Source organism: Protofrankia sp. CiP3 (genome assembly GCF_917627345.1).
Taxonomy (GTDB): Bacteria; Actinomycetota; Actinomycetes; order Frankiales; family Frankiaceae; genus Protofrankia.
Genome location: NZ_CAKJTM010000036.1, coordinates 1 through 46,260, shown reverse-complemented (window position 1 = coordinate 46,260; position 46,260 = coordinate 1). Strand labels below are relative to the sequence as shown.

Sequence of the window (46,260 nt, the reverse complement as noted above, 5' to 3'; positions counted from 1 at the left end):
AAGGGGTCAAGCGGGGCGGTGCCCTGTCCGGCGACCTGTACGACCGTCTCGGCGGTGTGCGAGGAGCTCTCATCCGGCAGGCCGACGCGGCCCTGGCCGCGGCTACCACCGCCACCGGACGCGGCGAGGCCGAGGTGCTGGCTGGTCTGGCGCGGCTGGTCACCTTCGATGAGAACGGTCAGGCCAGCCGTTGCCGCGCCTACCTTGACGAGCTGCCTGAGCAGGTCCGGACCGAGCTGAACGCGTTCGTCGAACGCCGGCTGCTCACCATCCACGCGGACGATACCCGCGGCGGGGCCAGCCGGCAGGCCATCGACCTTGCCCATGAGCAGATTCTCACCGCCTGGGCGCCCCTCGCCAATGCCGTCGCCACCGCGACCGACCGACTGCGGCAGGCCGCGCAGGCACGCGCCGCAGCCGAGGAATGGCGGCGGAAAGGAGAGCCCGCGAGCCACCTGTGGAGTCTCCCCCGGGCATCCAAAGCCGAGGCCATGCTGGATACGCACGAGATCACCGCGACCATCCGAGCGTTTCTCACCTCCAGCCGCCGCCAGGGCCGAAACCGCCGTCGGCGTGCTGGTGCGGTACTGGTCACGCTCATGCTTCTCGTCACCGTCGGCGGTCTCATCGCCACCTATCAGTGGATCGACGCCAGCAGGCAGCGGCACGAGGCGCTTCGGCAGCAGAAGCTCGCCGTTGCCCGTGCGCTCATCACCCAGGCCGACCAGCTGCGCACCCGTGACCCGGTTACCGCGCTCCAGCTCAGCATCGAGGCGTACACCATCGATCCGGGGCTGCCGGAGGCCCGCGGCAGCCTGTTGTCAGCGCAGGCCGGCTACAGTGGTACAACGCTGGCACCGCCCGGGGGAACGGTGCACGGGCTCGCCTTCCGCGCTGGCGGTGCCATGCTGGCCACGGCCGAGCACGACGGTGAGATCTGCCTGTGGGCCATGCCCGACCGGAAGATGATCAGATGCATCAGCGCGGCGGGAGGCGCCGTCTACGCGGTGGCTTTCAGCCCGGACGGGAACGTACTCGCGGGGGCCGGCCCCGACGGCATCTGGCTGTGGAACACCCAGACGTGGCAGCGCACCGCGACGCTTCAGGACGCGGTCGGCCCGAACGGCATCGCGTTCACCGCCGACAGCCACGCTCTTGTCGCCGCCGACTCCGCCGGTGTGAGTGTGTGGACCGTCTCCTCGGGGAAGCGGGAAAGGACGCTGTCCGGCTCGGCGCTGCTCAACGGTGTCGTTGCGGTCGCGCCGGACAACCGGAGCGTCGCGGCCGCGGGCTCGGACGGCACCGTGACCTTCTGGGATCTGCTGTCCGGTACGAGCGAGCGGGCCTCGGGTGACGCCGGATCGGTGCGGTCGATAGCTTACAGTCCCGATGGTGGCCATTTGGTGACTGGAAGCGACACCGGGGTGGTGACGGTGTGGGACAGCGTGTCTCACATCCCGGTGGCCAAGGTCACCGAGTCTGACGGCGCTGTCCAGACGCTCGCGTTCAGCACGGACGGAAACAGGCTTGCCACCGGTGGTGGTGCGTCGGTCCGGCTGTGGAACCTGGCTCCGCTGGCCCTGCTGACCGCGCTGACCGGACCTGTCGGTGACGTCCGGGCCGTGGCCTTCAGCCCTGACGGCCACACACTCGCTGGAGCTGGAGCCGACAGCCTGGTAAGGCTGTGGACCGTCTCCGGGCCTGCGGACAGCGGCCTTCCGGAGGTCTTCGGCGCGGCCACGTTCGGGCCGGGCGGTGTCCTGGCCACGGCCGGAAGGGATCACATCCCGCTGCTGTGGGACACGGCGGAGGGCGGCTCGGAGCCGGTGTTCCGTGCGGAGCTGCGGGGGACGCACAGCTCACCGGGGCCGGGCCCCGGTACGGCCTTCGGGATGGCGTTCAATGCGGCTGGCACGGTGCTGGCCGCGCCGGCCTCCGGCGACACTGTGGGGAAGTGGGACCTGGGCCCGCCCGCCGGCGGTACCACCGGCCCGACCGATCCGATGCCCGACGTACCCATCCGCCCGGTGCGGGCCGTGGCCTTCAGCGGCACCGGAATCCTCGTGGTGCCCGCCGGGGCGAACGGTGTCGGGGCGAACCGCGTCGTCATGGTGGACGTCGCGAGGAAGACGGTCGTCAAAGAGCTGAGATCCATGCACGCGGGGGCCGTCAACGCGGCCGCCGTCCATACCGGAGCGGATGGGCGGATGCTGGTGGCGACCGGCGGCGATGACGGTGTGATCGCCGTGTTGACAACGAGGGATGGCGCGTCGGCGGCGGAGGACGGCGCGTTGACAACGGAAGACAGCCAGCCACGTGTCTTCTACCCCAGGGGCGTCCAGGCGCCGGTCGAGGCGTTGGCGTTCACACCGGACGGGCGCACGCTCGCCAGCGGGAGTGATGACGGCACCGTGGAGCTGTGGGATGTGCGTGCCCGCGTCCCTGTCGCGGCCCTTCCCGGCACCAACAACCAGCCGATCGCCGCGTTATCGATCAACCGTGACGGAACGCTGCTGGCTGCCGTGGGCGTCGATGGGCTCATCCATCTGTGGGACCTGCCCAACCGAACCGCCGTCGCCACGCTGACCGGCCCTGTGGGAACCATGGCGGTGGCTTTCCGGCCTGACGGTGACGGCCGCACGTTTGCCACCGCGGACCAGGACGGCACCCCCATCCTGTGGGACACCGACCCGGCCCTGGTCCGGGCACGGCTGTGCGCCGGGCCGCTGCCCGCCATCGCACCCGCGGACTGGTCGGTGATCGTTCCCGGTATGCCCTACCGGCAGGTATGCCGTTGATCATAGGAAGGGTGGCGTATGTCGATCAGTATGAAGCGGTGCCGGCCGGCGCGTGCCCGGATATTGCTCGTGGCCGCGGCCGTCCTGCTCGCCGGATCGGCGTGCTCATCACGTAGCCCCCGACCGGGTATGGATGGCGGTGGGCCCACAACGATCACCTGGTATGCGGGTTCGGTCGACCAGCACCAGAACGACTATCGCCGGATTCTTGTCGACGCATTCGAGAACGCCTACCCGTCGATCAAAGTGAACATCGAATTCGGTACGGTGGACACCGACGTCAACCGAGCCGACCTGCTCCAGCGGCTGCGCGGGCCGGACGGTCCGGACGTCTACATGGGAGACGTCATCTGGCCGGCGGAGTTCGCTCACCAGAACATGGCCCGTAGCCTCGACGACATGTTCGACCGGGCGTTTTGGGAACGTATCGATCCCGGCCTGCTTGCGGCGTCCAGTTACCAGAACAAAATCTTCGCTGTGCCGCTTTTCCAGGATCAGGGAATGCTGTTCTACCGGAAGGATCTGGTGGCACCACCGACAACCTGGGAGGAGCTTGAAAAGGACGCCGCCGACCGGAACAAAAACATCACCCCCTATGGCTACCTCTGGCAGGGTGCCGCCTACGAGGGCCTCACCTGTGTCTGGACGGAGATTCTGGCCGATGCCGGGGGCAGCACACTGGACCCGGCCGGACCGCACGCGGCCCTGAACTCCCCGCAGGCGCTACAGGCGCTGAGGTTCCTGCAGGGCCTCATCCAACAGGGGATCACGCCGTCGCAGGTGACGAGTTATCAGGAACCCGACACCACCCAGCTCTTCGCGTCCGGTCAGGCAGTGTTTCTCCGCGGGTGGAGCTATGTGCTGGCCAGGCTGGGCTCCCTGAAGGACAAGGTGGGCGTGGCACCGCTGCCGACGTTCGCCGGGCAGGCCGGTCAGGGATTCTCCACCACCGGTGGCTGGAGCCTTTACGTCAACCCGCGCACCCGCAACCTCGACGCTGTCAAGATTTTCATTCGCTGGCTGACCGACGTCCATGCGCAGCGCATTCTCCTCAATCTCTCCCAGATCCCCGTCAACCGGCAGGTACGCGACGAAGCACGCAACGCACCCCCGGAAACTCGTGATGACGCGGTAGTCGCCGGGCTGCAGGCCAGGGCTGTGTCCCGTCCCGCCGGCTGGCCCGCCTACCCCGCCATCAGCCAGGCGGTCTACTCATCCGTCCAGAGCGTTCTCAGCCAGGGATCGGACCCGCGGGCGGCCCTGCTGGATGCCAGTACAAAGATCGATAATGCGCTCCGGTAGTGCCGGGAACACCTGGCGGGCTCCGCGCGGCGGGCCCGGCCGCGGCCGGTGGGCAGCGGACGAAGCGGGTGATCTGGCCGGTCAGCGGCCAGGACCGCCGACCGGAGCCGTCCGGGCACCAACCGATCTCGGCGAGCGTGCTGTCAAGGGCGCGGAGGCTGTCCGGGAAGACCAGGTTGTAGGTGATCAGGTACAGCGCACCGGCGTCCGGACGCGCGGCGAGGAAGGGAGGTATCGAGGCGGCCCAGCCCAGCGGGGGCAGGACCAGGGTGTTCATCTCGGTGACCGGTGTCGTCGGCGCGGTGGGCGCCGGATAACCGTCGTAGTACGACACGTAGTACCGCTGTGCTTTGTACCACTGCCGTTCATCCCACCGCCCGGGGATCACGATCTGGATATCTCCCGGCCTGGCGGTCCGTTCGCCGGTGGCGACCAGCTCCCGCATGTCCCCCAGCAGCAGGGGGCTGTCCGCGCTGGCTCGGATCTGGCGGATCCGCTGAACGCTCACCGCCGTGACGGCCAGGGTGGCGGCCATCGCCGTCGCCAGCAGGACGGTCGCGGCGGGGATCACCACGACCGGCCGCCACCACCGCCGGGGCCGGCCGGCCTGGCGGATGCGCGACCAGGCGAGGCTGATCAGGGCTGACGCGCCGACACCTGCGATCACGTACAGCAACGGCAGGAGGAACAGGTTGGCCCGGACGAACCCGATCGGCCACTGTCCCCGCGCCGCGGCTATCATGATCAGCAGTAGTGCTCCGCCGAGCGCGACCAGCGGCGCCCGGCCGGCCCGGTCCCGCGCCGCGACGCACACCCCGATCGTCCAGCACAGGAGCGCCCCCGCGACCACGCAGGCATGCAGCCGGTGGTCGGGATCGGCCAGCAGCGGTGACCCTGTGAACGGTGAGCCGAACTGCCCGTCCGGACGGGTCATCGCCGCCGTGAACGCGTCGCGTGGTAACTCCCATCCGGCGGTCCGTAGCTGGGTGACCGCGTTGTCCCGGGTGATGAAGAAGTTCCGCCAGTACGGATTCGTGGTCAGATAGTTCTGCGGCAGGACGAAGAGCACGAGGTGGGCGCACCCGGTGGCGCCGACCAGCACCGATCCGGCCACGCGGGCCGGGTGGAAGCGGCGGGCGCGCAGCGCCCGGCTGGCGTCCAGCATGTCCACAAGCAGCAGGGGCGCAAGGACGAACAGGGAGGTGACGGCCATGACGACGCACCCCGCCATGCCTAACTGCGCCCGCCACGGCGAACCGCCGGAGCCCGCGGTACGGCGCGCGTGCAGCCACAGGTACACCGCGGCCACCGCGCAGGTGGCCTCCGGCAGGTAGGACTTCAGCTGCATCCCGTAGACGAGCAGCCCGCCGTTGATCGTCAGCAGGCCGGCGACGATCGTGGCCGCGGGCCGTGACAACCACCAGCGGCCCAGGGCATAGGTGACCAGCGACAGCGCGACCAGTGCGATGATCTGCGGCAGCCGCAGGACCTTTTCGGTGTTCCCGCCGACAGCGACCGCCAGCTTCTCGACCGCGAGCCAGCCCAGTGACAGCGGCGCGTTGGCCGTCCTCAAGGTGTCGAACGAACCGGTACCGACACCGATGTGATAGGCGCTGATGTGGTAGGCCCGCCATGCCTCGTCGTACCACAGCGGCCGGGCAAGCGTCGGCCACACCGCCACGACCACCGCCGCGTCCAGCCCGGCGAGCACGGCGAATGCCACGAGTGCCCCGGGGGTCCCGGCCGTCGGCGGCGCGCGGAAACCGTGATCGTGTCGCCTTCGGTCCGCCGGGTCGGCGGCAGGCTGCCGTAAGACCACCGTCACGTCCACAGACGGTCGACCGGCAACACGGAAATCTGGTCGTCAGCGTGATAGCTGCGCTCGCCGAGGTAGAGGACGACGCCCCCGGCGAACCGTGACCCGAGTTTGTCCCGGAGCAGCCGCAGGCCACGCAGGTCCTCACCGGGCACCCGGGAGCCGGCCTTGACCTCCACCGCCGCGACACGCCCGTCGTCGGCCTCGATAACGAGGTCGACTTCCTGCCCGCTGCTCGTGCGGAAGTGCGCGGGTTCGACATATGTCTGTGACCAGCCCACCTGCTTGATGACTTCGTTCACGACGAACGTTTCCAGCAGGTGCCCGAACTCGGTGAGGGCCGCCGGGTCGCGGGCGACCAGCCGGCGTTCGGTGAGACCGAGCAGGTAGGCACCCAGCCCGGAGTCGACGAGGTGCACCTTGGGACTGGCCGTCACTCGGCTGTTGAGGGTCCGGCCGAATGCCGGCAGCCGGTGGACGAGGAACACCGTTTCCAGAAGCTGGATGAAGTCCCCGACAAGATTTTGATCTTGTTCGACCGCCCGAGCGATGCCCGATGCCCGGAGTATCCCGCCGGTCCGTGCCGCGAGCTGCCGCAGAATGAGCGGTAGCAGGCCACGCTGCCTGATTCTGCGGATTTCCAGGACGTCCCGTTCGATAACTGTCCGCACGTAGTCCCGGAACCAGCGGCTGCGGGCCGGGCCTTCTGGACGCCCCAGCACCAGCGGGAATCCCCCGGCCAGCACGCGCCGGGTCACGTCGTCCCGGGACAGTGCCGGCGAGCGGATGGCGACCAGCGATTCCGGATCGTCCATCAGCTGGTCGACGAAGGTCGCGGGCTGCTGGTGGCGGCTGGGCAGGCCGTCGTCGAGCGAATAGCTGTCCGGCCGCTCCAGCTCTGCCTGCGCCAGCGGCCACAGGGTGGTGACATGGACGCGGCCCGCCAAGGACTGGGACAGCGTCGGCATCGTGAGATAACGGGTTGACCCGGTGAGGACGAATCGTCCGGGCCGCAGATCGCGGTTCAGTTCCGCCTTGATTGCGTCCAGCAGCGCGGGGACGTGCTGGAACTCGTCGACGAGAACGGGGGACGGCGCCGCGGCGAAGAAGGTCGGGTCGGCGGTGACGGCCTGCCTCGTCGCGAGGTCATCAAGGTCGACGACCTCGCTCTGGTGATGTAGGGCGAGCCGCCGCAGCAGCGTGCTCTTGCCGACTGTGCGGGCGCCGTTGATGACCAGGACGGGTTCGGAATCGATCAGCTCGAGCAGCACCGACAGGAGGTTGCGCCGGAAGGAGGACGAAGCCGGCGACGGGGGTCGTATCTCGCTGCCCCGACCCGGCCCAGGGTCTTCGGTACTGGAGATCGACATCTTCCCATGCTAGACCTCGGCGGCACTGAAGGCTAGGAATCGGCACCCTGCCAGGCTAGGAATCGGCACCCTGCCAGGCTAGGAACCAGCATGTGTAGGCGCTGGTTAGCGGGCGTCAGGCGATCGAGCGGTAGACGGCGGCGGTACGTTCGGCCATGCGTCGCCAGGTGAAGGTCCGGGCGTGCGCCCGTCCGGGCTCTGGGTCCATGTCGTCCTTGAGGACGCCGATCAGGGCGTCGGTGAACGCGTCGGCATCCATCGGTGGAGCCAGCCGCACGGTGTTGCCGGACATCGGTCCGACGACCTCCCGGACCGCCGGGATGTCAGCCGCGACCACCGGGGTCCCGGCCGCCAGCGCCTCCAACGGCGGCAGGCCGAACCCCTCGTAGAACGAGGGGAAGCACAGCGCGCTGGCCCCGGCGACCAGCCGGCGAAGATCGTCGGTCCGGAGATAGCCGGCGTTGACGACCGTCCCGGCCGGCAGTCGAGAAAGATCAAGGTCTGGTCCCCAGCCGGCGGGTCCGACCAGGACCAGCGGTGGGGCGTCACTGATTTCGGCGTGCAGGCCGCGGAGCGCCTCCAGCAGGGTGGGGAGGTTCTTGCGCGGTTCGCGTGTACCGACGAAAAGCAGGTACGTGGTGGGCAGGCCATGGGCCGCAAGCCAGCGGTCAGCCGGCGGCGACGCGCTGAACCAGGAGGCGTCCACGCCGAGCGGTGTCACGGTCACCAGCTCCGGATCCAGCCGGTAGGTGTCGATGGCCTCGGTCGCGATCGCCTGGCTGGGGGTGATGACGGCGGCAGCACGGCGCAGGCTACGCGGAACCAGCTCGCGATAACGCGCGGAGGCCGTGGAGACCGTGCCGGTCAGCTTCAGATACGCCAGATCGTGGATGGTCAGCACGCCACGGGCCCGCCGCGGTGGCGGCAGCACGAAGTTCGTGGCGTGTACCACGTCGGCCGCGCCGGTCATCCACTCCAGTTTCGGCAGTTCCCCGTGTGCCCACGCCTCGCGCACGATCCGGGCCGGAACCCGGCGCGCGGCCGGGCGTACACCTGGTGGCAGGGCGGAAGCGAAGTTCCCCAGCCCGCGCCAGGTGAACGCTGTCGCTGCCACGTCCAGACCGGGCAGGCCGGGCAGCTCGGCGAGCAGGTGGGCCGTGTAGCGGCCGATCCCGGTGGGGGTGCCGAGTAACGGCGTGCCGTCCAGGATGACCCGCATCAGCCGCGATCCTTTCGGTCTCGGCTTTCCGGGTCGGGGGACAGGCCGGCTGGGTCGGCGCGGCGGGCGTAGAGCTGGTGCCGAGCGGCGATCTCGCGCCAGCGGTCGGTGAACGCCGCGTCCGAGAACTCCTGGGCGCGGGCCACGGCGCTCGCGGCCAGGCGAGCCCGCATGCCGTCCTCGGTGGCGAGGCGCCGGGTGAACGAGGCGAGCTGTTCGGGGGAGGTCCAGCGTAGGCCGTCGAGCCCATGCCGGACGATCTCACGCTGGCCAGCCCGGTCGATCACCACTGGTACGCAGCCTCCCGCCATCGCCTCGACCGTGGTCATCCCGAAATGCTCCGCCGTCCATGGCCTGCGGTCGGGGTCCCCGCCGTACCCGGTCGCGGACCAGAAGATCGAACAGGTGGACAGCAGGCGCTCGACCTCATGGCGCGGCGCATTCGGATGGATCTCGACCGGCAGGCCGCGGGCGCTTTCGCGAATTTTGTCCAGGTAGGGCAACTGGGACTGCTCACAGCCACCGACGACGTGCATCCGCCAGCCCGGCAGCGCACCCGAACGGTACAGCCCGCCGAACCACTCGACCATTTCCAGCTGGCGTTTGGCGTGCCCGAGACCGGGCGCGAACAGGCGGCCCACCGTCAGTACCGCGCGTTCCCGGATCTCAGCCGGGACGAGACGCTCCACCTGGATCGGCGGGTAGAGGATGGCCGCGTCACGATGCCACAGCCGGCGGATCCAGCTTCGGGTGTAGACCGAATTCGCCATCACGACGTCGTATGAGTCGAGGTAGCCCAGATCGCGCGGATTGGCCAGCAGCCAGGGGAAACGCGACGCGAGCAGGGCCCGGGCACCGTCGCGTTGGTCGGTCACGCGCGGCCGGCTGACCGCCACGCCGAGCTGGCGCAGGTCCCGGGAAGCGGGGATGCCCGCGGTGGCGGAACCCGGTGTGAACGTGTCGCTGACCAGCGTCAGCTCGCTGCCGGCGGATGACGCGGGCAACGGCACCGCGACCGGCCTGAACGACTCGTCGATCTCCACGGAGGCGAGGAGCTCACCGCGGGCGTCCTGAACGCGCAGCCGTGCCATGCCGGTCGCCCCGGGTCGGCCGATGTCAGCGCGCAGCTCCCGTTCGCCGCCAGCCGAAACCGCGAGGACCCCCGCGCCGTTCGTCCAGATCCACTGTCTGCGCCGTCCTCCTTCCGGAGGGTACCAGCCGGTACCGTATCCGACGGCTGGACGGACGCCGCGCAGCAGCGGGCCACACACCCGGATGGCGGCCTTGCGCCATCCGGGCGCATCGTGATCGGCCGGTGTCGGGAAGAAGCACAGGTGTGCCGCATGCCGTGAGCGCGGGATCAGCCGGCTCATGTACGAGCCGTTGACGAACAGGTCGTAGTCGGCGCTGAGCTCGGCTACGGCGTCGTCACCCCGGTCCGGCAGCAGGCGGTAGCGGCAGCCGGACAGGTCGAGCCCAAGATGCTCGGCGATAGCTGTCAGGTCGACCTCAGCATGGCCGAGGATGTCCACCTGGGCGCCCTCGGCGGCGAGCACCTGAGCGATCATCCCGTTGTGGCGTTCCCCGCCGCCCATCGAGTGCCAGAACCTGTTGTAGACGGCGGCCCGCAGCCCGCTGGCCGGCCCGGGCCGGCCGCTGTGGCCGGTGGTCGGGCTCTGTTCTTCCTGGGCGCGCTGGTTGTGTTGGTTGCGTTGTGTGGGCACTGGTGTGGTCATCGCGATGCCAGCCAGGTCTCCAGCTCGCGGTGGCCTACCGCCGCGGTGCGCGTGATCGCGCGCCGCCGGCCCAGCATCACCGGTAGCAGCCGCAGGTAGGACGCCATCACCTTCAGCCGCAGGATGGTCGGCCGCAGCGCGGGCCGGCTACGGGTGGCCCATGCCTGGCGGACCGCTCGGATGGCCATCGAGGCGGTTGTGAGCGGGTAGCGGCCGACCGCGCCCACGGCGATCCCTGCGCTTGCGTTCTTGGTGAGCATCAGCAACCGGTTACGGTCGGTATGGAAGACGAACAGCGGCGACCACTCCACGCTTGACGCGGAGTGCACGTGCCGTACGACCGCGGCCGGGACGTAGCGAATGGTGTGCCCGTGGGCACGGATGCGCCAGGACAGATCGGTGTCCTCGTAGTAGAGGAAGAAGTCGTCATCGAACCAGCCGAGTTCCCGCCCGAGCTCCGTGCGGATGGCCATGCCGTTACCGCAGGCGGTGAACACCTCCGCGGCCTCGGCGAACTGTCCGCTGTCGATCTGCTGGTAGCCGCGGTCGGCACCGTAGCCGTCCCGCAGCACGATCCCGCCGACGTTGTTGATCACATCAACACGGGCCACGTCACCGGGGACGGCCAGTTCCACGGTGGACGGTTCGGTGCCCGCGGCCAGGGTGGCGCTGCCGCCGTCCCAGCTCAGCGTGACCGGTTTGGCGGCCTCGCCAGACCAGGTGAAACCGAGGGTGACCGGGCCGCCCTCGGGCACCGGGACACAAAGCTCACCGTCGCCGCGGGTCCAGAAGAACGGCGCGGCCGCGCCGCCTTCCGCGCCGAAGGTCAGCTTCTCCCACAGGACCTCGCGCAGGACCTCCCGGCCGTTGACCGTCACCGACGAGATCCGGACACCGAGCGCGCGGGAGTCGTGCGGACCCGGCGTGAAGGTCGCGGTCGACAGCCGCAGCCGGAGGAAGCGGGGGAGGAACACCACCTTGCCGGTGACCGCGCCGAGCTGTTCACCGCCGGCGGCCGTGAACGGGGCCAGCAGGCTGGCCAACCAGTCGGGTTCGGGGACGGCGTCGTTGTTGAGCAGGACGGCGTAGGGGGTTGTGATCATCCGGAGGGCGAGGTTGTTGCCACCGGCGAAGCCGAGGTTCACCTCGGACGGGACGAGCCGGACCGATGGGTAGCGCTCGGCCAGCAGGGTCCTGGAGGAGTCCCGCGAGGCGTTGTCGACCACCCATGTCTCGAACGCGAAGTCGGTCACCTGCTTGGCTGTCCCGTCCAGGCAGGCGGGCAGCAGATGCGCGCCGTTCCAGTTGACGATCACAACGGTCGCCAGCGGCGCGGGGCCGCCGTCCTGGGCGCTGACGGGCTGGGCGCTGACGGGCTGGGCGCTGACGGGCTGGAGGCGACGTGATCGTGCCCGCGGCACGTCGCCAGCGCCAGCGGCCGCGGTCCCCGGGGCGCTCATGGGCGGGCTCCCGTCTCGTAGTCGATTTTGAGCAGGCCACCGGCCTGCGATCCGTTGATCCCGAACAGGTCCTCGAACCTCCGTCTGGTGAGCTCGGCCCCGGTCGCGGCGTCGGAGACGTGCACGCTGATCGCGAACGCGCCGAGCAGCTCAGGGAGCGCTGGCACGGTGAAGTCCACGGTCAGCGTGCCGGCGGCGCAGGGCACACCACCCGGCGGCGTCTCCATCAGCCAGACCGGCAGTTCATTCGGGCCGAGAGCGTAGGTGTGCAGGTAGAGGCGTTCCGGCGCGTGCTCGGTGACGTCGAGGGCGATGCTGACGGTAAGCCTGTCGCCGGGGTTGAACTGGACCTGGGGCGGCCCGCCCGGGTCGCGGCTGAAGGTCACCGAGACGGGCCGCGCAACGGCGAACTCGTGCGGCACCGGGCCGTCCGAGGGCAGGCTGCCGAGCCGCTGCCGCAGTAGCCGGGTGCCCACGGCCGGCGCGCCGTCAAAGATCATTGATCCGGCTTCCAGGACCAGGACGCGGTCGCACATGCTCTCGATCAGATCCAGCGAGTGGGTGACGAACAGGATCGTGCGGCCCTCGGCCCGGAAAGCGTCGATCTTCGCCAGGCACTTCTTCTGGAACGCCTCGTCCCCGACCGCGAGCACCTCGTCGACGAGCAGGACGTCCGGGTCGACGTGGACGGCCACCGCGAACCCAAGCCGGACGTACTGGCCGGACGAGTAGTGCTTGACCTCATCATCGATCTTGTGGGGAAGCTCGGCGAAGTCGACGATCGAGTCGAACATCCGGTCGATCTCGCGGCGGGACAGGCCCAGCAGGGACGCGTTCAGGTAGACGTTGTCCCGGCCGGTGAGCTCGCCGTTGAAGCCAGCCCCGAGCTCCAGCAGGGAGGCGATCCTCCCAGTGACAGAGACATCGCCCTGGGTTGGGCGCAGGATCCCGGCCAGCACCTTCAACAACGTGGACTTACCGGAGCCGTTCGCCCCGGCCAGCCCCACGGTCTGGCCGCGCCCGATCTCCACGTCGATGTCGCGCAGCGCCCAGAAGTCGTCCCCATGGGTGCGCCCGCGACGCACGAACAGCTCTTTCAGGCTGGTCGCCCGCCGGTGATAGGAGACGAACTTCTTCCCCACGCCGGTCGCCTGGATCACGACTGGGGTACTCGCCCCCGCGGCGCCGGCCGGTGGCGCATCCGGCGGTGCGGGTGTCACGGCGATGTGCCCGGACGCCTCGATGACGGCCGGTTCAGCCGGTGACTGCTGCGCTGACACGTCTGTCGCCCGTCTCTAGAGGTCTTCCGCGAAGTCGGCCTGCATCCTGCGGAACACGTGTATGCCCAACCAGAGCAGGCCCAGCGATATCACGCCCGCGACGGCAAGGTGCTCAAGGTAGAAGAGGTACCCGGGGTCGGCGAGGATGCCCTGCCCGGTGGCGGGGTTCACGGACGGCCCTTTGTAGATCGCCCGCTGGAAGGTCGCGACCACCGTCGCCATCGGATTGAGGAAGTAGATCCACGTCCACTCGTGCAGCAGCTTGTGGATCAGCCCGACCGGATACACGATCGGGTTGAGCCAGAACCACGCGAGCAGCGCCACCTCCAGGAGATGCTCGGTATCGCGGTAGCGGACGTTCAGGCCCGACACGAGCATGGACAGGCCGACAGTGAAGATCATTGCTATGGCGAACGCGGGCAGGAGCAGGAACAGCTGGAGGCCGAGAAAGCTGTAGCCCAGCGCCGCGACCACCACGAAAAGCACGATCAGCTGGAGAACGAAGTGGACGAGGGCGAACCCGACGGCGGAAAGCGGCAGCACCGGCAGCGGAAACCGGACCTTCTTCACGAGGTTCGCGTTGAAGACCACGCTGCCGGATGCCGATGACACGCTCGCCGAGAAGGCGTTCCAGATCAGCAGGCCGGACATCAGGTACACCCCGAACCGGGGTACTCCGGCGCTCATGATGACCTGGAAGACAAGGGTGTAGACGGCCAGCAGCAGCAGCGGGTTCGCCAGTGACCAGGCAAAACCGAGTGTCGACCCCTTGTATTTGACCTTGAGGTCCTTGCGGATCAGGTTGCGCAGCAGTTCCCAGCGGACCCGGGTCTGGGCGCGGCTGCGGCGCGCGAGCATCCGGGACTCCTGCCCGTCGCGCCCCCGGGTGCCGGGGCGCTGGCCGTCCCGCTCGGTCGCGGGTGCGGACCACTCGTCAACCAGGTTCGACACCGACAGCCTTCCGTGAGCCGCGCCAAGAGGTGGCAAAATCGGTACTGATACGCCGAAAACGACCTGCCGTACCGGCCGCGCGGGGTATAACCCGGCAGGGCATACGCAAGATATCTCGAAGCGAGGTACCCGCGGGTAGGGCACTCCGGTGACCACAGCTCCAGAGCCGATCCATAGTATCGGCCCGTTCATTCAGCTCTGGCCGGCCGCCGCCCGAGAAGCACCCGGGCACCAGCCGGCCCGTCGGAGGCGGCCGTGGTGGCCGCCGGTGGAGGACGCCCGTGTTCACCGACGTCCGGATTCGTGAGGTCTGGTCCCAGCTGGAGTCCGGTGGGGCCGAGGTCCTCACCCTGGACGTGTTCGACACGTTGCTGTTCCGGCTGGTTCCCGAGCCCACCCATGCCTTCCTGCTGCTCGGGCGCCGTCTTGTCACGGCCGGCCTGCTGCCGCCGGCCGTGAGCGCGGGACAGTTCGCCCAGCTCCGGGTGCACGCGGAGACCCGTGCCCGCCAACACGCGCGGGCGGCGCGGGGCACGCTGGAGGCACGTCTTGACGAAATCTGGTCGGTGCTCATGCCCGCCATCCCCGGCAGCGGCGGCGTTGACGAAATGATCACTATGGAGGTCGACCTCGAGCGTGACGTCTGCCGGGCCGACCTCGCCGTCGCCGAGCTCGCCGAGCTCACCATCACCAAGCTCGGCCGGCCCGTGTACCTGGTCTCTGACACCTATTTCTCCCCGGAGCAGCTCCGCCGGCTGCTCCGCCGGCCAGAACTCGCCGGGATCAGATTCACCCGGATCCTCACCTCCAGCGACGCTGGTGTGGGCAAGAGCGACGGCTTGTTCACCCATGTGCTGGCCGCCGCGGGCGTGGCACCCTCCCGAGTCATCCACCTCGGTGACAACCCGGTGGCGGACGTCGAGGGTGCGCGGGAGCACGGCATCATCGCGGTGCACTACCCCAAGTACTCGGGCGAGCTGGAGACGACGCTCACCCTGGAAGGGCTGCGCGGCGGACCAACCTCCGACACCGCGATCGACCCGGTGGCCGGCGACTACGGTATGACCGCGCTTCGTGCCCGCACGCTGCACCGTGCCGACGCCGCGGCGGTCCCCCCGGGCCTGCGCCGGCACTGGGAGACCGGCGCGACCGTCTTCGGCCCGGTGTTCACCGGTTTCGGTGAGTGGGCCGCCCAGCGGGCACGGGAGTACGGGGTCGACCGCGTCCACTGCCTGATGCGCGAAGGGGCGTTTCTCGCCCGGGTGCTCGAAGAGCCGACCGGTGACGTCGGCATCGAGGCGTCCACGCTGTGGGCCTCGCGCCACGTGTGCGCGCTGGCCAACGTCCACGAGGGCACCCCCGAGGAGCTGCGGGGGTTCCTGGCGCGCCGGCACCCGCCGAGCGTCGGCCAGCTGCTGCGCCAGCTCGGCGTGGGCCTGGACGAAGTGGCGGGACTGTCCGCGCTGGCCAGCCGGCGCCTTGACGTCCCGGGTCTGCTCTCCGAAACGCTGGAGGTCCTGTGCGGTGACGAGCGGGTGCGTGGCGAGATCGTCCTCACCGCCAGCCGGCTGCGGGAGCGTTTCCTGCGCTACCTGGACTCCCATCTCGGCACGGCGGGCACGGTCGTCGTCGTCGATCTCGGCTGGGGCGGCACCATCCAGGCGCTGCTGCAACGACTGCTGCATGCCTGCGGCCGCGAGGTGGAGGTTGTGGGCCTCTACCTGGCGACGAGTTCCGGCTCGCAGGCGCACCGTCTTGCCGGGCTGCGCCTGGAGGGCTATGTCGCCTCCGGCGGCGAACCCGACGCCCTGTTCAGCCAGGTGATGCGCAGTCCTGAGGTGCTCGAGCAGCTCTGCATGCCCGATACCGGATCATTGATCGGTTTCGACGAGGACAACAACCCGCTGCTCGGCCCCGACCACACCACCCGCACGCAGGTCGCGCAGCGGGTTGCCGTCCAGGACGGGGTACTCGCCTACCAGCGGGAGTGGTTGCGCTATCGTCGATCGGAGACGCTGATGCCGTCCCTTCTCCAGGACGGGGCACGGTCGGCGGCGCTGCGCACGCTCGCGCGGTTCGTGACCCGGCCCACCTCCCAGGAGGCGCTCGCGTTCGGCGTCTGGGCGCACGATGACAATTTCGGTTCGGATGCGTCCGAGGGGCTGTTGCCCGCTGACCTGCTGCGCCGGATGCCGTATCTCACAGCTGTTGATCTTGAAAAGATCCCGATGCAGGAGCTCTACTGGCCGGCCGGGGTCGCGGCCGTGGCGAACCGGCCCCTTGCCGTTGTCAGTGGGCTGGCGGCGAACGCCGGGATCGACGCGGCGGAGGTCTCCCCGGAGGCTGCCGCGGGACCCGTCGAGGTCTATGTCGACACTGGCGGCGACTTCGTCAACGGCCCGAAGGAGTCCGCGGTCACCCGGTCCGCTCGGGACGGGCTGTCGTGGGTGCGCCTGCGGGTCGACGGGATCGGTGTCCGCCGGGTGCGCATCGACCCGGCTGGCCGGCGTGGTCTGATGCGGCTGGACTGGCTGCGGCTGTCCTTCCACCTCAACAACCTGGCCGAGCCCTACCTGGTGACGATGACCTCAGTGGTCGGGGAAGAGCGGCTGCATCTGGTGGGGGCGCGGGTACTGCAGCCGAACCTGATCGAGGTCAACAGCGACGACCCGCAGCTCATCTACGTCATCGATCCGGTGTCACAGGCGCATCTCGCGGCAACATACGCCATCGATGTCGAGATGGCCTTCGGCTGGCTGGCGATCAGTTCCGGCCCGTTGACGCTCGCCCCCCGTTCGGCCGAGGCGGCGCCGTTGCCGCGCCGGGCCGCGCGCCGGCTGCTGCGTGAACTCGACGGCCGTTTCTGACCGGTTCCGCTGGGGCGTGGTCGCCAGCGGATACGTGTGCTCTCCGAGTGGCGGCCGGGCCCATGGGCCGGAGACGCCGAATCAGGCTGAAGATACTGATGTGGGGTAAGACCGGTCGCCGTGGACGAGCGGACAAGCGGACGAGTGGGCGAGTGGGCGAGGTCATTGTGGACGAGGTCACTGTGGACAAAGGCGCTGACGAAGGCACCGCGGGCGACGGCGGCGCGGGTGCAGGCATTGCTGACGAAGGCAGCGTGGGCGAAGACACCGCGGGCGTGGCCGGATCGGGTGCTGGCCCGGTCACCGACGCGTCGCCGTGGTTCGGTGGGCCGCGCGGGGATCAGCCCGTTCCCCGCGCTGGCGAACCCGGTGCCGCCGATGCCTCGGACGGCACCGTTGAAGCTGTCACCGAGCGGACGCTCCAACCGTTGCTGCTGCATTCCCTCGCCGAGCTCCGTGAGGTGTGGCTGCCGCTGGTGGAGGCTGTGCGGGCACGCAGCGTCGTTGAGATCGGTTCGGAAAGCGGCGTCACCAGCTCCCTGCTCGTGGACATGCTGCGACGCCACGGTGGTGGCCGGCTCCTGATCGTCGATCCCGATCCTCGTGGCCTCCCCGACTCGGGTGAGGCCGTCGAGGTCGTGACGGTACGCGGCTACAGCCCGCAGGCCCTTGACGGACTTCCGCTGGCCGATGCCTATCTGATCGACGGTGACCATAACTTCCCCACGGTGTCCGCCGAGCTGCGCACTGTCGACGAGGCGGTCCGCGCCCACGGCGGCACCCATTTTCCGCTGGTCATCCTGCATGATGTGGGCTGGCCCGCGGGCCGTCGTGACCAGTACTACGTGCCCAGCCGGATCCCGCGGCGTGACCGGCAGCCCTACTCGTGGGATCACGGCGTACGGCTGGACAGCGCGGAGGCCGTACATGGCGGTTTCCGCGGCGAAGGCGCGTTCGCCTGGGCGTTGACCGAAGGCGGCCCCCGCAACGGCGTCCGCACCGCGGTGGAGGATTTCATCGCGGATCGGCCTGAACTGCGTTTTCACCTGGTTTCACCGATCTTCGGCCTGGGCGTCGTGGTGGACCGGCGGGCGTCCTGGGCAGCCCGGGTGGAGGAGCTGCTGATTCCCTGGGTCCGTAACAGCCTGTTGACCCGGATGGAACGTAACCGTCTGGATCTTTATCTTTACGTGATTCGCCTGCAGGACGAGATGACCGAGGCGGCCCGGCGCCGGCAGCGGGAGTGGGCGCGTTTCGACGCGACCCTGGCTGAGCACGCGGCGCGCGAGCTCAGCCTGCTCGATGCGGTGGCTCAGGCCGAACGCGCGCTGGAAGCCGAGCGCGGCGCGTCACAACAGCTGCGGGCGGCGCTGGGCGCCAGGAGCTCGCGGTCGTGGCCGCTCGCGCGCGTCTCAAGGCCCCACAGGTCGCCTGTTGACGAGCCGGCGCTGATACACGCGGCCCGTACGGCGGGCGCCGCGCTCAGGACCAGGGCCGCTGATCCGCGACTGCGGGCTGCCAGGTTGCTGCTGCGTGGTTATCGGTAACCGGTACCGGTCGCCGATTAACCATTGGTGATCGATATCGGGAAACCGGTTACCAGGGGTAGTTCCCTAACACATTCCGGAGTAGGGCAGGTCAGGGATGTGGTCACGCCACTCGGCGGCGCTCAGGCGGTTGCCGCTGTCGGCGCAGGCCTGCGCGACGAGTGCGGCCGGGTCGATGTTCGCGATGCGCGCGGTCCGGTCGTCGCTGAATGTGATCAACATGTGGCCGTCGGGACTGAGGACGACTCCCTGGACCCAGTCGGTCTGACCGCTGATCGTCCCTAGCGGCAGCGGATGATCAAGATCGGAGACGTCCCACAGGCGCGCGGTGGTGTCCCAGCCGGAGGTGACCAGCGTGTGGCCGTCGCGGCTGAACGCGGCGTCGTAGACCCAGGTGGGATCCGCCTTGATCGTTGTTCGGTTCGTCGGGGCCCGCGGATTACGCACGTCCCACAGCCGTGCCGTGCCGTCGTAGCTCCCGGTCGCCAGGGTGTTCCCGTCCGGGCTGAAGGCGACCGACCACACGAAGTTGGTGTGGCCGTTGAGAGAGGCCAGCGGGACCGCCTGGGCGGGGTTGCTGACGTCCCACAGGCGGGCGGTGTTGTCGGCGCTCGCGGTCGCCAGCAGCCGCCCGTCGGGGCTGAACGTGACGTCCTGTACCCAGCTCTGATGGCGGGCGAGCACCTGGAGCTGCCGTGGCCTGGCCCGGTTGGTCACGTCCCACAGGCGGGCGGTGTTGTCGTCCCCGGCGGTCGCGAGCAGCCGCCCGTCCGGGCTGAACGTGACATCCCGGACATGCGCGTTGTGCCCGGTCAAGGTCGCCTGGGCCGCTGGATGGCCTGGATCGGTGACGTCCCACAGCCTGGCGGTGCCGTCGAAACTGCCGGTGGCCAGGGTGCGGCCGTCCGGGCTGAACGCGACCGCCAGGACCCAGTCCGTGTGGCCGGTTATGACCGTGAGCAGGGCTGGTCGGGTCGGCCTGGTGATGTCCCAGAGCCGGACGGTCCGGTCCGCGCTCGCGGTCGCGAAGATGTTGCCGTCGGGGCTGAGCGCTCCGCCGAGGACGGATCCGGTGTGACCGGTCAGCGGCGTGGCATACCGTCCCGCGAACGATGTGATCAGGCTGGCCCGCGCCGCGGGAACTGGCGAGATGCGATATGCCGCAAGACTGAGCCGGGCGGCCAGCGCGGGGTCGACAGCGCGGGTCGCGTCGGCGTTCGCCGCGACTGTGCGTGCGACATCGGCCCACCCCCGGACATCGGTCCTGGCTCCGCCGGAGGACATCACCGCCGTGATCGTGATGACGGCGGCGACCACCAGGGTGGTGGCGCTGGCGACCAGCGCCACCACCCTGCCGTGCGGAGCGTGCCAGCGGAGCTGGAGCCGGCGCTGATCGTCATCCGGGCCAGGCGGCCGGCGCATCGTGAGCCGGCCACCGGCGGTTCTGGTCGCCGCTGGTGCGGGTGGTTTGGCTGGTGCGAGTGCTGGTGCCGCTGGTTCGGCTGGTGCCGGCACGGTTGCCTTGACCGTCGCCGGTGTTTCGGCTGTCGCCGCTGGTTCGGCTGGTGCGAGTGCTGGTGCCGCTGGTTCGGCTGGTGCTGGCACGGTTGCCTTGACCGTCGCCGGTGTTTCGGCTGTCGCCGGTGGTTTGGCTGGTGCGAGTGCTGGTGCCGCTGGTTCGGCTGGTGCCGGCACGGTTGCCTTGACCGTCGCCGCTGGTTTGGCCGGTACCGGTGGGTTGGCCGGTTCGGGTGCTTTGGCCGGTGCTGGTGCCGGTAGTTCCCTGGCCGCGCTGTTGTCCGGCAGCGTTGTCTGAAGCGGTGCTGGGGATGCTGGCGCGTTCCGTACGAACTGGGTGATCTGGGGGTCGGACTTGGTGACCGTACCCAGGTTGACCAGGCGAATCAGCAGCTCCTGGGCGTTCGGTCGCGCGTCGGGAGCCTTGTGCATCGCCGCTTCGACAACGTCGCGCAGCATGTCGGGCAGGCCGTCCAGGTTCGGCTCATGGTGGACGACCCGATAGAGCTGGGCGTCCGTCGAGCCTGCTCCGAAGGGGTACGACCCGGTTCCCGCGAAGGCGACGAGCCCGCCCCAGGAGAAGATATCGGCGGCCGCGGTGACCGGCCCCCCGCTGGCCTGTTCCGGGGCCATGAAGGCCGGCGTGCCGACGACGTGCAGTTCCTTGCTGATGACTGTTTCCGCCTCCACGGCGCGGGCGATCCCGAAGTCGATGACCCGTGGCCCCAGCGGTGAGAGCAGGACGTTGGACGGTTTCAGATCCCGGTGGATCAGGCCGGCCGCGTGGATGGCGGTGAGGGCGGCGGCGACACTGACCGCGACCCGTTCGAGATCGGCCGACTGTAACGGACCGCCAGCGGCCACGGCCTGCGTCAGGGTGGGACCGTCGATGTACTCGGTGACCAGGTAGGGCGCGGCGTCGGTGGGGTCCACCATGTCGAGAACCTCGGCGGTGCAGAACCGGGCGACCCATTGAGCGAGGGCGGCCTCCCGGCGGAACCGCGCCCGGAACTCGGGGATACGGGCGAATTCCGCTCGGATCACCTTGACCGCGACCAGCCGGTCATCCGGTCCGCGCCCCAGGTAGACCGTGCCCATACCACCTTCGCCGAGGCGGCCCAGCAACACGTAGCGACCAAGGCTGGGCGGGTCGGCGGGAGTAAGCGGCGCGGACAGGTTCGCGGACCCGCGGGGTGGCGAGGATGACAGGGACACCCGTGCCCTCCTGGTAATGATCTTGCTATGCCCTGGCCTCGGACACTGCCTCTCTCCGCAGCGTACGCGCACGCGTTCACCTTTTGGGTGGGCCCGCACCACCTTCGGCCTGTTTCAGATCATCATTCTGGCTTGCCGCCTCCGGGCTGGCGGGGCGGCCGTTGGCGGAGCGGGCACCGCGCGCTGGCAGGGGCCACCGGCTACCCGACCGCCCGAGCATCGTGACATTTCCTGACAACGACACGACCGGTGGCAGCTCAGGGCCCTGGCACTGCCGAACGGACGCGTTGAGCCGGCGGGTATCGATCAGCTCGATCCCGGCGGCGGAGAGCGTGCCCGGTCCGGCCGGTGGCAGTCCCGGCCCGGCCGGTACTGCCACGGGGGCGACGCTGCCCGTCCGTTCACAGCAGGCGCGTGCCAGCGTCGCCGCGGTCACGACCGTCAGGACGGCGGTCATCGCGAAGCAGACCTCCACGACTACCGCCGGCCACGGCGACCAGGCGGCCATCGCGTGCCAGGCGTCAATGGCAACGCCCGCGCGAGGCCGCCAGAAGTAGTCGACGACCGCTTTGATCGACTCTGCCTGCATGCCGGCGGCGGCGGTCAGGAGCGCGAGCGGCATCCAGCGGGCAGGGCGGGGCCCGAAAGCGGCGCTTCCGGCGCCGACCAGCACGGCTACCCCGCTGATACCCATGAACAGGTACCGGCCGGAGATCCCCGTGATGTGTCCGGTGCGCGCCACGTGAACGGCGGCCCCGGCTCCGACGATGACCAGCAGGGCGAAGGTCGGCCACAGCATGAACAGCAGGTTGCTCCGGTTCGTCCAGCCGGAAGCGCGGATCACGGCGCAGGCGGCGAGCCCGATCACGACACCCGAGGCGGCGAGTACCAGCGGCAACGGCAGCTCGACCTCGTACCATCCGATCGAGCCCCACCAGCGGCCCAGCAGGCCCGTTGACATCCAGCTCCAGTAGACGGTCCAGTCCGATCCGACGTACTGCCCAGCTGGGAAGCCCGGCACGCTCGGCTGGAACGTACCCCATCTGATCATATTGACCAGCCACCACCAGCCACCGGCAGTAATGATCATTATGCCGCAGAGTGCGATGGACCGCCAGGGCAGGCGGGTGCCACGTAGCCGGACAGCCACGTACGCGGCGCCGACCATGACAACCAGCACCACCGCGAAGGATTTCGTGAGCAGCGCCAGGCCGGTGAGGAGCCCGGTCCACATCGCGGTCCGTGCCGAGGCGTCTCCGCCCAGTATGTGGGCGACAGCCGCCGTGACCAGCGCGCCCAACAGGATCAGCAGATTGTCGTTGTTGACGCTGGAACCGATGTGGAGCAGCTGCGGCACGGCGAAGGGCGTCAGCGCCGCGACCGTCGCGGCGGCCGGGGGCAGGCGCAGGCTGCGGGCGGCCACGTGGATGATCAGTGGGAGTGGCGTCAGCATCAACACGCTGATCATTCGTAGCAGGCCGATCGTCACATCCCAGCGCAGGGTGTCCCCGCCGCCGGGGAGCGTGGCGAGGATCGCCGCGTTCACCCAGTAGTACAGGGGCGGATGCTGGACGATCTGCTGGATGGAACCTGGCGGCTGCCCGGCGGTGGCAAGCCTGTCCCAGGCGGGCCGCAGGTGACGCGGTACCGCGTCCCGCGCGGGGATCGGATCGACTGTCAGCTGGTAATGGTATGCGCGGCTACCGAATGGTGACACCGCTATGGCGCCGACTCCGTCGGCCGCCACGAAGGCGTTGCCCGGCCGCGGCCAGCCATCGCCCTGGACGAGTCGCATGACCGCGTCGACCTGGTTCGGTTCGTCCGGTGCGTGGTATTGCGGCACCAGCACGGACCAGGATGCGAGCAGCAGGCCGAAAAGGCCGGTGACCAGCCAGATGTGGCCTGGGGTCCGGCGCAGTGCCGTCAGCGGTCCGAAACGTTCGATACCAGCGTCACCACCGGCTGATTCATCTGTTGTGGTGGTTGCCGAGGCCCCGGGCGGGGCCTGGATCAGAGCGGACACGAGGCTGGGGCCTTCCGGCTGTTCGCGGCCTCCCGCACACCCATGACGCTCATACCGGCCCCGATTCGTTCTCATCTGATCGACGCCAGACAGTGTAGCAACTCTAAGTATTGGAAAAGATACTTTCGGTGATAGCCTGGGGATGTGTCGTTCTCTCTCATGATTCGGCTGGCGGCCCGCGGCGGACTACCGCCAGGAATCGACCGGGCCGATGGCCTTGGCTGGCGAGCCCGCGACGATCGTCTTTGGTGGGACGTCGCGGGCCACCACGGCGCCCGCGGCGACGACCGCGCCCTCGCCGATCGTCACGCCCTTCAGGATGATCGCCCCGGTGCCTATCCAGGCGCGGTCCTCCAGGATCACCGGAGCGCTCATTGGCTGCTCCACCCCGTCCACGGTCATGGGGTGGAAATCGTTGTCGAGGATCTGGGTGTTCCAGGAGATGTTGCAGCCGGCGCCGATACTCACCCGTTCCCGAACCAGGATCTTCGCGAAGCCGTTGATATTGGTGTTGTGGCCGAGCTGCAACAGGCCGGAATCCACCACGATGCGCGCCCCGCGCTGCACCGACACGACACCCTCGCAGCGCAGCCGTCCCTCGGGATGGATCCGCAGCACGGACGTGTCCCGCCGGGTCGAGATCCCGAACGGCCCGAGGCCGATCCGAAGGGCCGCCCCCTCGGTGAACTCGATGCGTTCGTGCCCCTCGATGACGGTCGGCGACCCGGTCCAGATCGGCTGCCCATGCGCGATTGGGTAGCGCAGCCCCGCCGTGAAGGAGCGCGCGGACGTCTCCCGCCCGGCGCGCAGCGCCCTGACGTTTCGGGCGTATTCGCGAAAGTCGTTGACGAACTGCCGGTCAAGCGCCCTGAGACGACTGCCGAGACGATCACTGAGCCCACTCATGGTCGGTAAGCCTAGTAGGACGCTAGTAGGACGAAGGAGGCGCGACCGTGGCGTCTTTCGTGCGCCCGGTGGCCTCAAGGGGGTGCCGGCCGGCTGACGACGGTGTGCTCAGGGTGCCGCGGCGACACCGAAGAGGCCTCCTTCGCCGGTGTTCAGGCAGGCCGTGCAACCCTGGGCGCCAAGCGCATACAAGGGAGGCGAGGGGTATTCAGCCCGACGATCCGTGAGCGGTCCGGTGATACCGGTGATACCGGTGAACGCATGGTTTCCGGCTGAATTTCAGGAGCGGCGTCGACGTGAGTGTCAGTGTTCTCCGTGCACCTGTCGTTGTTTGCGCGGCTGTCGGTCCGCACGTGTCAACGCAGGGTGTCCCGGCTACGGGTGTCCCGATTACGGGTGCCGCGGCCGCGAGCACTCCGGAGCGGAGCACCGTGGCCGCGGATACGCACACCGTGAACCGGCAGCGATCCAGCGGCGGACCGGTGGCGGAGGCGGCCGCCGCGCCATACGTGACCATCGTTCTTCCCTGTTACAACGAACAAGATCATATTGTCCATGAGCTGGAGCGGATCACCGCCGCCATGGATGCGAGCGACTACAGCTATGAAGTGCTGGTCATCGACGACAAGTCGACCGATGACTCCGTCGTCCTATTACGTAGTGTGATGTGCCGCTTCCCGCGGATGCGGCTGATTTCGTTCCGCCGCAACGGTGGATCGGGTACCGCGCGCCGCATCGGCACACAGGATGCCCGGGGGACGATCGTGGTCTGGACCGATGCGGACATGACCTATCCGAACGAGCGGATTCCGGAGTTCGTCCACCACCTTGTCGCCAACCCCGAGGTCGACCAGGTCGTGGGCGCGCGCACCACCGAGCAGGGGACGCACAAATGGGCACGGGTGCCGGCCAAGTGGTTCATCCGGATGCTCGCGCAGCGTCTGACCGGAATGAAGATTCCCGATCTGAACTCGGGTCTGCGGGCGTTCCGGCGGGATGTGTCCCTTCCGTACCTGCGACTGCTGCCGCCCGGATTCTCCTGCGTCACGACGATCACGATGGCTTTCCTGGCGAATCAGCACCCCGTCGACTACATACCGATCGGTTACGCGAAGCGGTCGGGCACGAGCAAGTTCCACCCGTTCCGGGACGCGCGCCGGTACATCCTGCAGGTGCTGCGGATGGTCATGTACTTCGATCCGATCAGGGTGCTGATGCCGATCGCTTTATGGATCATGGGGCTGGGTTTCGTGAAGCTCGTCGTTGACCTCGTTCGCTACAACCTGCGGGTCACCACATCCACACTGCTGGCGATCCTGGTCGGTTTCCAGATCGTCGTCCTGGCGTTGATCGGCGATCTGATAGTCCGTTCGCGCAGTGAAAACTGAGGACGCCCCCGCCAGGATGCCGATCACCATTCCGCCACCTGAGCCGGCTGAGCTATTGGCGGTGCCGCTGACCGGGCCGGCGGTGCCCGGGAGCGCGCCAGTGCGGATCGTGATCGTCGGTCCGGCCCACCCTTACAAGGGAGGTGTGGCCCAACACACGACGGAGCTGGCACGCCGGCTTGCCATGCGCGGCCACCGGGTGCGGATCGAGTCATGGTCGCGGCAGTACCCGGCCCGGCTCTACCCAGGCCAGCAGCGTGTGAGCCACCCTGAGACAGAGCCTTTCGCGGCCACGAGCTATCCGCTGTCGTGGCGACGCCCGGACTCGTGGGTACGGCTGGGGCGGCGGCTGCGCCGTGACGTCGATGTTGTGATCTTTGTGCTGGTCACCCCGATACAGGTACCGGCCTACCTGGGCATCCTTGCCGCTCTCCGGCCGGGGAGCGGGCCGGTCGTTCTCGCGCTGTGTCACAACGTGCTGCCGCATGAGCGGCGTACTGGGGACGAGCCGCTGGCCCGTGCCCTGTTACGGCGGGTGTCGGGGGTCGTGGTGCATACGCCGACCGAGGCGGAACAGGCCCGCGCGCTGACGGATCGGCCGGTCTCGGTCGCCATGCTGGCTCCACATCTGTGGCCGGGGCGACAGGCCACAGATGCCGACGCCGCTGCCGGCGGTGCCGCCGGGGTGTCCTCCGCCGGGGCGGACGATGGGGGGCACCGGCATCATCGGCTGCTGTTCTTCGGCTTGGTCCGGCCATACAAGGGCCTGGATGTTCTGCTGCGGGCACTGGCGATGGGGCCGCCGCAGGTGCGCCTGACCGTCGCCGGGGAGTTCTGGGAGGGGCTCGACCGCCTCCGCGCGATCGTCGTCGATCGTGGTCTACGGGCGCGGGTGGAGCTGCGTCCCGGGTATGTGCCCGCGGCCGAGGTGCCCGCGCTGTTCGCCGCAGCCGACGCGCTCGTGCTGCCGTACCGCTCGGGGACGGCGACTCAGAACGTCGGCCTCGCCCATCTGTACGGTCTGCCGGTGGTGGCGACCAGGGTCGGTGGGCTGGCCGGGGCCGTGCGCGACGGTGTGGACGGACTGCTCGCGGCGCCTGGCGACCCGGTGTCGCTGGCGGGTGCGCTGCGTCGCCTCTACGAGCCGGGCGTGCTGGAGGCCCTGCGAGCCGGAATCATCCCCCCGGATGTGAATGCGGAGTGGATTCGTTACTTAGAGGTTGTCATGGGTGCGGTTGGGTCTTGTTAAGACACTTTCCGTTTGCATATCATGCTGCTCTGGTAGTGCGGTTGGTGCCGAGAACAGGGAGGTTGGCCTGGGATGCGGAACCCGTCCGCCCGCCCGCGCGGGGCGGGCCGCGCCTCACTCCGGCGGAGCCCGCGCCAGTGATGCCTTCGTCAAGGCGGCTTTCGTCGAGGTGGCCGGTGAGCGTACTGCGTAGTCATGTCCTGGCCTACGCCGGCCATCAGATGCACGTCATTCGTCGCCGTGAGGTGAGTACGTTGTTGGCGTGGGTGGGCGATCTGACCGGGCGAACCGTTCTGGACGTCGCTGGCGGTGACGGGTACTGGGCCGGTCAAGCTGTCCGTCGTGGGGGCTGGGCCGTCTGTATTGATCTTGACCGGGGGAAGCTGGACTTCGGTCGCGGACTGCGTCGGCATCCTGCCCTTGTCGAGGGGAACGCCCTTCACCTGCCGTTCGCGGACGCCTCCTTCGATGTGGTGATGTCGGTCTGCGCGATCGAGCATTTCGACGACGGCCCGGCCGCGCTCACCGAGATGGCCCGGGTGCTCACGGTGGGCGGGGATCTTGTCATGTCCGCCGACGCGCTCACCCGGGCGCACCGGTGGCCGCGGCTGGCGGCCCGGCATCGGGAGAAATATCAGGTGAAACGCACCTACTCGGGTGATCGGCTGGCGGAGCTGCTGAGTGGTTGTGGCATGGCTGTGGTCCGCCAGACCTACATGTTCCGGTCACCGTGGGCCGAACGGCTGTACCTCACGCTGTCGGCCAGGGGCGGCCGGGCCGGCTGGAACGCGGCCGTGCCGCTCGCGCCTCTCATCGCGATGTCCGACCGGCGCAGCCCGGACGGTGTCGGCAGCGTCGTGCTCACCCATGCCCGCAAACGGCAGCTCTGACGGGCGCCGAGCGCGACCTGCGCGGACGTTTCGGGGCTTCGTCCCCTTTTGCCAACGATTATGGCCGCTGCCGGCCTATTCGAGCCGGTAGCGGTCCGGGCGCGATGCTGTCACCGTGTGCTCAGCTGTATGGGCCAGGTATGTCGATTTCGTTTCCGGCTGCCTGATTCACTTTTGATCTTAATCAAAAGTGAATCAATGCGTCGAGGCCAAGGCATTGTGTTGTTTGCGAGCGTCAACCGTACCGCCTCGTCCGCATAGCCATGCGCGCCCTTTCGGGTGGTCACCCCGCTGGCTGCCACTCCGGTCGAATAGTGGGTGGCGGGTCCACTGAGCGAACAGCAAAAAGATCATTATAGCTTGTCAAGCTATGTTGACGGTATTGGCGCACCGGCCTGGACGGCAATCATGTCAACAGTTGCGCATAGCATCGCGCCAGCTCACAGGCCTAGATCCACGGCTGCTATCCACCGGTTTCCGGGCCAGGCCCGAAGTCCCGTGGAAGCGGCGCGCCCGGCGGCGGCTGGGGATTTACCGGGTAGGAGAAGACGATTCGGAACATCGCTCCAGGCCAAGGGGCGCCGGCATCCGCTTCTCAAACACGAGCTATGATGAACATGTATAAGTACAGTTATGATGCGAGAAACAGCCGCCGGTGGATGGAGCTGGCCGGGCGGCTGGGGGCCTGCGGAGCCAGGATTATCGGCCGGCCATGAACTGTCGCACGGCCCTTCCGGACCAAGCCGGCCGCTCGCGAAGCAAGCACCGATGAATCCGCTTTTCAGCGATTTCACCCGGTAGCAACAGCGACGCCAGCGAGTTGAGGTCGATGATCGATTTTCCGCCGGTCCGGATCGGCCAGCCGAAAGGGTTACGCATGAAGCGGTATAAACGAGATAACCGTATCGAACGACGACTTCCGAAAAGCGCCGTAAGGGGCGGAACTTGACAGAGCTCGCGCAACTGTCCTCTCGGGAAAAGGATGTGCTCGCGCACTTCGCCCGCGGACTCACCTACTCGCAAATCGGTAGAAAACTTGGCATCGCTGTTTCGACGGTGGATACATACATGCGACGGGTGCGGGCGAAGACCGGTGCTGTCAACACCGCGGAACTGGTTCGGCTGGGCCTGCAGATCGACTGGCCCAGGGACCGGCCAGCAGTTGGTTGACGGTGAGATCGGGTACCAGGCACCAGTTCGATTCCGCCGTCGATAGGTCAGTCGATAGGTCGCGGCGGGACAGGCGGCGGGAAATCCGCCAGCATGAGTGGGATACGGGTGCTGTCCGCGGCGATGGGCCACGGCCTGCGGGCGCTCTCGCGGTGGTTGGTCAGGCGCACCATGGTGGGAAATGCGGCAGGCGTTCGCGGGCCTGACGCAGGAGGGTGCCAGCGCTGCCGGTCAGCCGAATTGGCCGGATGATGCCGCGGCTGTCGACAGCGGCGGCACTGGGGATGCCGATGGTTGTGTGACACGGGAAATCCCCGCCGCCGCGTCCGACGGCGGACAGGGCCGCCGACAGCTTCCTACGGGCTGATTACCTTCGCGGCCGCGCTGTCACGGGCGGCGACTGCGGCACGAATATTGGCGAAACCGCGGGAATCCGCGGCGATAGCACGCCGTTGATACGCCGATTCTACGGTGAACCACACGCCGATCACATTCGTCCGGGCCTTACAGGCGATGTCCGCGAGCGCGACAGAAATCTGGGTGGGGCTCGGTGGCCCCTTGAAGGCAGGATCCCCGGCGGCGGCGAGCGGATCGGCGTAGTGGTACCCCGACTCGCTCATGCAGGCTGACCAGGCGGTGAAAACTTTTCTGACCCGGCTGTCCGTCTTGGACTCCTCGAAGGACCGAAGCTGCATCGTCTGGCCCTCGCGCAGGTCGGTGGCTGCCGGCACGGACGCGTTGAGGGCCCGGTCAGCCTCGCCGACGCACCCACCCGCCGGTACGGCCAGCCCGTTGACTATCGAGCGTCCTTGACCGGACAACACGGTCTGGCCGTCGGCCCCGATGCTCGGCCTGTCCGGTGCCGGCTGCAGCGCGGGGTCTCGCGGGCCGAACCCGTACCCGGCGGTCCGGGCCAGTGAGGCGTCCGTGATGCCGTACCGCCGGTCGGTCAGGCTGATCGGGCCGTAGTCGCCCCTGGGTACCGGCTTGACGTCGTACGTGATACCGAACCGGTTCATACACCGCTGGATCAGCGCAAGATTGGCTCTGGTGAGGCGCTCGTTTTGTTCCCGGCTGGGCAGGTAGTCTGCCACCGGCAGCCGCAGCGCCACGCTTTCCAGTAACTGCGGCACTGTCCCGATGGTTGGCTCGGCTGGCTCGGTGCTGGCTGCTGGGGCTGCGCATCCGGCCAACGCCAACAACACAACAAGCGCGGTACCGACTCCGGTGCACCGGCGCTTCAAGGCCATGATTCGTCTCCAGAACGACAGCGTGGATCGGGCGGGTGTGCGTTGCCGGTCGAGGCGCTACCATTAAGCTGACCGCCGTTCCGCCCAGCATCAATGGGCGGAACGGCGGTCACTCCGAAACAGGTGATGAAGGCGTGCGTCAGGGTGTGTAGTAGTACGCTGACGAAATCGTGTTGAAGAACGTCGTCGGGAAGTTGTAGGCGGAGTACGGGGCTAGGTCAACGCCCGAACCGGTGTAGTTCGCGCCGGTGAAGACACGCCACCAGTAGGTGTCCAGGCTCCGCCAGGACTCGGTGTTGTTGTTGGCGCTGATGCTGGTTCCAGGGAACACGTCGTTGCTGAAGTCCGGGTCGGACAGGTACAGGTCAAACAGGTACCCTGACTGACCCGTGTAATAGTAGAGGCCGAGTTCGCCCGCCTCCAGCGCCCCATTCTTGCCAGCCGCGCTGGCCGGGCTAGCCACCCCCAGCCCGACGCCGAGGCAGGCTGCGATCGCCGCCAGCGCGATGATGAGACCTCGCTTGATGCTCGTTGCCATGTTCGTTGCTCTCTCCCTTACGAAGGGGCCGGTTGACACGGTTAATCCTTCATTAAGGTAGAGAGCGGGAGTAGTCACGAGGTTTCGTGTCTTGACTCGCTATAGTTGATCTGTTATCAAATCCGTTTGATCATTGCTGTCTGATTGTTGCCGGCTGCGGGGGATCGTCACCACTACTTCCAGGCCGCCTTCGTTGCGGGCGACGGCGTTCACCGTGCCGCCGTGGGCCTGCGCGACCGATCGCACAATTGACAGTCCCAGGCCAGTGCCCCGAGCCGAGTGCACGCGGTTCGCCGCACGCTGGAAGGGCTCGAACAGTTCGGGTACGTTCGCCGGAGCGATGACCGGGCCGCTGTTGACCACGGTGAGCCGGGCGTCGCCGTCGACAGGGCCGGCGGCGAGCCGTAACCAGCCGCTGGCGACGTTGTGCCGGATGGCGTTCTGCAGCAGGTTCTGCACAAGCCGGTCAAGCAGGACGCGGTCGCCGTCGACGACGACCGGGTCGGCCTCGGCGGTGACCCGCAGCCGCAGCCGATCGGCATCCGGCCGCAGCAAGGTGAGCACGCCCCCGACGACCTCGGCGAGGTCAACCGGCCGCGGGTCCGTGATGCCGTGCTCGGCCCGGGCCAGGGCCAGCAGCCCGTCCACCAGCCGTTCGTGCCGGGCGTTCACCTCCAGCATGATCTCGCCGAGACGGATCAGCTCAGGCGGGGCGTCGGAGCGGCCCATCGCCACCTCGAGCAGGGTCTGATTGATCGCCAACGGCGTCTTGAGCTCGTGCGAGGCGTTGCCGACGAACTGCCGTTGCGCCGCGAAGGCCGCATCGAGCCGGGACAGCATGGCGTTGATCGCGGAACCCAGCTCCCACCACTCGTCCCGGGCACCGGTTAACGCGACCCGTTCGTGCAGGCTATGGTCCGCGATCCGGCGTGCGGTGGCGGTGATCTGACGTAACGGACGCAGCGTCACCCCCCCGACGAACCAGCCGGCGACCAGGCTGGCTGCGGCCAGCCCGGCCGCCAGGACCAGCCCGTGATCCACCAGCGGGCCCAGGGTCTGCGCGCGCAGCCGTTCCCGGATGTCCTGCCCCGTGGCCAGCAGCTGGGCCTTGAACTGCGGGGCCTCCTCGGCGCTCGGCATCGTCTCCACCGCGGCGGGGACATCGATCGACTGCCGCGCGATGGCGTGGTCGACCACCAGGTAGGCGACGAGCAGCGTCACCCCGCCCACGACCAGTCCCAGGCAGCCGACGAGCAGGGCCAACCGGGTGCGGACAGACAGTTTGGTCATAGCAGCCGGTACCCCACTCCGGCGACGGTCTCCACCAGCGGCGGCTCGCCGAGCTTGCGCCGTAGCGTCATCACCGTCACCCGGACGACGTTGGTCAGCGGATCGATGTTCTCGTCCCAGGCCTTCGCCAGGAGCCGCTCGACGCTCACCACCGCCCCGTCGGCGAGGAGAAGTTCCTGGAGCACCCCGAACTCCTTGCGGGACAGGGCGACGAAGCGGCCGTCCCGGGTCACCTGCCAGCGCGCCGGGTCAAGTTCGACCCCTGCCCGGCGCAGCACCGGGGGCGCGGCGGGCCGCGCCCGCCGCGCCAGGGCGCGCACCCGGGCGACGAACTCCGGGAAGGCGAACGGTTTCGGCAGGTAGTCGTCGGCGCCGAGGGACAGGCCGGCGACCCGGTCACTCACCTCGCCGGACGCGGTGAGCATCAGCACCCGGGTGGCCGCGGCCGACCCGACGAGGCTGCGGCACACGTCGTCGCCGTGCACGATCGGTAGGTCCCGGTCGAGCACCAGGACGTCGTAGTCGTTGATCCCCAGCCAGGCCAGGGCCTCGGCGCCGTCGTAGACGACGTCGACCGCGATCGCCTCCCGGCGGAGGCCCTCGGCGATGGCGCCGGCCAGCAGCTCCTCGTCCTCGGCGACCAGCACCCGCATAAGAGCTCTCCTCTCGACCGGTCCGCGGCCCTGCGGAGATGGTGAACGAATCCGTATAAGAACTGGGTAAGCATCATCGCTGACGGTAATTTTATAGCCGTCCGTGTTCAATCCCTGCCATGACGAACACGAAAAGTCCGGTCGGGGGCCGGTGTCGCAGTCCGCTGATCGTCCCGGTGGCCGCGGTCGTACTGGCGGCCGTGGCCTTTCTGGCCGGCTGCGCTGACGGGGGTGGCACACCGCGCGTGGTGTCCGTCGCGACCGGTTCGCCTCCGGCCACCCAGGCCAGTGCCGACCGCGGCAGTCAGCTCAGGCGGTACCGCGACTGCCTGCTGAGCAACGGTGTCACCCTGCTCGACCAGCTGAACGTCGAGGGCATGCCGCAGATCGACAAGGAACGTACGAACATCGACGTACTCGCCACCGGCCAGGAGAAGTGCCGCCCGTACCTGCCGACGGCCGTCGACGCGGCAAGGCCCGATCAGGCGATGGTCGAGGCCCGGCGCAGGCTTGCGGAGTGTCTGCGCGGACACGGCGTGCCGGAATATCCGGACCCCGATCCGGTGACCGGTGACCTGCGCATCAGTGATCAGCTGGCCGCCCGGCTCAAGGACGACCCGAGCCTGGCGTCGGCCCTGCGGACCTGCCAGCAGCAGGTGGGGCCAGCCGCCCGCGGGGACGGTGCGGCCCGATGAAGAAAAGCACCGGCCTCGGTACCGGCGCGGTGGTGGCCGCGCTCGTCCTCACCGTCGGCGCGGTGACCGTGCACGTCGCGCGGCGTCCCTCGGCAGCATCCCCGGCCAGCTCACCGCCACCGGCGGTCACCGCCGTGATTACCCGGACAACGCTGGCGCGGACCGCCTTCGTGGACGGGACACTCAGCTACGGCCCGACCCAGCCGATTGAGTCCAAGGCGGCCGGCACGCTCACCTGGCTGCCCAATGTCGGTGACACGGTGGACCGGGGCCATGCCCTGCTGCGCGCCGATGAGCAGCCGGTCGTGCTGCTCATCGGCGACCTGCCCATGTACCGCCCGCTCGCGCTCGACACGGTCGGCAACGATGTCAGGCAGTTCGAGACCAACCTGCAGGCACTCGGGTACACCGGCTTCACCGTCGACCAGCGGTACACCGCCGAGACCGCGGCCGCGGTCAAGCGCTGGCAGCGGGACCTGGGCCGGCCGCAGACCGGCACAGTGGACGTCGCCGCGGTCATCTACCTGCCCGGACCGGTCCGGATCGCCAGCCGGGTGGCCCGGCTCGGCGCGGCCTCGACCGGCCAGCTGCTCACCTACACCGGCACGACCAAGGTGGTGACCGCCCAGGTCCCGGCGCAGAACACGGCATGGGCGGTCAAGGGCGCCACCGTGGACATCGTGCCGCCGGCCGGGGCAGCCGTACCCGGCGTGGTGGCGGACATCAGCACCCAGGTGAACACCCAGCCCGGCGGCGACGACGCGAACGCCCCGGCCGGCGGCGGTGCCCAGCAGGCCACCCTGGCGGTCACTGTCACCATCGCGAACCAGGACGCGCTCAACGGGCTGGACCGGGCGCCGGTGAAGGTGCGGCATGTGCTGGAGCGGCGGGAGAACGTGCTGACGGTACCGGTCATCGCGGTGCTCGCGCCGATCGAGGGAGGGTACGCCCTGGAGATCGTCGACGGTGACCGCAGCCGGGTGCTACCGGTGCGGACCGGGTTGTTCGCGGACGGCCAGGTGGAGGTCAGCGGCGCTGGCATCGACGCCGGTATGACCGTGAAGGTAGCGGCGTGAGCCCGGCCGCGGTGGTCCGGATGCGCGATGTGTCCAAGATGTACCCGGGCGGGGTCGCCGCGCTCCGCAACGTCGACCTGACCATTCACAGCGGGGAGATGGTGGCTGTCGTCGGCCGGTCCGGTTCCGGGAAGTCGACGATGCTCCACATCATGGGTACCCTCGACCGGCCGTCCACCGGCAGCGTGTACCTGGACGGACACGACGTGGCGGCGCTGCCCGACCGCCGGCTGTCCGCGCTGCGGGCGCGCCGCATCGGCTTCGTCTTCCAGAACTTCCACCTCGCCGACGGTGTGCCGTGCCTGGACAACGTGGCGGACGGGCTGCTCTACGCCGGCGTCCCGATCCGCGAGCGTCGTCGGCGTGCCGAGACGGCGCTGGACCGCGTCGGGCTCGGCCACCGGCTCCGGCACCGGCCGCACGAGCTCTCCGGCGGCGAGCGGCAGCGGGTCGCTATCGCCCGCGCCGTGGTCGGTGCCCCCGCGCTGCTGCTGACGGACGAGCCGACCGGCAACCTGGACACCGGCTCAGGCGCCGCTGTGCTGGACATCCTGTATGAACTGCACACGGCCGGCACCACCGTCGTGGTCATCACCCACGACCGGGAGATCGCTGACCGGCTGCCACGCCAGGTGCGCCTTCGTGACGGGCGGGTGGTCTGATGGCTGCCACCCTGCCCGCTGCCACCCGCCTCGGCCTGGCCGACACGCTCCGGGCCGGTTCCGCCGGCCTGCGTTCCCGCCCGCTGCGGGTGGGGCTCGCGACTCTGGGCATCTCGCTCGGGATCGCGGCGCTGGTCGCGGTCCTCGGCGTCTCGTCGTCCAGCCGCGCTGATCTGGACCGTCGGCTGGACCAGCTCGGCACCAACCTGCTCACCGTCGTGCCCGGCCAGACCGTGCTGGGGGAAGGAGCCGAGCTGCCGGCCGAGTCGGTGCGGATGACGGCCCGGATAGCCCCGGTGTATTCGGTGTCGGCGACCGGGCGCATCAACGCCTCGGTCTACCGCAACGACCACATCGACGTGGGCGACACCGGCGCCATCGCGGTGTTGGCCGCCCAGCCGGGACTGCTGGGCACAGTCGGCGGCGGTGTCGCCGAGGGGCGCTGGTTCAACCGCGCCACCTCGATCCTCCCCGCTGTCGTCCTCGGCGCCCGAGCGGCGCGGGAACTCCAGGTCCACCTGCCCGGCACCCGGGTCTGGCTGGGCGGTCAGTGGTTCGGTGTGGCCGGCGTGCTCGCGCCCGTCCCGCTCGCCCCCGAACTGGACAACGCGGCCCTGGTTGGATGGACCGCCGCGCAGACGGCTCTCGGCTTCAACGGCCACCCCACGACGCTGTACACCCGATCGGCGGCGCCCGAGGTGGAGGCTGTCCGTTCGGTGCTGCCAGCGACCGTGAACCCGCAAAGCCCGTACGAGGTCCGGGTCTCCCGTCCCTCCGAGGCGCTTGCCGCCCAGCGCGTCACCCACCGCACGCTCGACGGTCTCTTCCTCGGGCTCGGCGCGGTAGCCCTCGTGGTGGGCGGGGTCGGCGTGGCCAACACCATGGTCATTTCCGTCCTGGAGCGGCGCGGTGAGATCGGCCTGCGTCGAGCCCTCGGTGCCACCCGGGGACAGATCCGCCTGCAGTTCCTCATGGAATCGCTGCTGTTGGCCGGCCTCGGCGGTGTCGGTGGTGTGATCATGGGTGTGCTCGCCACCGGCGGGTACGCGGTGACGCAGCACTGGCCGGTGGTCATTCCGCTGGCCGCCTGGCTGGGCGGCGTGCTTGTCACGCTGCCGGTCGGCGCGATCGCGGGTCTCTATCCCGCCATCCGCGCCGCCCGCCTCACGCCGGTCGCCGCGCTGACCATGCCGTGACAGGAGCTTTTCGGTTGATCCTCCGGTTGGTCCGGGCGGGTGCCCGGCCGGGAGCGCCGCCGGGCTGCCCACGGCCCGGCCCGTCGCGTCGCCGCGACGGCACCCGGATGCCGGCTCCGTGCCCTGGCCGGGACCCACACCGGTTGACGCTGGCGATCACTGCGCAAGGATGTTGTTCCGTGCGGATCGGATTCCTTGTTGAACAGATGCTGGCACCGGTGCCGGGTGGAACCGGGCGGTACTCGGCGGAACTCGCCGCCGCGCTCGCCCGGACAGCGCGGCCGGGTGACGTGGTCATCAGCTGGTGCGCCTGGCGGGGCAGCCTCGAAGCGGACGGCGCGGCCGTGCCGGGTGTGGTCGGTCCCATCCGGTTACCGCTGCCCCGGCGGGGGCTTGCCGCCGCCTGGCCGCGCGGCCACGGGCCGGCACCGAGCGGCGTGGGCGTGGTGCACGCCCCGACGCTGCTCGTCCCGCCCCGGCGGGACGGGGTGGGGCTCGTGGTCACGATCCACGACGCGGTGCCGTGGACCCATCCGCACACCCTGACCCCGCACGGGGCGCGGTGGCACCGGCAGATGGGTGAGCGCGCGGCTCGCCGGGCCGACGCCGTGATCGTGCCGACCAGGGCCGTCGCCGCCGACCTCCAGGCACATCTGGCGATCCCGGACGACCGGCTGCACGTCATCGGCGAGGGGGTGGCCGACGCGATCAGGACCGTCCCGGCGGACGCGGACGCTCGTGCGGCCCGGCTCGGCCTGCCCACCGGCGGGTATCTGCTCACCCTGGCCACCCTCGAGCCGCGCAAGGGCCTGGACACCGCGCTGGCCGCGCTGGCCGAGCCCACCGCGCCCGCCCTGCCGCTGGTACACGTCGGTTCACCCGGCTGGGGCGGGCTGGACCTGCGGGCCGAAGCTGAGCGGGCGGGTCTCGACAGCGGCCGGGTCCACCCGCTTGGGCGCCTTGACGACCCGGACCTCGCCGTCGTCCTGTCGCGGGCCACGGCGCTGCTCGCGCCCAGCCGGTCCGAGGGGTTCGGGCTGCCGGTCCTCGAGGCGATGGCCCATGGTGTCCCCGCGATCGTCTCCGACATACCCGCCTTCGCGGAGATCGGTGGGGACGCCGTTGTCACCGTGCCGGTGGCGGACCCGGCGGCGCTCGCCCAGGCGGCCGCCGCCGTGGTCGCGGACGACGGCCTGCGGCGTGGGCTGGCTGTGGCCGGACGGGCGAGAGCAGCCGCTTTTAGTTGGAATGGGGCGGCAGAGACCGTCTGGTCCCTCTACCGTCAACTTACCGACTCCCGGGCCTTGACCACCAAGGATCGGGGGCCGGCGTAGTCTTGCCAGCGGGCCGAAGATGGCGCAATCGTGGATCTTCCAGCGTTGTCGGTGGCCCTAAGGAACCTAGTAGGCCAAAGACCGTACGGGCATGATCTTTCGTGCGGCTGGAGGCCCTGAGGGAGCTAGCGGTGAGAAACATGCCGCCAGTCGGAAGGAGCGCCGTGTCTCCCCGGGTGCTCGTCGACGCAACCGCGGTTCCAGCCGATCGCGGCGGCGTCGGTCGCTATGTCGACGGGCTGGTGGCTGCCCTGGACGCGGCAGGCGCCGACCTGGCTCTCGTCTGCCAACGGTCCGACTATGAACGGTACGGCCGGTTGGCCCCGCACACGGACGTGGTGCCGGGGCCGGCCGCGATCGCCCACCGGCCGGCCCGCCTCGCCTGGGAGCAGACCGGCCTGCCGCTGGTCGCCCACCAGGTGGGGGCACAGGTCATCCATTCGCCGCATTACACTATGCCACTGCGTACTTCCCAGCCCGTGTGCGTGACTATCCATGACGTCACCTTCTTCACGGAGGCGGAGATGCACACCGCCGTGAAGGGGACGTTCTTCCGCTCGGCGATGCGCACGGCCGTCCGCAAGGCCAAGAGAATCATCGTCCCGTCCAAGGCCACCCGGGACGAGCTCATCCGGGTCCTGGACAGTGACTCGACGGCGACGGACGTCGCCTACCACGGTGTGGACACATCGACCTTCCATCCGCCCACGGAGGAGGACAAGCGCCGCGTCCGCCTCCGGCTCGGCCTGGCTGACAGCCGGTATGTCGCTTTCCTCGGCATGCTCGAGCCCCGCAAGAACGTGCCGAACCTGATCCGCGGCTGGGCCGAGGCTGTCCACGGGCGTGCGGACGCGCCCGCGCTGGTGCTTGCCGGTGGCTCGGGCTGGGACGACGACGTGGATGCCGCGGTCGCTTCGGTGCCGTCCCACCTGAAGGTCATCCGGCCGGGCTACCTGCGTTTCTCCGACCTCCCCGGCTACCTGGGCGGGGCGTTGCTGGTCGCCTACCCGTCCCATGGGGAGGGTTTCGGGCTGCCCGTGCTGGAGGCCATGGCCTGCGGCGCGCCGGTACTGACGACTCCGCGGCTCTCCCTGCCCGAGGTGGGCGGCGACGCGGTCGCCTACACGCAGCCGGACATCGACTCGATCGCTCACGAGATGGGCGCGTTGCTCGACGACGCCCAGCGGCGCGGGGCGCTGGCGCGGGCCGGGCTCGCCCGCGCCAGGGAGTTCACCTGGGCGGCGAGCGCCGAGACGCATCTGGCGAGCTACGCGCGGGCAGCCGCTGACACCTGACCGGCAGCCCCGGCCGGCCAGGGCCTGGACAGCCTGACCCCGATACCCGGCCCAGGAACGCCGATGGCATCCTGGCCCGAGCGGAACGTTCTCACATACACAGGGTGGGCGGGCGGGGATGATGAAGGCGGGCTGGTGAACGTGCGGGACGCGGGAGCTTCGGCACGTTCGCACGATCAGCGGGGCGAGCGGCCGGAGCCTGCCGCCACCGAACCGGAGATTCGTGTCGTGGTCGTGGGCTACCACTCCGGTGAGGTGCTCGGTCCGTTCATGGACTCCCTGACCAAGGCCACGGCAAGATCCTACGAGGTGGTTGTCGTGGACAACTCGCCGGTGCTGGATGAGGGCACGGCCAGGGTGGCCGAGCGCGGCGAGGTCCGGCTGGTGCGCGCTGGGAGCAACCTCGGGTACGGCAGCGCGGCCAACCGGGGTGCGGCCGGTGCCGGTGCGCCGTGGCTGGTGGTGGCCAACGCCGACATCGCGTTCACGCCGGGGTCGCTCGATGAGCTTCTGGACGCGTCGAGCCGCTGGCCAGGAGCGGGGGCTTTCGGCCCGGCGATCACGAACCCGGGAGGTGTGCTCTACCCGTCCGCCCGCGAGCTTCCCTCGCTGGGGCGCGGGATCGGCCACGCCCTGCTCGGCTGGTGCTGGCCGGCGAACCCGTGGACGACGGCCTACCGCCGGGACCGGGCCACCCCGGTCGAGACGACCGCCGGCTGGCTGTCGGGGTCGTGCCAGCTGCTGCGGCGGCAGGCGTTCGAGGCGGTCGACGGCTTCGACGAGGCGTACTTCATGTTCATGGAGGATGTGGATCTGGGCCGCCGCCTCGGCCTGCTCGGCTGGCAGCTGGTCTACGTACCCACCGCCGTCGTCGAGCATCTGGGCGGTCATTCCACGAAGCGCACCTCGCGACGGATGGTGATCGCGCATCATCGCAGCATGCTCCGCTACCTGTCCCGGCAGTACCCGTCGCGGCGTTACCTGCCGTTGCGGCTCGCCATCGGGGTGGGCCTGGGGCTGCGGCTGCTCCTCGCGCTCGCGCTCGCGGACGACAGCGCGGGAGCCCGGGTGACCCGGTCCGCTGACGAGCTGCCGGCCAACCGCCGTCCCAGCGCGGGCCACTGAGAACGCGGCTGAGAACGCGGCTGAGAACGAGCGCGAGGATCGGGCGGCCCGCCGTCCGGTGGGGGCTGGCAGGGGGACGCTGACCGGCCGCCGTGCTGTGGATCACTGTCGCGGGATCAGCTCGCTCAGCCGGCCGGCCACGACGGAGATCATGGCGCTGGACAGACGCGGCGCCGCGGCCACGTCGTCGACGACGGCGCGGACCCGGTCGGCCCGTGCCCCGGTCGCGATTCTGTCGATGGCCGCGTCCAGGTCGAACTCGGGCGTGGCCATGGTCGCCTCGGTCAGCGCCGACCGGGCACGGGCGACATCCGCCCGCAGGGTCGCCGCGGCGATGTGCTCCCAGTACGACTGGCCCGGCAGCTGCGCGCCCCGGCCGATGAGGTGCGCGAGGCCCAGGCGTCCCAGGCCGAGCCGTGTCCCGATGGCCGTGTAGGCGTGCAGCACGTCACTTGGTTCCAGGTCGTTGCGCAGGGCGATGTCGACGATGTCGAGCGCCGGGCTCATCGCGTCGAGCCACGCGACGCGCTCGGCGAGGCGCGCGGGCAGGCCACGCTCGTAGAGCTGTTCGGCCAGCCGCAGGATGCCGGCCAGCTCCTGATCGGACCCGGCCGTGGCGAGCACCGACGGCAGCGCCGCCGTCACCTCCCGCATCCCGTCGGTGTACCGGGTGATCTCCGCCGCGATGTCCAGCGGCGACCGGCGGGCCCGCAGCAGCCACAGCGCGGATTCCTCCTGGACGAAGTGGCAGTGCAGCAGCGCCTCGGCGGTGGGATCGGTGGAGCCCACGGCCGGGCGCGCCCGGCTGCCGCCGCCCCCGAGGCAGTGGGTGTCCATGGCCGCCCAGATGTCGGTCAGGCCGAGCAGCTCCCGGGTGATGACGAAGGCCCGGGTGCCCTGGACGGTGTCCGCGCCGGTCAGTTCACGCAGCCGGTGGAGGAAACCGGCGCCGACCCGGTCGATGACCGAGTTGGCGAGCTGGGAGGCTATGATCTCCCGCCGCAGTGGGTGACGGCCGAAGTGCTCCCGCAGCAGCTCCCGCAGCGACGCCGGCAGGTAGGTGTCCAGGGTGGGCCCGCCGACCGGCTCGTCGGGCAGGCTCGACTCCAGCAGCGACCGGGCGACCATCCGCTTGGCGTAGGCGTGCAGGACTGCGATCTCCGGTCGGGTGTAGGTGCGTCCCGCCGCAAGCCGGGCGCCGAGCTCCTCGGCGTCTGGCAGGCTCTCCACATCCGGGTCGATCTCGCCGGTCTCCACCAGATGGCTGATGAACCGCGACAGCCCGTCCGCCATGGACATGGCATGCCGTTCGGCCGCGCTCAGCGCCAGGGCCTGGCGGGCGGAGTCGGCCAGGACCGCTCGCGTGACGTCACCGGTGGCCGACACCAGCAGCCGCTCGCGATCGGCCCGGTCGATCGCTCCCTTGTTGATGGCCAGGTCAAGGCCAATCTTGATGTTGACCTCCCGATCGGAGCAGTTCACCCCGGCGGAGTTGTCCACGAAGTCGGTGTTGCAGCGTCCGCCGTGCATGGTGAACTCGACCCGGGCGGCGTCGGTGAGGCCGAGGTTCCCGCCCTCGGCCACGACCCGGGCGCGCAGCTCGGTCGCGTTGACCCGCATCCCGTCCCGGGCCTTGTCCCCGACCGCGCCGTGTTCCTGCGTGCTTGCCTTGACCCAGGTGCCGACACCGCCGTTCCACAGCAGGTCGACCGGTGCCCGCAGCACCGCCCGGACCAGGGCGTCGGCGGGCAGCGCGTCGTCGCCGACCCCCAGCAGCTCCCGTACCTGTTCGGTCAGCTCGATCTGTTTGGCTGACAGCGCGAACACGCCACCGCCGGCCGACAGCACCGACCGATCGTAGTCGTCCCAGCTGCTCCCGGGCAGCGCCGCGAGGCGTTCGCGCTCGGCGAACGAACGGGCCGGGTCGGGGCCTGGGTCCAGAAATATGTGTCGATGATCGAATGCGGCGACCAGCCGGATGTAGCGGGAGAGGAGCATGCCGTTACCGAAGACGTCCCCGGACATGTCACCGATGCCGACGACGGTGAGCGGTTCGCGGTCGGCGTCCACGCCCAGCTCGGCGAAGTGACGGCGGACGGATTCCCAGGCACCCCGGGCGGTGATGCCCAGCGCCTTGTGGTCGTACCCGCTGCGGCCACCCGAGGCGAAGGCGTCGCCGAGCCAGTAGCCGGCCGACGCCGCCACCTCGTTGGCGAGGTCGGAGAAGCGTGCGGTGCCCTTGTCCGCCGCGACCACCAGGTAGCTGTCCGGCTCGTCCCGGCTGACCAGGCCCGGCCTGCGGACGGTGACACCGTCGACCCGGTCGTCCACGAGCGCCAACAGCGCCCGCATGAACTCCGCGTAACAGGACCTGGCCAGCGCGGCCAGCTCGTGGGGGTCCGCCGGTGGACGCCGCAGGACGAAGCCGCCCTTGGCGCCGTCCGGCACGATGATGGCGTTCTTGACCCGCTGGGACTTCATCAGGCCGAGAATCTCGGTGCGCAGGTCCTCCTGGCGGTCGGACCACCGGATGCCGCCCCGGGCCAGCCGCGCCCCGCGGAGATGCAGCGCGTCGAACCGCCCGGAACTGACGAAGGTCTCCGCCTCGGGAACCGGCGGCGGCAGCCAGGGCAGCCCCGCTGACATGATCTTGATGGCGAGCGTGTCCGGCGCGTCCACCGTGAGCGCCTCGGGCTCGGGCCGGCGGCCGGAACCGGGAGACGCCGCCGGTGGGTAGAACGTCGTCCGCACAACCGCGAGGACAAGGTCGCGCAGCCGGCGCAGGACTGTGTCGTCGTTGATGCTGGTCACCCACGCCAGTGCGGCCTCCAGCCGGGCGTGCAGCCGGCTGCCGCGCGCGGGGCTCACCCGCAGCGGGTCCAGCCGGGCATGGAACAGCGCGACGAGATCGTGCGCGTAGGACGGGTGGGCGGTCAGGACCCGGTGGGCGTAGCGGGTGCCCAACGACGTCCCGGCGAGGCGCAGGTAACGGAACATGGCCCGCAGCAACGCCACCTCCCGGGCGGTGAGCCCAGCGGTGAGGACGAGCGCGTCGAGGCTGTCGCTGTCGATGTCCCCGCGCGCGAGGCCCGCCAGGATGCCGCGCAGGCCGTCCATCTGCTTGATGGCGGCATCGGCGAGCTCCGGTGTGGTGTGCACATGGTATTCGTCGAGGCTGGCTGTGCCGCCAAGCGGGTCCGGTTGCTTCGGCAGGCTGCGATGGGTTGTCGCGCGCAGGCCGAGGTTGGTCAGCACCGGTATGACGTCGGCTATGGGCGGCCCGTCGCCGTGCCAGGCGAGCCACACCGTGAGCGTGGCGGGACCGCCGCCGTCGGTGCGGGCGGCGGCGAAGCCCGGTTCTCCGCCGTCGGCAAGCGCGGCCATGGCCGTCTCGGCGCCCGGCCGGACGTTGCTGGAGGAGACCCGATAGTCGGCGGGCCACTGGCGCACCACGTCTTCAGCATCGCCAGTGCGGCCCGTCCGCGCATTCCGGCGGGCCTGGGGCACCTCGGAACGCGCGGTGGGCGGTGCCGCGGCGGGCCGTCCGGGCTGGTGAGCGGGTGTCCGCGACCCGACGTCACCGCGGTGGCCCAACATCGTGCGTCGGGGCGCGGGGCCTCTGGGACACTCACGCTCTATGGACGCTGTGATGCTGGTCGGGGGACAGGGTAGTCGCCTGCGCCCGCTGACGATGTCAGCACCGAAACCGATGCTTCCGGTCGCCGGCGTTCCGGTGACCGCCCACATGCTCGCCCGCGCGCGCGATGCCGGGATCACCCGCGTTGTCCTCGCCACCGCGTACCGGGCCGAAGTATTCGAAGAGTACTTCGGAGACGGCTCCGCGCACGGTCTGGAGCTGGAGTACGTCACCGAGGCCGAGCCGCTGGGAACGGGCGGCGCGATCCGTAACGTCGCGTCGCGGCTGCGCGCCGCGCCGGGCGAGCCGGTGGTCGTCTTCAACGGCGACATCCTGTCCGGCCTGGACATCGTCGCGCTGGTGCGCCGCCACCGGGACACCGACGCGGCCGTCACCCTGCACCTGACCGAGGTTGGTGACCCGCGCGCGTTCGGCGTGGTCCCCACCGACGCCGACGGCCGGGTCACCCAGTTCCTGGAGAAGACACCCGACCCGCCGACCAACCGGATCAATGCCGGCTGCTATGTCTTCCGGCGGTCCGTGATCGACGGCATTCCGGCCGGCCGGCCGGTCTCGGTCGAGCGGGAGACCTTTCCGGGACTGCTGGCGTCCGGCGTTCTCGTGGCCGGTTATGTCGACAGCACGTACTGGCTCGATCTGGGCACTCCGGACGCGTTCATCCAGGGGTCGCGGGACCTGGTGACGGGACGGATCGCCTCCTCCGCGCTGCCGGGACCGGTCGGTGATCAGCTGCTGTTGCCGGGTGCCTCCGTCGCCGGGGACGCCAAGATCAGTGGTGGCGCGGTGGTGGGCGCTGGCACGACGGTCGGTGCCGGCGCCACGGTGGACGGCGCGGTGCTCTTCGACGGAGCGGTCATCGGTGAGGGTGCTGTGGTGCGCGGGTCGGTGGTGGGCGCTGGCGCGGTCATCGGCGCGCGGGTGTCACTTGACGGGGTCATCGTGGGTGACGGCGCGCGGATCGAGCCCGGCAACGAGCTGCGGGCTGGCGTCCGGGTGTTCCCCGGTGCCGTGCTGGGGGCGGGCAGCATCCGCTTCAGTTCGGACCGCGTGTGAGCGCGATGAGCACGGCGCCCGCTCCAGCCCGGCGTCCCGGCCGCGTTCGGCTTGGCGCTGATGACCGGACAACGGCGCCCGCGTCAGCGCCGCGTCACCGCGTTGCGGCGGCCGTGTCCGCTGGCGTGGGCGTGTCCGCTGGCGCGGCCGTGCCTGTTGAGGTGGGCGCGGTGGTCCCGGAATCCGATCCGGTGCCGGTGGGCTGCCGCGCGCTGCCGGTGATGGTCGGGCTCAGGTCGAGCGGGCCACCGGCCGCACCGGACTCGGGCGCGGTGGGGGAGTCCCACGCCGCACCGGCCGGGCTGGGGTTGGCATAGGTCCTCACGAACTCCTTGATGGCCGCTTCGGACACGACCGCGCAGCGCTGGGTCCGGTCCCAGGCGGTCAGTACGAAGTGCTTGTTCTCGGTGAACTCGCCGCGTTCCCACGGGACGGCGATGAACCGGTCACCGGCCGACTCCGCGGCGGCGCGCAGCGCGGTCACCTGGTCGTCGGGGAGTTTCGCGTCGTACCAGCCGATGACGAAGCCGTGTTCCAGGTTGTGGACGGCACGCTCGATCCGCAGGTTGGGAATGCGCTCGTAGAAACGGTAGGCGTCCGGCAGCGGGCTGGAATCGTGGTTACCCGATGACGGCGGCGCGACCGTGTAGTCGACGGTCTGGTTGGCCGCGACGTGGGTGTTGCCGTGGGAGGCGTCGTTGACGACGCCGGTGCATCCGGCCGCGGCCGCGGCCGTGCTCGCCCTGGTGACGTAACCGACCGAGCGGCTCTGGTCCTTCGCCCGATTGTCCAGCAGCGCATACACGATGATGCCGGCCAGTAACGTCAATGCGGCCAGGCCGCCGATTCCGTAGATCAGAAAGGAACGTCGGCGCTCCTGGCGCCGCTGTTCGCGCCGGAGCGTGTCGAGCCTCGCGTTGCGTTCCGCACTCTTTTTTCCCACAGCGCACGATCCTACGGAGGGCCGGCCGGCATCCACCCGGCTCGTCCGTCCTGGTAGGCCCCACCGGGGGGCGTACGGACCTCAGTTTCTGATCACTCGACTGGCGAACACCCAGCCGCGCCCGAAGATCCTCTAAAGCAACGCGGAGAGCATCGATTCCTTCGACTACCCCTACCTGCCGTTCTACGCCGGCACGGCCTACACAGCGCTCTCCAAGTCCGAGAAGGCGCGAACCTTCGCCCAGCAGGCGGTGACGTTGTGCGACGCGGCGGCGGCGAACTGGCCGGTCGCGCGGGCCCTGGCCCGGGTCGACCTCGCGCTCGCCGCGGTGCGGCAGAAGGAACCGGACAGGGCGTGCGCCGTGACCGTCGAGGCGCTGGAGATCTGCGCGGCCGAACGCCCGGTGGATCTGATCGTTCGCCGCACTGGTGAGGTCGTGCGGGAGCTGCGCCCCTACCAGGAGCTGTCGGCCGTCCGCGACCTGTACGAGCGCCAGACGAACCTGTCCCGCACGCTCCGCGGCATGCAGCGGGCCCCTTCCAACCCCGGCGTCGGTTCGGCGGCACATGATCGACAGGCGGACATCCTCTAGTGGATCTTCATCTGAGCGGTAAGGTCGCGCTCGTCACCGGTGGTTCCCGCGGCATCGGCCGGGCGATCGCGTCCCGCCTTGCGGCCGAGGGCTGCCGGGTCGGGATCCGCGGACGCGATCGCCGACGCCGCCCTGAGCGACCCGGCCCTCGACCCCGACCTCGGCAGCTTCACCACCGCCCTGCAGACCGCCCGT

At 69.6% G+C, this 46,260-nt stretch carries 33 protein-coding genes and 1 pseudogene; 18 read left to right on the top strand and 16 right to left on the bottom strand.

Going from position 1 to position 46,260, the window contains the following annotated elements; all coding sequences use genetic code 11:
* Positions 1–2,798, top strand: a 2,798-nt coding sequence (locus MJ797_RS14245) for a WD40 repeat domain-containing protein (RefSeq protein WP_239334944.1), incomplete at its 5' end; no start/stop codon positions are given.
* A gap of 18 nt (positions 2,799–2,816) precedes the next feature.
* Positions 2,817–4,100, top strand: a complete 1,284-nt coding sequence (locus MJ797_RS14240) for an extracellular solute-binding protein (RefSeq protein ID WP_239334942.1) — start codon at positions 2,817–2,819, stop codon at positions 4,098–4,100.
* Here the strand turns inward: MJ797_RS14240 and MJ797_RS14235 are convergent.
* The 7 genes from MJ797_RS14235 to MJ797_RS14205 all read right to left on the bottom strand — a co-directional run bounded on the left by MJ797_RS14235 (position 4,030) and on the right by MJ797_RS14205 (position 13,839).
* Complete coding sequence (locus MJ797_RS14235; RefSeq protein WP_239334940.1) at positions 4,030–5,919, bottom strand: glycosyltransferase family 39 protein; 1,890 nt, start codon at positions 5,917–5,919, stop codon at positions 4,030–4,032. The genes MJ797_RS14240 and MJ797_RS14235 overlap by 71 nt on opposite strands.
* A gap of 2 nt (positions 5,920–5,921) precedes the next feature.
* A complete protein-coding gene (locus MJ797_RS14230; RefSeq protein ID WP_239334938.1) occupies positions 5,922–7,286 on the bottom strand; it encodes an ATP-binding protein in 1,365 nt (454 codons plus the stop codon).
* A 115-nt stretch (positions 7,287–7,401) separates the two neighbouring features.
* Positions 7,402–8,505, bottom strand: coding sequence for a glycosyltransferase family 1 protein (locus MJ797_RS14225; protein ID WP_239334936.1), 1,104 nt, complete (start codon positions 8,503–8,505; stop codon positions 7,402–7,404).
* The gene (locus MJ797_RS14220; protein ID WP_374582209.1) at positions 8,505–10,241 is read right to left on the bottom strand and encodes a glycosyltransferase; all 1,737 of its coding nucleotides are present in this window, start codon (positions 10,239–10,241) and stop codon (positions 8,505–8,507) included. The genes MJ797_RS14225 and MJ797_RS14220 overlap by 1 nt, the downstream gene beginning before the upstream one ends.
* The gene (locus MJ797_RS14215) at positions 10,238–11,701 is read right to left on the bottom strand and encodes a glycosyltransferase family 2 protein (protein WP_239334934.1); all 1,464 of its coding nucleotides are present in this window, start codon (positions 11,699–11,701) and stop codon (positions 10,238–10,240) included. Before MJ797_RS14215 ends, MJ797_RS14220 begins: the two co-directional genes overlap by 4 nt.
* On the bottom strand, positions 11,698–12,921 hold the full coding sequence (locus tag MJ797_RS14210; RefSeq protein ID WP_239334954.1) for an ABC transporter ATP-binding protein: 1,224 nt from the start codon (positions 12,919–12,921) through the stop codon (positions 11,698–11,700). The genes MJ797_RS14215 and MJ797_RS14210 overlap by 4 nt, the downstream gene beginning before the upstream one ends.
* A gap of 75 nt (positions 12,922–12,996) precedes the next feature.
* The gene (locus MJ797_RS14205; protein ID WP_239334952.1) at positions 12,997–13,839 is read right to left on the bottom strand and encodes an ABC transporter permease; all 843 of its coding nucleotides are present in this window, start codon (positions 13,837–13,839) and stop codon (positions 12,997–12,999) included.
* A gap of 374 nt (positions 13,840–14,213) precedes the next feature.
* Between MJ797_RS14205 and MJ797_RS14200 the strand changes: the two genes are divergently transcribed.
* Positions 14,214–16,799: a haloacid dehalogenase gene (locus MJ797_RS14200; protein WP_239334932.1), complete on the top strand. Its 2,586-nt coding sequence runs from the start codon at positions 14,214–14,216 to the stop codon at positions 16,797–16,799.
* A 152-nt stretch (positions 16,800–16,951) separates the two neighbouring features.
* Positions 16,952–18,346 carry a class I SAM-dependent methyltransferase gene (locus MJ797_RS14195; RefSeq protein WP_239334930.1) on the top strand — a complete coding sequence of 465 codons (1,395 nt, stop codon included), beginning with the start codon at positions 16,952–16,954 and terminating at the stop codon, positions 18,344–18,346.
* Positions 18,347–18,412: 66 nt separating this feature from the next.
* On the opposite strand, the gene MJ797_RS14190 is transcribed toward MJ797_RS14195, so the two are convergent.
* The 3 genes from MJ797_RS14190 to MJ797_RS14180 all read right to left on the bottom strand — a co-directional run bounded on the left by MJ797_RS14190 (position 18,413) and on the right by MJ797_RS14180 (position 24,008).
* Positions 18,413–21,079 (bottom strand): WD40 repeat domain-containing serine/threonine protein kinase, encoded by a 2,667-nt coding sequence (locus MJ797_RS14190; RefSeq protein ID WP_239334928.1) that lies wholly within the window; start codon positions 21,077–21,079, stop codon positions 18,413–18,415.
* A gap of 76 nt (positions 21,080–21,155) precedes the next feature.
* Positions 21,156–23,102: a DUF2142 domain-containing protein gene (locus MJ797_RS14185; protein ID WP_239334926.1), complete on the bottom strand. Its 1,947-nt coding sequence runs from the start codon at positions 23,100–23,102 to the stop codon at positions 21,156–21,158.
* Between the two features lie 186 nt (positions 23,103–23,288).
* A complete protein-coding gene (locus MJ797_RS14180) occupies positions 23,289–24,008 on the bottom strand; it encodes a DapH/DapD/GlmU-related protein (RefSeq protein ID WP_239334924.1) in 720 nt (239 codons plus the stop codon).
* A 452-nt stretch (positions 24,009–24,460) separates the two neighbouring features.
* On the opposite strand from MJ797_RS14180, the gene MJ797_RS14175 reads away from it, so the two are divergent.
* From MJ797_RS14175 to MJ797_RS14160, 4 genes are all read left to right on the top strand, one after another.
* Entirely contained in the window at positions 24,461–25,396 is a 936-nt protein-coding gene (locus tag MJ797_RS14175; RefSeq protein WP_239334950.1) for a glycosyltransferase family 2 protein, read from the top strand.
* A gap of 100 nt (positions 25,397–25,496) precedes the next feature.
* Entirely contained in the window at positions 25,497–26,645 is a 1,149-nt protein-coding gene (locus MJ797_RS14170; RefSeq protein ID WP_239334948.1) for a glycosyltransferase family 4 protein, read from the top strand.
* A gap of 176 nt (positions 26,646–26,821) precedes the next feature.
* Positions 26,822–27,535, top strand: a complete 714-nt coding sequence (locus tag MJ797_RS14165; RefSeq protein ID WP_239334922.1) for a methyltransferase domain-containing protein — start codon at positions 26,822–26,824, stop codon at positions 27,533–27,535.
* A gap of 945 nt (positions 27,536–28,480) precedes the next feature.
* On the top strand, positions 28,481–28,705 hold the full coding sequence (locus MJ797_RS14160) for a response regulator transcription factor (protein WP_239334920.1): 225 nt from the start codon (positions 28,481–28,483) through the stop codon (positions 28,703–28,705).
* A gap of 356 nt (positions 28,706–29,061) precedes the next feature.
* Here MJ797_RS14160 and MJ797_RS14155 read toward each other — a convergent pair whose 3' ends face one another.
* The 4 genes from MJ797_RS14155 to MJ797_RS14140 form a co-directional block, all read right to left on the bottom strand.
* Positions 29,062–29,955: a hypothetical protein gene (locus tag MJ797_RS14155; RefSeq protein ID WP_239334918.1), complete on the bottom strand. Its 894-nt coding sequence runs from the start codon at positions 29,953–29,955 to the stop codon at positions 29,062–29,064.
* 139 nt (positions 29,956–30,094) lie between these two features.
* The gene (locus MJ797_RS14150; RefSeq protein ID WP_239334916.1) at positions 30,095–30,493 is read right to left on the bottom strand and encodes a peptidase inhibitor family I36 protein; all 399 of its coding nucleotides are present in this window, start codon (positions 30,491–30,493) and stop codon (positions 30,095–30,097) included.
* A gap of 99 nt (positions 30,494–30,592) precedes the next feature.
* A complete protein-coding gene (locus MJ797_RS14145) occupies positions 30,593–31,783 on the bottom strand; it encodes a HAMP domain-containing sensor histidine kinase (protein WP_239334914.1) in 1,191 nt (396 codons plus the stop codon).
* Positions 31,780–32,436: a response regulator transcription factor gene (locus MJ797_RS14140; RefSeq protein WP_239334911.1), complete on the bottom strand. Its 657-nt coding sequence runs from the start codon at positions 32,434–32,436 to the stop codon at positions 31,780–31,782. The genes MJ797_RS14145 and MJ797_RS14140 overlap by 4 nt, the downstream gene beginning before the upstream one ends.
* 176 nt (positions 32,437–32,612) lie before the next feature.
* Here MJ797_RS14140 and MJ797_RS14135 point away from each other — a divergent pair, with 176 nt between their 5' ends.
* The 7 genes from MJ797_RS14135 to MJ797_RS14105 all read left to right on the top strand — a co-directional run bounded on the left by MJ797_RS14135 (position 32,613) and on the right by MJ797_RS14105 (position 39,819).
* A complete protein-coding gene (locus MJ797_RS14135; RefSeq protein WP_239334909.1) occupies positions 32,613–33,131 on the top strand; it encodes a hypothetical protein in 519 nt (172 codons plus the stop codon).
* The gene (locus MJ797_RS14130; protein ID WP_239334907.1) at positions 33,128–34,207 is read left to right on the top strand and encodes a peptidoglycan-binding protein; all 1,080 of its coding nucleotides are present in this window, start codon (positions 33,128–33,130) and stop codon (positions 34,205–34,207) included. Before MJ797_RS14135 ends, MJ797_RS14130 begins: the two co-directional genes overlap by 4 nt.
* A 20-nt stretch (positions 34,208–34,227) precedes the next feature.
* Complete coding sequence (locus MJ797_RS14125; RefSeq protein ID WP_239334946.1) at positions 34,228–34,869, top strand: ABC transporter ATP-binding protein; 642 nt, start codon at positions 34,228–34,230, stop codon at positions 34,867–34,869.
* Positions 34,869–36,065: an ABC transporter permease gene (locus tag MJ797_RS14120; RefSeq protein ID WP_239334905.1), complete on the top strand. Its 1,197-nt coding sequence runs from the start codon at positions 34,869–34,871 to the stop codon at positions 36,063–36,065. The genes MJ797_RS14125 and MJ797_RS14120 overlap by 1 nt, the downstream gene beginning before the upstream one ends.
* 179 nt (positions 36,066–36,244) lie before the next feature.
* A complete protein-coding gene (locus tag MJ797_RS14115; protein WP_239334903.1) occupies positions 36,245–37,399 on the top strand; it encodes a glycosyltransferase family 1 protein in 1,155 nt (384 codons plus the stop codon).
* 164 nt (positions 37,400–37,563) lie between these two features.
* Positions 37,564–38,694, top strand: coding sequence for a glycosyltransferase family 1 protein (locus tag MJ797_RS14110; protein WP_239312062.1), 1,131 nt, complete (start codon positions 37,564–37,566; stop codon positions 38,692–38,694).
* Between the two features lie 63 nt (positions 38,695–38,757).
* A complete protein-coding gene (locus MJ797_RS14105) occupies positions 38,758–39,819 on the top strand; it encodes a glycosyltransferase family 2 protein (RefSeq protein ID WP_239334901.1) in 1,062 nt (353 codons plus the stop codon).
* 102 nt (positions 39,820–39,921) lie between these two features.
* Here MJ797_RS14105 and MJ797_RS14100 read toward each other — a convergent pair whose 3' ends face one another.
* Entirely contained in the window at positions 39,922–43,272 is a 3,351-nt protein-coding gene (locus tag MJ797_RS14100; protein ID WP_239334899.1) for an NAD-glutamate dehydrogenase domain-containing protein, read from the bottom strand.
* A gap of 184 nt (positions 43,273–43,456) precedes the next feature.
* On the opposite strand from MJ797_RS14100, the gene MJ797_RS14095 reads away from it, so the two are divergent.
* A complete protein-coding gene (locus MJ797_RS14095; protein WP_374582201.1) occupies positions 43,457–44,530 on the top strand; it encodes a sugar phosphate nucleotidyltransferase in 1,074 nt (357 codons plus the stop codon).
* A 94-nt stretch (positions 44,531–44,624) separates the two neighbouring features.
* Here the strand turns inward: MJ797_RS14095 and MJ797_RS14090 are convergent, their stop codons facing one another.
* On the bottom strand, positions 44,625–45,473 hold the full coding sequence (locus tag MJ797_RS14090) for a DUF3105 domain-containing protein (protein ID WP_239334895.1): 849 nt from the start codon (positions 45,471–45,473) through the stop codon (positions 44,625–44,627).
* Between the two features lie 250 nt (positions 45,474–45,723).
* On the opposite strand from MJ797_RS14090, the gene MJ797_RS14085 reads away from it, so the two are divergent.
* Entirely contained in the window at positions 45,724–46,065 is a 342-nt protein-coding gene (locus tag MJ797_RS14085) for a hypothetical protein (RefSeq protein ID WP_239334893.1), read from the top strand.
* A pseudogene (locus MJ797_RS14080) lies at positions 46,065–46,184 on the top strand (SDR family NAD(P)-dependent oxidoreductase); the annotation flags it as partial. The gene MJ797_RS14085 and the pseudogene MJ797_RS14080, both read left to right, overlap by 1 nt.
* Positions 46,185–46,260 lie beyond the last annotated feature (76 nt).

Coding starts and splice junctions, on each gene's coding strand:
- MJ797_RS14240 (WP_239334942.1), top strand. CDS start 2,817: ATGTCGATCAGTATGAAGCGGTGCCGGCCGGCGCGTGCCCGGATATTG.
- MJ797_RS14230 (WP_239334938.1), bottom strand. CDS start 7,286: ATGTCGATCTCCAGTACCGAAGACCCTGGGCCGGGTCGGGGCAGCGAG.
- MJ797_RS14225 (WP_239334936.1), bottom strand. CDS start 8,505: ATGCGGGTCATCCTGGACGGCACGCCGTTACTCGGCACCCCCACCGGG.
- MJ797_RS14220 (WP_374582209.1), bottom strand. CDS start 10,241: ATGACCACACCAGTGCCCACACAACGCAACCAACACAACCAGCGCGCC.
- MJ797_RS14215 (WP_239334934.1), bottom strand. CDS start 11,701: ATGAGCGCCCCGGGGACCGCGGCCGCTGGCGCTGGCGACGTGCCGCGG.
- MJ797_RS14205 (WP_239334952.1), bottom strand. CDS start 13,839: ATGCTCGCGCGCCGCAGCCGCGCCCAGACCCGGGTCCGCTGGGAACTG.
- MJ797_RS14180 (WP_239334924.1), bottom strand. CDS start 24,008: ATGAGTGGGCTCAGTGATCGTCTCGGCAGTCGTCTCAGGGCGCTTGAC.
- MJ797_RS14155 (WP_239334918.1), bottom strand. CDS start 29,955: ATGGCCTTGAAGCGCCGGTGCACCGGAGTCGGTACCGCGCTTGTTGTG.
- MJ797_RS14150 (WP_239334916.1), bottom strand. CDS start 30,493: ATGGCAACGAGCATCAAGCGAGGTCTCATCATCGCGCTGGCGGCGATC.
- MJ797_RS14145 (WP_239334914.1), bottom strand. CDS start 31,783: ATGACCAAACTGTCTGTCCGCACCCGGTTGGCCCTGCTCGTCGGCTGC.
- MJ797_RS14140 (WP_239334911.1), bottom strand. CDS start 32,436: ATGCGGGTGCTGGTCGCCGAGGACGAGGAGCTGCTGGCCGGCGCCATC.
- MJ797_RS14130 (WP_239334907.1), top strand. CDS start 33,128: ATGAAGAAAAGCACCGGCCTCGGTACCGGCGCGGTGGTGGCCGCGCTC.
- MJ797_RS14125 (WP_239334946.1), top strand. CDS start 34,228: ATGCGCGATGTGTCCAAGATGTACCCGGGCGGGGTCGCCGCGCTCCGC.
- MJ797_RS14120 (WP_239334905.1), top strand. CDS start 34,869: ATGGCTGCCACCCTGCCCGCTGCCACCCGCCTCGGCCTGGCCGACACG.
- MJ797_RS14105 (WP_239334901.1), top strand. CDS start 38,758: ATGGCATCCTGGCCCGAGCGGAACGTTCTCACATACACAGGGTGGGCG.
- MJ797_RS14095 (WP_374582201.1), top strand. CDS start 43,457: ATGGACGCTGTGATGCTGGTCGGGGGACAGGGTAGTCGCCTGCGCCCG.